General features: G+C 67.7%; 56 protein-coding genes and 1 pseudogene (2 of these 57 cut by a window edge). 33 read left to right on the plus strand and 24 right to left on the minus strand.

Annotated features, from left to right (window positions below):
• The 3 genes from A5767_RS07640 to A5767_RS07650 all read right to left on the minus strand — a co-directional run.
• Window positions 1-621: the 5' portion of a TerD family protein gene (locus A5767_RS07640; RefSeq protein WP_006550708.1), read on the minus strand. It extends 39 nt beyond the left edge of the window; the window shows 621 of its 660 coding nt (coding positions 1-621); it begins with the start codon at window positions 619-621; its stop codon lies beyond the left edge, outside the window.
• Window positions 622-742: 121 nt separating this feature from the next.
• Window positions 743-1,849, minus strand: a complete 1,107-nt coding sequence (locus tag A5767_RS07645; RefSeq protein ID WP_006550709.1) for a DUF475 domain-containing protein — start codon at window positions 1,847-1,849, stop codon at window positions 743-745.
• Window positions 1,850-1,953: 104 nt separating this feature from the next.
• Entirely contained in the window at window positions 1,954-2,529 is a 576-nt protein-coding gene (locus A5767_RS07650; protein ID WP_006550710.1) for a TerD family protein, read from the minus strand.
• A 292-nt stretch (window positions 2,530-2,821) separates the two neighbouring features.
• Between A5767_RS07650 and A5767_RS07655 the strand changes: the two genes are divergently transcribed.
• From A5767_RS07655 to A5767_RS07685, 7 genes are all read left to right on the plus strand, one after another.
• Window positions 2,822-3,943 carry a hypothetical protein gene (locus A5767_RS07655; RefSeq protein WP_064852025.1) on the plus strand — a complete coding sequence of 374 codons (1,122 nt, stop codon included), beginning with the start codon at window positions 2,822-2,824 and terminating at the stop codon, window positions 3,941-3,943.
• 29 nt (window positions 3,944-3,972) lie between these two features.
• Window positions 3,973-5,130 carry an HpcH/HpaI aldolase/citrate lyase family protein gene (locus A5767_RS07660; RefSeq protein ID WP_064852026.1) on the plus strand — a complete coding sequence of 386 codons (1,158 nt, stop codon included), beginning with the start codon at window positions 3,973-3,975 and terminating at the stop codon, window positions 5,128-5,130.
• The gene (locus tag A5767_RS07665; RefSeq protein WP_064852027.1) at window positions 5,127-6,422 is read left to right on the plus strand and encodes a phosphoribosyltransferase family protein; all 1,296 of its coding nucleotides are present in this window, start codon (window positions 5,127-5,129) and stop codon (window positions 6,420-6,422) included. Before A5767_RS07660 ends, A5767_RS07665 begins: the two co-directional genes overlap by 4 nt.
• On the plus strand, window positions 6,419-7,525 hold the full coding sequence (locus A5767_RS07670; protein ID WP_064256825.1) for a cysteine protease StiP family protein: 1,107 nt from the start codon (window positions 6,419-6,421) through the stop codon (window positions 7,523-7,525). The genes A5767_RS07665 and A5767_RS07670 overlap by 4 nt, the downstream gene beginning before the upstream one ends.
• A 65-nt stretch (window positions 7,526-7,590) precedes the next feature.
• Window positions 7,591-8,367: a hypothetical protein gene (locus A5767_RS07675; protein WP_064852050.1), complete on the plus strand. Its 777-nt coding sequence runs from the start codon at window positions 7,591-7,593 to the stop codon at window positions 8,365-8,367.
• 42 nt (window positions 8,368-8,409) lie between these two features.
• The gene (locus A5767_RS07680; RefSeq protein ID WP_064852028.1) at window positions 8,410-9,645 is read left to right on the plus strand and encodes a TerD family protein; all 1,236 of its coding nucleotides are present in this window, start codon (window positions 8,410-8,412) and stop codon (window positions 9,643-9,645) included.
• Window positions 9,646-9,648: 3 nt separating this feature from the next.
• Window positions 9,649-11,136: a TerD family protein gene (locus A5767_RS07685; protein WP_064852029.1), complete on the plus strand. Its 1,488-nt coding sequence runs from the start codon at window positions 9,649-9,651 to the stop codon at window positions 11,134-11,136.
• A gap of 21 nt (window positions 11,137-11,157) precedes the next feature.
• Here the strand turns inward: A5767_RS07685 and A5767_RS07690 are convergent, their stop codons facing one another.
• A complete protein-coding gene (locus A5767_RS07690; protein ID WP_064852030.1) occupies window positions 11,158-11,682 on the minus strand; it encodes a pyridoxamine 5'-phosphate oxidase family protein in 525 nt (174 codons plus the stop codon).
• Between the two features lie 160 nt (window positions 11,683-11,842).
• On the opposite strand from A5767_RS07690, the gene A5767_RS07695 reads away from it, so the two are divergent.
• The 9 genes from A5767_RS07695 (at window position 11,843) to A5767_RS07735 (ending at window position 20,743) form a co-directional block, all read left to right on the plus strand.
• On the plus strand, window positions 11,843-12,982 hold the full coding sequence (locus A5767_RS07695) for a DUF418 domain-containing protein (protein WP_064852031.1): 1,140 nt from the start codon (window positions 11,843-11,845) through the stop codon (window positions 12,980-12,982).
• Window positions 12,983-13,107: 125 nt separating this feature from the next.
• A complete protein-coding gene (locus A5767_RS07700) occupies window positions 13,108-13,431 on the plus strand; it encodes a putative quinol monooxygenase (protein ID WP_006550720.1) in 324 nt (107 codons plus the stop codon).
• A gap of 138 nt (window positions 13,432-13,569) precedes the next feature.
• Window positions 13,570-15,135 carry a long-chain-fatty-acid--CoA ligase gene (locus A5767_RS07705; RefSeq protein WP_006550721.1) on the plus strand — a complete coding sequence of 522 codons (1,566 nt, stop codon included), beginning with the start codon at window positions 13,570-13,572 and terminating at the stop codon, window positions 15,133-15,135.
• On the plus strand, window positions 15,132-16,196 hold the full coding sequence (locus A5767_RS07710; protein ID WP_064852032.1) for an MBL fold metallo-hydrolase: 1,065 nt from the start codon (window positions 15,132-15,134) through the stop codon (window positions 16,194-16,196). The genes A5767_RS07705 and A5767_RS07710 overlap by 4 nt, the downstream gene beginning before the upstream one ends.
• A gap of 1 nt (window position 16,197) precedes the next feature.
• Window positions 16,198-16,959, plus strand: coding sequence for a crotonase/enoyl-CoA hydratase family protein (locus A5767_RS07715; protein WP_006550723.1), 762 nt, complete (start codon window positions 16,198-16,200; stop codon window positions 16,957-16,959).
• 2 nt (window positions 16,960-16,961) lie between these two features.
• On the plus strand, window positions 16,962-17,756 hold the full coding sequence (locus tag A5767_RS07720; RefSeq protein ID WP_064852033.1) for an enoyl-CoA hydratase/isomerase family protein: 795 nt from the start codon (window positions 16,962-16,964) through the stop codon (window positions 17,754-17,756).
• 44 nt (window positions 17,757-17,800) lie between these two features.
• On the plus strand, window positions 17,801-18,670 hold the full coding sequence (locus tag A5767_RS07725; RefSeq protein ID WP_006550724.1) for a LysR family transcriptional regulator: 870 nt from the start codon (window positions 17,801-17,803) through the stop codon (window positions 18,668-18,670).
• A gap of 4 nt (window positions 18,671-18,674) precedes the next feature.
• The gene (locus tag A5767_RS07730; protein WP_064060036.1) at window positions 18,675-19,586 is read left to right on the plus strand and encodes a LysR family transcriptional regulator; all 912 of its coding nucleotides are present in this window, start codon (window positions 18,675-18,677) and stop codon (window positions 19,584-19,586) included.
• Window positions 19,587-19,642: 56 nt separating this feature from the next.
• Window positions 19,643-20,743, plus strand: coding sequence for a class I SAM-dependent methyltransferase (locus A5767_RS07735; protein ID WP_006550726.1), 1,101 nt, complete (start codon window positions 19,643-19,645; stop codon window positions 20,741-20,743).
• Between the two features lie 77 nt (window positions 20,744-20,820).
• Here A5767_RS07735 and A5767_RS07740 read toward each other — a convergent pair whose 3' ends face one another.
• From A5767_RS07740 to fabG, 3 genes are all read right to left on the minus strand, one after another.
• Window positions 20,821-21,681, minus strand: a complete 861-nt coding sequence (locus A5767_RS07740) for an endonuclease domain-containing protein (protein ID WP_064852034.1) — start codon at window positions 21,679-21,681, stop codon at window positions 20,821-20,823.
• Window positions 21,682-21,853: 172 nt separating this feature from the next.
• Complete coding sequence (locus A5767_RS07745; protein WP_039584365.1) at window positions 21,854-23,065, minus strand: acetyl-CoA C-acetyltransferase; 1,212 nt, start codon at window positions 23,063-23,065, stop codon at window positions 21,854-21,856.
• Between the two features lie 40 nt (window positions 23,066-23,105).
• Window positions 23,106-23,846: a 3-oxoacyl-ACP reductase FabG gene (gene fabG / locus A5767_RS07750; protein WP_006550729.1), complete on the minus strand. Its 741-nt coding sequence runs from the start codon at window positions 23,844-23,846 to the stop codon at window positions 23,106-23,108.
• Between the two features lie 166 nt (window positions 23,847-24,012).
• On the opposite strand from fabG, the gene A5767_RS07755 reads away from it, so the two are divergent.
• Window positions 24,013-25,197 (plus strand): acyl-CoA dehydrogenase family protein, encoded by a 1,185-nt coding sequence (locus A5767_RS07755; RefSeq protein ID WP_019290607.1) that lies wholly within the window; start codon window positions 24,013-24,015, stop codon window positions 25,195-25,197.
• 126 nt (window positions 25,198-25,323) lie between these two features.
• On the opposite strand, the gene A5767_RS07760 is transcribed toward A5767_RS07755, so the two are convergent.
• From A5767_RS07760 to A5767_RS07775, 4 genes are all read right to left on the minus strand, one after another.
• The gene (locus A5767_RS07760; RefSeq protein WP_064852051.1) at window positions 25,324-26,979 is read right to left on the minus strand and encodes an AMP-binding protein; all 1,656 of its coding nucleotides are present in this window, start codon (window positions 26,977-26,979) and stop codon (window positions 25,324-25,326) included.
• A gap of 14 nt (window positions 26,980-26,993) precedes the next feature.
• A complete protein-coding gene (locus tag A5767_RS07765) occupies window positions 26,994-27,758 on the minus strand; it encodes an SDR family NAD(P)-dependent oxidoreductase (protein WP_024102416.1) in 765 nt (254 codons plus the stop codon).
• Between the two features lie 40 nt (window positions 27,759-27,798).
• Window positions 27,799-28,929: a thiolase family protein gene (locus A5767_RS07770; protein ID WP_006550733.1), complete on the minus strand. Its 1,131-nt coding sequence runs from the start codon at window positions 28,927-28,929 to the stop codon at window positions 27,799-27,801.
• A gap of 166 nt (window positions 28,930-29,095) precedes the next feature.
• A complete protein-coding gene (locus A5767_RS07775; protein WP_064852035.1) occupies window positions 29,096-30,442 on the minus strand; it encodes an MFS transporter in 1,347 nt (448 codons plus the stop codon).
• Window positions 30,443-30,743: 301 nt separating this feature from the next.
• On the opposite strand from A5767_RS07775, the gene A5767_RS07780 reads away from it, so the two are divergent.
• The 9 genes from A5767_RS07780 (at window position 30,744) to A5767_RS07815 (ending at window position 37,815) form a co-directional block, all read left to right on the plus strand.
• Window positions 30,744-31,988, plus strand: a complete 1,245-nt coding sequence (locus A5767_RS07780) for a CoA transferase (protein ID WP_064852036.1) — start codon at window positions 30,744-30,746, stop codon at window positions 31,986-31,988.
• On the plus strand, window positions 31,985-33,178 hold the full coding sequence (locus tag A5767_RS07785; RefSeq protein ID WP_016693093.1) for an acyl-CoA dehydrogenase family protein: 1,194 nt from the start codon (window positions 31,985-31,987) through the stop codon (window positions 33,176-33,178). Before A5767_RS07780 ends, A5767_RS07785 begins: the two co-directional genes overlap by 4 nt.
• A 42-nt stretch (window positions 33,179-33,220) precedes the next feature.
• A complete protein-coding gene (locus A5767_RS07790; RefSeq protein WP_064852037.1) occupies window positions 33,221-34,378 on the plus strand; it encodes an acyl-CoA dehydrogenase family protein in 1,158 nt (385 codons plus the stop codon).
• Between the two features lie 83 nt (window positions 34,379-34,461).
• Entirely contained in the window at window positions 34,462-35,082 is a 621-nt protein-coding gene (locus tag A5767_RS07795) for an AIM24 family protein (RefSeq protein WP_064852038.1), read from the plus strand.
• A gap of 6 nt (window positions 35,083-35,088) precedes the next feature.
• Window positions 35,089-35,793 (plus strand): AIM24 family protein, encoded by a 705-nt coding sequence (locus A5767_RS07800; protein WP_064852039.1) that lies wholly within the window; start codon window positions 35,089-35,091, stop codon window positions 35,791-35,793.
• Complete coding sequence (locus A5767_RS07805; protein ID WP_016693090.1) at window positions 35,790-36,539, plus strand: AIM24 family protein; 750 nt, start codon at window positions 35,790-35,792, stop codon at window positions 36,537-36,539. Before A5767_RS07800 ends, A5767_RS07805 begins: the two co-directional genes overlap by 4 nt.
• Before the next feature lie 151 nt (window positions 36,540-36,690).
• Window positions 36,691-36,888: a (2Fe-2S)-binding protein gene (locus A5767_RS22540; protein ID WP_006550741.1), complete on the plus strand. Its 198-nt coding sequence runs from the start codon at window positions 36,691-36,693 to the stop codon at window positions 36,886-36,888.
• Between the two features lie 48 nt (window positions 36,889-36,936).
• Window positions 36,937-37,413, plus strand: a complete 477-nt coding sequence (gene bfr / locus A5767_RS07810; RefSeq protein WP_064852040.1) for a bacterioferritin — start codon at window positions 36,937-36,939, stop codon at window positions 37,411-37,413.
• Window positions 37,414-37,524: 111 nt separating this feature from the next.
• The gene (locus A5767_RS07815; protein WP_024102424.1) at window positions 37,525-37,815 is read left to right on the plus strand and encodes a GNAT family N-acetyltransferase; all 291 of its coding nucleotides are present in this window, start codon (window positions 37,525-37,527) and stop codon (window positions 37,813-37,815) included.
• A 19-nt stretch (window positions 37,816-37,834) separates the two neighbouring features.
• On the opposite strand, the gene dmpG is transcribed toward A5767_RS07815, so the two are convergent.
• The 4 genes from dmpG to A5767_RS07835 all read right to left on the minus strand — a co-directional run bounded on the left by dmpG (window position 37,835) and on the right by A5767_RS07835 (window position 41,508).
• Window positions 37,835-38,890, minus strand: coding sequence for a 4-hydroxy-2-oxovalerate aldolase (gene dmpG, locus A5767_RS07820; RefSeq protein ID WP_019290598.1), 1,056 nt, complete (start codon window positions 38,888-38,890; stop codon window positions 37,835-37,837).
• The gene (locus tag A5767_RS07825) at window positions 38,887-39,819 is read right to left on the minus strand and encodes an acetaldehyde dehydrogenase (acetylating) (protein ID WP_019290597.1); all 933 of its coding nucleotides are present in this window, start codon (window positions 39,817-39,819) and stop codon (window positions 38,887-38,889) included. Before A5767_RS07825 ends, dmpG begins: the two co-directional genes overlap by 4 nt.
• Window positions 39,816-40,661: a 2-keto-4-pentenoate hydratase gene (locus tag A5767_RS07830; RefSeq protein ID WP_033097531.1), complete on the minus strand. Its 846-nt coding sequence runs from the start codon at window positions 40,659-40,661 to the stop codon at window positions 39,816-39,818. Before A5767_RS07830 ends, A5767_RS07825 begins: the two co-directional genes overlap by 4 nt.
• Before the next feature lie 91 nt (window positions 40,662-40,752).
• The gene (locus A5767_RS07835) at window positions 40,753-41,508 is read right to left on the minus strand and encodes an IclR family transcriptional regulator (RefSeq protein WP_033097576.1); all 756 of its coding nucleotides are present in this window, start codon (window positions 41,506-41,508) and stop codon (window positions 40,753-40,755) included.
• 138 nt (window positions 41,509-41,646) lie between these two features.
• Between A5767_RS07835 and A5767_RS07840 the strand changes: the two genes are divergently transcribed.
• On the plus strand, window positions 41,647-42,183 hold the full coding sequence (locus A5767_RS07840) for a J-domain-containing protein (protein ID WP_064852041.1): 537 nt from the start codon (window positions 41,647-41,649) through the stop codon (window positions 42,181-42,183).
• Here the strand turns inward: A5767_RS07840 and A5767_RS07845 are convergent.
• Both A5767_RS07845 and A5767_RS07850 read right to left on the minus strand, forming a co-directional pair.
• Window positions 42,170-42,823, minus strand: coding sequence for a CoA transferase subunit B (locus tag A5767_RS07845; protein ID WP_064852042.1), 654 nt, complete (start codon window positions 42,821-42,823; stop codon window positions 42,170-42,172). The genes A5767_RS07840 and A5767_RS07845 overlap by 14 nt on opposite strands.
• A gap of 3 nt (window positions 42,824-42,826) precedes the next feature.
• Window positions 42,827-43,588: a CoA transferase subunit A gene (locus A5767_RS07850; protein WP_024102430.1), complete on the minus strand. Its 762-nt coding sequence runs from the start codon at window positions 43,586-43,588 to the stop codon at window positions 42,827-42,829.
• Between the two features lie 202 nt (window positions 43,589-43,790).
• Here A5767_RS07850 and A5767_RS07855 point away from each other — a divergent pair, with 202 nt between their 5' ends.
• Window positions 43,791-44,564, plus strand: a complete 774-nt coding sequence (locus A5767_RS07855) for an IclR family transcriptional regulator (RefSeq protein ID WP_019290591.1) — start codon at window positions 43,791-43,793, stop codon at window positions 44,562-44,564.
• 7 nt (window positions 44,565-44,571) lie between these two features.
• Here the strand turns inward: A5767_RS07855 and A5767_RS07860 are convergent, their stop codons facing one another.
• Genes A5767_RS07860 through A5767_RS07880 form a run of 5 tightly spaced genes read right to left on the minus strand, consistent with a single transcriptional unit; the run spans window position 44,572 to window position 50,705 of the window.
• Window positions 44,572-45,393 (minus strand): HpcH/HpaI aldolase/citrate lyase family protein, encoded by an 822-nt coding sequence (locus tag A5767_RS07860; protein ID WP_064852043.1) that lies wholly within the window; start codon window positions 45,391-45,393, stop codon window positions 44,572-44,574.
• Complete coding sequence (locus A5767_RS07865; protein WP_019290589.1) at window positions 45,390-45,884, minus strand: MaoC family dehydratase; 495 nt, start codon at window positions 45,882-45,884, stop codon at window positions 45,390-45,392. The genes A5767_RS07860 and A5767_RS07865 overlap by 4 nt, the downstream gene beginning before the upstream one ends.
• The gene (locus tag A5767_RS07870; protein WP_024102433.1) at window positions 45,881-47,044 is read right to left on the minus strand and encodes an acyl-CoA dehydrogenase family protein; all 1,164 of its coding nucleotides are present in this window, start codon (window positions 47,042-47,044) and stop codon (window positions 45,881-45,883) included. The genes A5767_RS07865 and A5767_RS07870 overlap by 4 nt, the downstream gene beginning before the upstream one ends.
• On the minus strand, window positions 47,044-49,077 hold the full coding sequence (locus A5767_RS07875; RefSeq protein ID WP_064852044.1) for an acetyl-CoA carboxylase biotin carboxylase subunit: 2,034 nt from the start codon (window positions 49,075-49,077) through the stop codon (window positions 47,044-47,046). The genes A5767_RS07870 and A5767_RS07875 overlap by 1 nt, the downstream gene beginning before the upstream one ends.
• An 8-nt stretch (window positions 49,078-49,085) precedes the next feature.
• The gene (locus A5767_RS07880) at window positions 49,086-50,705 is read right to left on the minus strand and encodes a carboxyl transferase domain-containing protein (protein ID WP_006550755.1); all 1,620 of its coding nucleotides are present in this window, start codon (window positions 50,703-50,705) and stop codon (window positions 49,086-49,088) included.
• An 89-nt stretch (window positions 50,706-50,794) separates the two neighbouring features.
• Here A5767_RS07880 and A5767_RS07885 point away from each other — a divergent pair, with 89 nt between their 5' ends.
• Together A5767_RS07885 and A5767_RS07890 are read left to right on the plus strand one after the other, a co-directional pair.
• Window positions 50,795-51,454 carry an SACE_7040 family transcriptional regulator gene (locus tag A5767_RS07885; RefSeq protein WP_064852045.1) on the plus strand — a complete coding sequence of 220 codons (660 nt, stop codon included), beginning with the start codon at window positions 50,795-50,797 and terminating at the stop codon, window positions 51,452-51,454.
• Window positions 51,451-52,221 carry a thioesterase family protein gene (locus A5767_RS07890; protein ID WP_006550757.1) on the plus strand — a complete coding sequence of 257 codons (771 nt, stop codon included), beginning with the start codon at window positions 51,451-51,453 and terminating at the stop codon, window positions 52,219-52,221. The genes A5767_RS07885 and A5767_RS07890 overlap by 4 nt, the downstream gene beginning before the upstream one ends.
• A 39-nt stretch (window positions 52,222-52,260) precedes the next feature.
• On the opposite strand, the pseudogene A5767_RS07895 reads toward A5767_RS07890, so the two are convergent.
• Window positions 52,261-53,055 (minus strand): annotated as a pseudogene (locus tag A5767_RS07895) (TIGR03620 family F420-dependent LLM class oxidoreductase); the annotation flags it as partial.
• A gap of 342 nt (window positions 53,056-53,397) precedes the next feature.
• Between A5767_RS07895 and A5767_RS07900 the strand changes: the two are divergent.
• The gene (locus A5767_RS07900) at window positions 53,398-55,038 is read left to right on the plus strand and encodes a sensor histidine kinase (protein ID WP_019290582.1); all 1,641 of its coding nucleotides are present in this window, start codon (window positions 53,398-53,400) and stop codon (window positions 55,036-55,038) included.
• Complete coding sequence (locus A5767_RS07905; RefSeq protein WP_006550760.1) at window positions 55,035-55,499, plus strand: response regulator; 465 nt, start codon at window positions 55,035-55,037, stop codon at window positions 55,497-55,499. Before A5767_RS07900 ends, A5767_RS07905 begins: the two co-directional genes overlap by 4 nt.
• Before the next feature lie 34 nt (window positions 55,500-55,533).
• Here A5767_RS07905 and A5767_RS07910 read toward each other — a convergent pair whose 3' ends face one another.
• Entirely contained in the window at window positions 55,534-55,779 is a 246-nt protein-coding gene (locus tag A5767_RS07910; RefSeq protein ID WP_006550761.1) for a DUF6480 family protein, read from the minus strand.
• A 227-nt stretch (window positions 55,780-56,006) separates the two neighbouring features.
• On the opposite strand from A5767_RS07910, the gene A5767_RS07915 reads away from it, so the two are divergent.
• Window positions 56,007-56,460, plus strand: partial view of a zinc-dependent alcohol dehydrogenase gene (locus A5767_RS07915; protein WP_064852046.1) — the start only. It continues 728 nt past the right edge of the window; the window shows 454 of its 1,182 coding nt (coding positions 1-454); the start codon lies at window positions 56,007-56,009; its stop codon lies off the right edge, out of view.

The following is a 56,460-nucleotide window of genomic DNA, read 5'->3' on the forward strand; positions in this document are numbered from 1 at the left end:
CGCGCGGTCGAGGTCGGACTGGCTGCCGTCGATGTACTGCACGAGACGCTCGACGGTGATGCCCTGCCCGGTGTTCTGCAGCATCGCGATCGCGCAGATGCGCGCGCCGTTGTTCGGCGAGTCCAGGCGCACCTCGATCTGCGGACCCGACGGCGGGGTCAGCGTCACGACGCCGTCCACTGCAGCCCAGTTCGGCGCTCCTTCGTAGATCATCGCGAAGATCAGCACACGCTTGAACAGTTCGGGGCGCTCGAGGTTGACGTGCATGTTCTCGCCACCGGTGTTCGAGCCGGTGCGGTCGTCGCCGTCGAGGTGGATGTACGGCGGGGTGTTCAGCGCGCCGAAGCTGTTCCCGAGCGCCTGGATGACTCCCTTGGAACCATCGGCGAGTTCGAACAGGCAGCCGAGGTCGAGGTCCACGCCGCCGCTCGCGCCCGTGAGCTTCGCGAGGAAGCCCTTCTTCTGCTCACCGCGCGACCAGTTGAGGTTCACCCGCGTGACGCCCTGCCCGGACCCGGCCTTCGACAGGCTCACGGTCGGGGATTCCTTGGTGAGGTTGATCTTGCTCAGGTTGACGCCGCCGGCGTTCTGTTCGGGCTTCTTGTTGTAGTCGATGGCCATGTCGAGCCTTTCGTCGGAGTGCTGCGCGGATGCGCACGGGGTACGGAAAAGCGATGGGAGCCCCCGATCCGAGATGTCGGATCGAGGGCTCCCATCGGCATGTGGTTCGAACTGTCGAGGATCAGGGGATGCTGGTCTTCACAGCATCTTCGCCTTCTCTCGCCGCGATCTTGCGGTTGCGGTAGATGCTCGAGGCGAATGCCGCACCGATCAGGGCGACACCGACGAGGCCGGTGACGACCTCCGGCACGTGGGTGCCGATCGAGTACAGCAGGATCAGTGCCAGCGCACCGATGGCCCAGTGAGCACCGTGCTCGAGGTACACGTAGTCGGACAGCGTGCCCTTGCGCACCAGGAAGATGGTGATCGAGCGGACGAACATCGCGCCGATGAAGCCGAGGCCCAGGGCGATGATGATCGGGTCGGACGTGATGGCGAAGGCTCCGATGACACCGTCGAACGAGAACGACGCGTCGAGCACCTCGAGGTAGAGGAACAGGAAGAAGCCGGCCTTACCGGTGGCCTTCGCGAGGCCGCTCGGTCCGCCGCTGGGCTCTTCGCCTTCCTCGGGGATGTGGAACATCTCGCCGAGTCCGTTGACCGCGATGTAGGTGATCATGCCGAGCGCGCCGGCGATCATGACGGTCGAGACCTTGTCCTCGGGTGCGATCACGGTGGCCGTGATGAGCAGCAGCGCGGTGGCGACGACGACCTCGAGCTGCTCGAGCTTGCCGGCCTTCGCGAGGGGACGCTCGAGCCATTCGAGCCACTTGATCTCGCGATCTTCGAGGATGAAGTGCAGGAAGAGCATCAGCAGGAACATGCCGCCGAACGCCGCGATCTGCGGATGCGCATCGGTGATCAGGGTCTCGTAGCTGGGGCTGCCGTCCGGGAAGTAGGCGGCTCCGTCCGGCGGCGGATTCAACGCGAGGTCGAGGGCCGCGATGGGGCCGAGTCCGGACGCCACCCACACGATCGCGAGGGGGAACACCAGACGCATACCGAAGACGGCGATGAGGATGCCGACGGTGAGGAAGATCTTCTGCCAGAACTCGCTCATCCGCCGCAGCACGGTCGCGTTGATGACCGCGTTGTCGAACGACAGCGAGACCTCGAGGATGCCGAGGATCACGCAGAGGAACAGAGCCTGCGGGCCGCCGTAGAGGAAGGCGACCACGAGGGAGACGACGGTGACCGCGAAGGATGCACCGAATATTCGCAGAACCACGAAGCGTGGCCTTTCTAATCGGAATCAGGGCGTTGCAGGGTGGTTACTGCACGTCGGCTCCGGCTTCGGTACTGCGACCGAAGCCGGAACCCGGAAGAAACGAACTAGACGTTGACGCCGTAGTCGCGGGCGATACCCGCGAGACCGGACGCGTAGCCCTGGCCGATGGCGCGGAACTTCCACTCCGCACCGTTGCGGTACAGCTCGCCGAAGACCATGGCGGTCTCGGTCGAGGCGTCCTCGGACAGGTCGTAACGAGCGAGTTCGTTGCCGTTCGCGCGGTCGACGACGCGGATGTAAGCGTTGCGGACCTGGCCGAACGACTGGCTGCGGGAATCGGCATCGTAGATCGAGACCGGGAAGAAGATGCTCTCGATGTTCGCCGGGGTGGCGGCGAGGTCGACGTTGATGACCTCGTCGTCGCCTTCGCCCTCACCCGTGCGGTTGTCACCGGCGTGCTCGATGGCACCGTCGGGCGACTTGAGGTTGTTGAAGAAGACGAAGTGCTGGTCGGAGACGACCTTCTTGTCGGCCCCGGTAGCGATGGCACTGGCATCGAGGTCGAAGTCGGTGCCGGTGGTGGTGCGAACGTCCCAGCCCAGGCCGACGGCCACTGCCGTCAGGTTCGGAGCTTCCTTGGTGAGGGAGACGTTTCCGCCCTTGGTCAAGCTGACGCCCATGCGGGGTCCTTTCGATCGTTCCAACGGTCGACGTACCGGTATAGGGCACGCCCGGTGTGCGTTTCTCCCCACACTAGTTGTTGCCGTGGGGTACGCCCATATCCACTATGCCCGGTCCCGCGCCTCACTTCGTGACCCGCACGAACCACAGTTCCGACCGGCGGAAAGGTGACGGATCGGCCCGGTGGACGTGCGCCCAGTACCATTCGGTTCTGTGGCGAGCCGATGGACGCGCCGCCTGTTCGGCGGGGGAAACACGGAAGATCCCGCGGCTCGTCGTGCACACGATGCGATGGTCGCGGCGTTCCTCGACATGGACAAGCGCCAGTCCGTCATCGAGGCCGGTGTGGCCGCGTCCTACGAGCTCGAACCCGAACGGCACCTGCTCCGTCAGTGGGATCCCATCCGTCAGGCGTGTTATCGCGCCGGTGAGACGTATCTTCAACTGGCAGTGACGGATCCGGAACAACCGCTCGCACCTGCTCCGGCCTACGAGCAGGCACTGCGGCAGATAACCGAAGCAACACGAACACTTGATGAATTCTTCGGAAACAACCGGGGACACCTCGAGCACATGACGACCGTGGCGAACACGGTGCCCGAGCTGGCACACCGGATGCGTACCGAAGCGCGCAACACCCTCGCCGCGACGCAGACCCCGGATTTTGTTTCCTTTGCGAACTATCCGTCGGTCCGATCCGCCACCGAAACGCTCGAGAAGGCTCTGAACAGCCTCGATGCAGCGCACAGCGTGGGCGCGACCCGCACAGCGGCCCTCCGAGTCGAAGAGGCGACCACTGCTCTGCTCGACGCCCTCGCCGCAGCACCGGGGCGCCGCGACGAAGCCGTTCGCACCCTCGCCTCGGTCACCACCAGGATCGGAGCGGTCCGGACCCGTGCGGAAGGTCTCGCCCCGGCCTTCTCCGCGCTGTTGCGCGAGTTCAATGCGGCCAGCTCCGCCGACCTGTCCGGGAACGAGAAACAGGCCGCCGAACTGCTCGCTCGCGCCGAGGACCAGCTCGGACGCGCACGGGCGGCGGCGAAGGACGGCCGCCCCGAGGAAGCGCTCGAGCTGGTCGCGGCGATCCGCGCCGAGCTGTCACGCGCCGAGGAACTCGTCGACGCCGTGACCGCACGACTCGCCACGCTGCGTTCCGTCCGGCAGAATCCGGGGGCCAAGGTCGACGAGGTACGGTTCCGCCTCCGTGACGCACAACACCTGGCCGTGCAACGCGGTCTCACCGCAGAATGGGGTTCCGTTCTCGACTCGCAGTTGAGCCGGATCGACAGGGCCGTCGACGCACTCACCGGTGTGCACCCCGACTACTGGGCCTACGTCAGAGATTTGGATGCGGTGTCTACCTTCATCGCAGGAGTGGTCGATCGGATGAGAGGACGGACCGAGAACGCATGAGGGGGGCCACGCTTACCGAAGTGCGCGCCATGCAGCACTTTCGGCATCTCGACGGCGCGACGATGGAGGAGTTGTTCCTGCACCGTCCCGAGCCGTTCGGGCACAGCGACGATCGCGACCGCCTGGCGACCGCTCTCGGCGCCACGCTCTACGTACCCGCGACGCGCGGAGATCTCGTCACGACCATCTCGAAACGTGCGGCCGAGGGTGTGACGTCGATGGTGCTCGACCTCGAGGACGCCGTCGCCGACGACGAGGTCGAGCAGGGCCTGCAGAACGCCGTCTCGACACTCGATGCGCTCGCCGAACGCGGACCGACGCCGATGATGTTGTTCGTCCGTGTCCGCACCGCCGACGGTGTCGGGCGGATCGCGTCGATGCTCGGCGCCGGCAAGGCCGTGCTGACCGGATTCGTGGTGCCCAAGTTCACCGCACACACCGGCCCCGTCTTCCTCGAGGCGGTGGCCGCGGCGTCGGACCTCCTCGGCCGTCACCTCTACGCGATGCCCGTCATCGAGTCGGCCGAGGTCGTCCACCGCGAGACCCGCGACGGCGAATTGCGTGCGATCTCGAGCATCCTCGCCGAACATCGCCACCGCATCCTCGCCGTCCGGATCGGCGCGACCGACATGTGCGCGACCTTCGGTATCCGGCGCGACCGCGACCTGACGATCTACGACGTCCGGGTCGTCGTCGACGTGATCGCCGACATCGTCAACCACCTCGGGCGAACCGACGGAACGGGTTTCGTCATCACCGGGCCCGTCTGGGAGTACTTTGCCGACCACGAACGCATGTTCCGACCGATGCTGCGCTCGACACCCTTCGAGGAACAGGATGCCGTGCTGTTCCGTCAGCAGCTCGTCAGCCGCGACCTCGACGGTCTGCTGCGCGAGATCGCCCTCGACCGCGCCAACGGCATCCAGGGCAAGACCGTCATCCATCCGTCGCATGTCGCTGCGGTGCATGCCCTGTCGGCCGTGACCCACGAGGAGTTCCACGATGCGACCGACATCCTCGATCGCGACACCGGTGGTGTGCAGGCCTCGGGATACGGGAACAAGATGAACGAACGACGACCCCACCGTACGTGGGCCGAGCAGACCCTGTTGCGCGCGTCGGTGTTCGGTGTCACCCGCAAGGGGATCACCTTCGTCGACCTGCTGACGGCGTTGGTGGACCGATGACCGATATTCTCGACATCCCCTGGGCCACCGCAGAGCTCGGTTTCGCTCTCGAACATGCGGAGTCGTCATGTGGCTACACGGTTCCCGAGCTCGTCAGGCCCGGGCTGCGACGCAATCCACGGCGTGCGCACCTGCTCGTCTCCACGGTTCTCGGCAAGCACATCCCCACCGAACCGGCCGCGGTGCGCGGCGCCGGTCACCGGCTCGGCCGGCTCGTCACCGACCTCCTCGGCGATGCGGCATCCGACGCCGTCGTCATGGGATTCGCCGAGACCGCAACGGGTCTCGGTCACTGCGTGGCCGACGCCCTCGACGCCGCATGCTGTCTGCATTCGACGCGACGCCAGGTTCCCGGAGCGGAGGTGCTCACCGGATTCGAGGAGGGGCACTCGCACGCGACCTTCCACCTGCTGCAGCCGACCTCCGGCGCACTGTTCGCCAACGCCGCACCGCTCGTGCTCGTCGACGACGAGATCTCCACGGGAGCAACGGCCCTCGACGCCATCCGCGCGCTGCACCGCGATCATCCGCGTGATCGTTACGTCCTCGCCTCCCTCGTCGACATGCGGTCGGAACAGGATCGCCGCCGGACGGCAGAGGTCGCCGCGGAACTCGGCACGAGCATCGAGCACGTGAGCCTGGCCGCCGGACGATCCGTCGTCCCCGACGATCTCGTCGCGCGGGTCGCGGCGTTACCCGACCCTCTCCTCAATCCGGTGGGGGAGCAACGCGGCGACGTCCGGTTCCTCCACGCGGCGTGGCCGTCCCATGTGCCCGACGGCGGGCGGCACGGGATGTTGCGCACCGACGCGGCGGCCTTCGACGCGGCTCTGTCGACGCTCGCCGACACGATCGCGGACGTACGCGACGCCCGGCGACCCGCCGTCGTCGTCGGACACGAGGAATTGATGTATCTGCCGCTGCGACTCGCCGAGGCACTCGTCGACCGCGGCACTCCCGCCCTGTTCCAGACCACGACCCGCTCCCCCGTCCACGTGATGGACGTCGACGGATATCCGCTGCGCCGCGGATTCCGTTTCACCGCACCCGAACACATCGACAGCGAGTTCGAGAACGAGGTGCCGCGCTTCCTCTACAACGCGCAGTCGCCTACGTCCACCGAGGTCCGCGCCGAGCTGATCCTCGTCATCGATTCGCCCGCCGACACCGACCGCCTGCGCGCACCGGGAGGTGTTCTCGACGTGCTCACTGCTGCCGGTGAGGACGTCCTCGTCGTGATCGTGCCCGCCACCGATCCGACGGTGCTGCGCACCCACAGGGAGACCGTATGACCGTGCCACTGACCGGACCCGAGTTCGGCTCCTACGCGCCCGACGAGGTGACGTGGCTGCTCAAGGATCTCTCCCACGCCGACCTGGAGGGCGACATCGCCGAACGGGAGGCGCGGATCCAGGCGGGTCTCGCGCACTACGCGGAGTCCCTGCCGATCGAGTACCAACCCGACGCCGCCTACCGCGAACTGTTCGACAAGGCACTGGCCGGCACTGCGGGCCGGTTGGCGCACGCGGTGGGCACGGTCACCGAACTGCTTCTCTCCGAACGCGGAACCGACCTGACCCTCGTGTCGCTCGCGCGGGCGGGCACCCCGATCGGCATCCTGATCCGTCGATGGGCGCTGCACCACCACGGTCTGACGCTGCCGCACTACGCCGTGTCGATCGTCCGGGGTCGCGGCATCGACTCCGCCGCTCTCGACCACATCACCGCGCGGCACGCTCCCGCGTCGGTCGTCTTCGTCGACGGCTGGACGGGCAAAGGCGCGATCGCGCGTGAACTGTCCGCTGCGCTCGTCGAATACACCGCGCGAGGCGGTCCCGTCCTGTCCGACGATCTCGCGGTACTCGCCGACCCCGGCCACTGCGTCCGCACCTACGGCACGCGCGACGACTTTCTCATCGCCTCCGCCTGCCTGAACTCCACCGTCTCCGGACTGGTCTCACGAACGGTCCTCAACGACAGCCTGATCGGCCCCGGGGAGTTCCACGGCGCCAAGTTCTACGCCGAGTTGGCCGCGGACGACGTGTCGAATCATCTGCTGGACGCCGTCGCCGCGGAGTTCGACACGTGCGGCGACGTCGCATCGGCCGCGCAGGCAGTGCTCGAATCCGACCGCACCCCCACCTGGGCCGGCTGGGAGTCCGTCGAGCGGGTGCGGGCGCAGTACGGCATCTCGAGCGTCAACTTCGTCAAACCCGGTGTCGGAGAGACCACCCGCGTGCTGTTGCGCCGCGTTCCCTGGAAGGTTCTGGTGCGCGACATCACCGCCGACGAGCACGCCCATATCCGGATGCTCGCGGCCGCTCGCGACGTTCCCGTCGAGGAGGTTCCCGACCTGGCCTACTCCTGCATGGGACTGATCAAGGACCTGCCGTGACCAGCACTGCGACCGCACTGGTCGCCACCGATCTCGACCGCACCCTCATCTATTCGCGCGCCGCGATGACCGGCGACCAGTTCGACACGCAGGATCTACTCTGTGTCGAGTACTACGAGAGCGCACCGCTGTCGTACGTCACGGACATTGCTGCGCAACAGCTTCGGACGCTCGCCGGCGAGGTCGCGATGGTGCCGACGACCACGCGCACACCCGAACAGTTCCGCCGCATCGACCTCCCCGGCGGTCCGTGGCGTTATGCAATCGCGAGCAACGGTGGGTCGATCCTCGAGGACGGGCATCTCGACCCGCACTGGCGCAGGACCGTGGAAGCAGCGGTACGCGCGGGGGGTGCGAGCCTCGACGAGGTGACGACCGAACTGCGCCGCCGTATCTCCGAGGACTGGGTGTCGAAGTTCCGTATCGCCGACGAGTTGTTCTGCTACCTCGTCGTCGACGTCGCAGCGCAACCGGCGGGATTTCTCGACGACTGGCACGAGTGGTGTTCGACGCGCGGCTGGAACGCGTCGCAGCAGGGCCGGAAGATCTACACGATGCCGAACAGCGTGTGCAAGAGCCGCGCGGTGGCCGAGGTGCACCGCCGGCTCCGAGACCGCGGGGTGCTTACCGACGACGCCCCGGTCTTCGCCGCGGGTGACGGTGCGCTCGATGCGGAGATGCTGAAGGCCGCCGACGCCGCGATCCGGCCTCGCCACGGCGAACTCGAACTGATGGACTGGCGCCACCCGACCGTCTCGGTGACCGACGCCGCGGGCGTCACCGCCGGGGAGGAGATCCTCGCCTGGTTCGCCCGATCCGCTCGTCTTCCGGTCGCTTCGTAGAGTAGAAGGTGCCCGGTCACCGACACAGTGAGGACACATCTCTTGCCGACTCCGCTCTCCAAGGGTCAGAACGGACCGCTCACCGCGTCCGACGTCGTCGTCTCGCTCGAGCTGACCACGCCCGCCGATCTGTCCGCACTGCTCGTCAAGGCCGACGGCAAGGTGCGCTCCGACGCCGACTTCGTGTTCTTCAACCAGCCCACCGGGCCGGGTGTGCGTCTCGTATCCGGCGCGCCCGGGCAGGCGGCCTCGCTCGCCGTGTCGCTCGCGCAGGTTCCCGCCGACATCGATCAGGTGCGCGCCGTGATCACCCTCGACGACGCGTCGAGTAGCTTCGGCCGGTTCGCACCGCCCACCGCGCGCGTGTCCGACAGTGCGGGAACGGTGTTGTACGAGTACCGGATCGACGGACTGAGCACCGAGTCCATCGTGATCGCGCTGGAGTTGTACCGGCGCCAGGGCGCGTGGAAGGTCCGCGCCGTGGGCCAGGGATATGCGGGCGGTTTCGCGGCGTTGGTGACCGATCACGGGGTCAGCGTCGACGACGCACCCGCCCAGCCTGCTGCCGCACCTCAGCCCGTCGCTCCCACGCCGGCTCCGGCCCCGCCCGTGCAGCAGACACCGCCCGTGCAGCAGACACCACCTCCGGCACAGCCGGCACCTCCGGCACAGCCTGCGGAGGTCAGCCTCACGAAGAACCGCCCGGTAAGCCTGGTGAAGGGCCAGAAGGTCACCCTCCGCAAGGACGGCGGCGTCGCGCTGACCTTCCTGCGCATGGGGCTCGGCTGGGATCCGGTGGAGAAGCGTGGCCTGTTCGGCAACCGTTCCGCCGACATCGACCTCGACGCCTCGGCCGTGATGTTCGCCGACAACCAGATCGCCGACGTCGTGTACTACGGCCAGCTGCAGTCGAAGGACGGCTCGGTCCAGCACCAGGGCGACAACCTCACCGGTGCCGGTGAGGGCGACGACGAGGTGATGCTTGTCGACCTCACGCGGGTCCCCGCCCATGTCACGACGGTGATGTTCATCGTGACCTCCTACAAGGGCCACACCTTCGAGCAGGTGCAGAACGCGTTCTGCCGTCTCGTCGACGGCACGATCGACACCGAGCTGGCCCGCTACACGCTGCAGGGCGGCATGCCGTTCACGGGCATGGTCATGGCGAAGGTCTACCGCCAGGGCAGCGAATGGAAGCTGCAGGCCATCGGCGAGGGCATGCAGGCGAAGCATCCCGGTGAGGCCGCGCCGCAACTGGGCCGGTTCCTGGCCGTCTGACCGGTGGGCGAACTCTTCACAGCGGGGCGCAACGCCCCGCTGCCGACCCGCACGGCCCGTTTCACGGCGACCGCATCCGTCCCTCTGGACGTGTGCGCGTTCGTCGTGGACGACGGCCTGCAGGTGGCGTCCTCCGACGACGTCGTGTTCTACAACCAACCGACGACGGCGGGCGTTCGGCTCGAGGGCAAGGTGATCGTCGTCGACGTCGACGCGGTCCGTCCCGGCGCACGCGTGCTGTGTGCGGTCGGCTGCGAGCGACCCGCAGCGGTGTCGACCTCGCTGTGCGACGCGGCGGGCACCGTCCTCGCGTCGTTTCACGTGGAACCGGCGGTCGGTACCGAGACGGCGCTGCTGTGCTGGGAGATCTACCGTCGTCACGACGAATGGAAGATCCGCGCCCTCGGCCAGGGATACGCCGGTGCACTCGCCGAGATGTTCACCGCGCACGGGGTGGAGGTCGAGTCACCCTCCGACGCGGAGAAGGTGGCCGCTCCCGGGCCCGGCCCGGTCATCGGCCTCTCACCTCTCGAGGTGCTGTGGCGGATCTTCGAGGACGCCGCCCGATCGGCCGCCGCGTACACGTCGAGTGCGGAGTTCGCCCAGCACCGTTTCGACGACGAACTCTCGACAGCTGTGGCCGATCCCGCCCGGCGCATGGAGCCCGAGGCCGACCGTGCCCGGGCGCGTGCGCAGCAGCGCTACGACGAGCTCGTCGGTGTCGCCGAGGCCCGCTACCGCGACGACAGCGCGGTGCTCGCCGCCGAACTGCTCACCGTCGACGCGACGTTGCCGCCCGCACTCGCATCCTGGATCTCCCCGGCCTGGATGCACCTGCACCTGCCGAGCGACGGCGTGCGGGTGGGTGAGGTGACGGCGCCCGATCTGGGTCCGCTGCGCATCCCCCTGTGCCTGCCGGCACCGCTCACGCGACCGTTGTGGATCGACGGCGACCCCGCCGACCTCGGTCCCGTCGTGTCGTCCGTGGTCGTGCGACTGCTCACGGCCCGGCCCGACACCCTGCTGCACCTCGTCGATCCCGGGCGGACGCTGCCCGCACTCGAACCCCTCACCGCAGCCCGACTTGCCGGACCGCCCGTCCACGACCGGTCGCGGGTCCCCGCCAGACTCCGGGGGCTGGCCGACGCGGCGGACCTCGACACGCTCGCCCGGCAGGTCGACGCGGAGACCGCCTCACCCGTGTTGCTGGTCCTCGCCGGGTTCCCCTACGGCTACGACCACGACGACCTGCCCGAGATCGTCCGGATCGCGCGTACCGGCAGTGCCGGCCGGGTCTCGGTCGTCCTCGCGGGTGATCCCCCGGACGATCGGGTCGCGGAGATCCTGTGGGACGAGGCGCAGAAGCTTCCCGTCGACGGGGAGCTGGCCGATCCGTGGACGGGAGGCCGATGGACGTTCGTTCCCGACAGCCTGCCCACCGAGACCGAGCATCTGCGCGGCGCGCTGGGTGGTAGTTCGCTTCCGGACTGATCGTCCCCTCGCACAGAGGGATCAGCGCCGATCGACGAGTGTCGTGACATCGGGCGCGTACACGGTCATCCAGTGCGGGTTCAGGCGGTAGTAGACCACCTCCTCGCTCCAGTCGAACGCGTCCCCGCCGTAGAACGACTGAAGGTAGGCGAGCAGTTCGGGCCAGTCGTCGGCCGGCTCACCGCCGCGCGGGTTGAGAATCTCCACGTGGCCGTGTGTGAACACGCCGAGGTCCTCCCCGCGCACGTGCGCCGCGCTGGCCGCGGGACGCGCGGCGAGATGCCGGGCCTTGGCGGCGTTGCGGGCCGTGCCGAAGTACCACTTGCCGTGCAGGAAATGTCCGTCCACAGCACTGATGCGCGGTTCCCCGCCGGCGGTGACCGTCGCCAGCGAGAGGACGCACATGCCCGTGAGCACCTCGACGAGCTGCTCGGCCGTGAGGGTCCGCGACTCGTCGACGATCGACCTCAGGTGGGATGTGGACCGGGACAGCGACGTGTCGAGGAGCACCTGGAGGTCGGCGAGCTCGGTGGGGGTTTCGTGCATGGCTCCATGTTCACATCACCGAGGCTCACGGGACCCGACAGTTCCTGCTCTGTTCTCCTCGCCGATGTCTGCTCTCGGGGAGATCACCGAACGCGGGTCACCCGCATGGAGGACCCGTCATCCCCCGGTCGGCCGACGCGCGCCGACCCCGCCGCATCGCATGGTGAGGATCATGACGGTCACCGGTTCGACGACGCGACAGCAACGTATCCTCGCCCTCGACGTGGCCCGGGGGATCGCCATCCTCGGCACCTTCGCCGCCAATGTCTGGATCTTCACCGACCCCGCCGGGATCGTCGGATATCTCGCCTCGATCGGCACCGATCCGTGGCCGCAACGCATCCTCATGCAACTCGCGCAGGGAAAGTTCCTCGGGTTGCTCACACTGATGTTCGGGATCGGCCTGGCCGTGCAGGCGGCGTCCGCTCAGCGAGCGGGGCGGCCGTGGCCCGGCGGTTACCGGGTACGCGCCGCCCTGCTCTTCGTCGACGGGGTGGTGCACTACCTGCTCGTCGCCGAGTTCGACATCCTCATGGGGTATGCGCTGACGTCCATGCTCGTGTGCGGGCTCGTGATCTCCTCCCGTCGTGTGCGGCTGTGGGTCGCGGGTACGGCCGTCGCTGTTCACGCGCTGGCCGTGACCGCGCTCGTCGTGGCGCTCGCCAGTTCACCGCCGAATGCGGAGACCCCCGAGCTGACCACCGCCACCTGGTGGGACATGATCGTCTTCCGCGTGGACAACGCCGCTGCGTTCCGCGCCGAGGTGATCTTCGTGATCCCGATGACGGTCGCGCTGTTCCTGACCGGCGCCGCACTGTATTCCTCCGGGCTGTTCGACAGCAGAGGTGCGGTGCTGCGCCGGCGGCTGATGGTGGTCGGGGCGATCGCAGCACCGCTCGACCTCGCCGTGGGTCTGTTCGGCGGTGCCGCAGGTGTATTCGCAGCGCGCTACGGCATCGCCCCGTTCGTCGCGCTCGGCCTGCTGGCGTGGATCGCCCACTTATACATCGGCAGGTCCACCACCGGCACGGTCGGCACCGCCTGTGAACGCATCGGGCGGACCGCGCTGAGTTGCTACATCCTGCAGAACATCGTCGCGTCGGTGCTCTGTTACGACTGGGGATTCGGTCTGGCGAAGACCGTGGACCCCGCCATGCGGGTCCCGTTCACGATCGCGGTGTACATCGCGGTGGGAGCGGTGATGGTCGTCGGATCCCGTTGGTGGCTCGGCCGATTCCGCCAGGGACCGGTCGAATGGGTGTGGCGGGTGTCCTACGAGCGGCTGACGGAACGTCGCTGACGTGTCGGGTTGCCTCGTGGGGGTCTGCCGCTCGGTCACGGATTCGACGCCCTCACCGGTGAGTACGGCGATATGTTCGACGAAGGGACGATCCGTCCCTCCAACATCTACCGACCGGAGGCAAGATGATCTTCATCGTGGTCCGTTTCAAGGTGAAGCCGGAGTACCAGGACAGCTGGCTCGAGACCACCGCGGAGTTCACCGAGGCGACTCGCAGCGAACCCGGGAACCTGTGGTTCGACTGGTCCCGCAGCGTGGACGATCCGTCCGAGTTCGTTCTCGTCGAGGCGTTCCGCGACGGGGACGCCGGATCCGAGCACGTGAAGTCCGATCACTTCCGCAGGGGGCTCGACGCAATGCGGCCGGCGCTGGTCGAGACCCCGCGCATCCTCAACACGGAGATTCCGGGCACCGAGTGGGGCCGGATGGGTGAACTGCAGATCGACTGATCGATCGCCTCGAGACCATAGGTTTGCCCTAACGTTGCGTACGGCTGCAGGTCTTTGTGGCAGCAGTCACGATCGTGATCGACTGGAACGGCGTGGACGGCATGTCCGCGCGTCGGCCGTGTCGATCAGGAGCGTGATGTGAGCGAGTTGCACCTTCCCAACCGAATCCGGCAGCTGGCAGTCGAACATCCGGATCGTGCGGCGGTCAGCTCCGGCGGAACCACACTCACCTACTCCGAGTTCGACGCGCTCACCAACCGGGTCGCCTCGGCGCTCGCGACCGTTCCGGCGACGTCCGAGCGCATCGGCGCACTGCTGCGCATGGGCCTACCCGGCGCGTCCTCGTTCGTCGGCTGCGCCAAGGCCGGACTGGTCTTCACCCCGCTCAACTGGCGCCTGAACCCGGGCGAGATCGCCGACATCGCCGACGACGCGCAGCTCGACGTCCTGATCGTCGAGGACGAGTTCGCCGCATCGGCCCGCGCTGCCGCCACAGTCCTGCCCGCCGTACAGATCGTCGTGGTCGGCGACGCCTCCACCGTTCCCGGTGCACGGTCGTGGGACGACTTCGTCGCCTCCGGTGACGACATCGACCCCGGCTTCGGCGACGACCCGCGGACCGAGGTGCTGCAGCTCTACACCTCGGGCACCACGGGTCGACCCAAAGGTGTTGTGGCGACGCATCACAACCTGTTCAACGAACCGCAGAACTTCGCGCTGTACGAGTTCACCGAGGACTCGGTGTCCCTCGACGCGCTGCCCCTGTTCCACATCGCCGGCGCCGGCTGGATGAGCACGACCCTGTCGGCGGGATTGCACCTGGTGTTGCTCGGTGAGATGCGCCCGAACCTGGTGGCGGCCGCCATCTCCGAGCACGGCATCACCCACGCATTCCTCGTGCCGTCGGTGATCAACATGCTCGTGGAGATGCCCGACCTGTCGGACTACGACCTGTCGGCGCTGCGTCTGGTCGCCTACGGCGCCTCTCCCATCACGCCCACGCAACTCGCCCGCGCCATGGACACCCTCGGCTGCCGCTTCGTGCAGCGTTACGGGATGACCGAGACGATGGGCGCCCTCACAGCGCTACGTGCCGAGGACCACGACCCGCACGGTCCGCGCTCCTACCTCCTACGTTCGGCCGGCACCGGGCTGCCGGGGATCGAGGTCCAGATCCGTGACCTCGCCACCGGCGAACCGCTCCCCCGCGGCGAAACCGGTGAGATCGTGAGCCGGTCGCGCAACAACACACAGGGTTACTGGCGACGCGAGGCCGAGAACGCCGCCCTGTTCACCGAGGACGGTTTTCTGCGCACTGGCGATGCCGGGCACATCGACGAGGACGGCTACCTGTTCGTCACCGACCGCGTGAAGGACATGATCATCTCCGGGGGTGAGAACGTCTACCCGATCGAGGTCGAATCGGTCATCTCCGAACATCCTTCCGTCGCCGAGGTCGCAGTGGTGGGAGTTCCGGACGACCGGTGGGGCGAGGCCGTGACCGCCGTCGTGCGGGTCGCGCCCGGAGCCGAGACACCGACCGAGGCCGAACTCCTCGAGTTCACCGTCGAACGTCTGGCTTCCTACAAGAAGCCCCGGCACATCCACTTCGTCGACGAGTTGCCTCGCAACGCCAGCGGCAAGATCCTGAAGCGCACACTGCGCGACGAGTTCGCTCCTGCACGGGAAGGAACGACGTCATGATCGTCACCGAGGATCTCGGTACCGTCCAGCGTGAAGCGTGGGCGGCCGGCGTACTGCCACCGGTCGAAGAGGTGCGGCCAGGACTGTGGTCGATTCCGGTTCCGATGCCGAAGAACCCGCTGCGGTACGTGCTGTCCTATGCGCTCGCCTTCGACGACGGCCTCGCCCTGATCGACCTCGGTATGGACACCGAGGAGTCGTGGGACACCCTCGTGGCCGGTGTCGCCGCGACCGGCCATCACATCACCGAGGTGCGCTACGCGGCGATCACTCACCTGCATCCCGACCATTTCGGTCTGGCACCCCGGTTGGAGGAAACGACCGGCGCTGTGATCGCGATGCACGCCGCCGACGCCGCCGCCCTCGGGCACTTCACCCCGGAGGACGCCGCCGCCGACAAGGAAGCATGGCGCGTAGACCTCACCGGACTCGGCGCACCGCCCGAGGTCGTCGAGGCCGCCCGCTTCGAACTCGTCCGCTTCCCCCGAGGCGAGAGCGCGGATGTCGTTCTCGCTCATGGTGATCGACTCGATCTGCCCGGGTGGAACATCGAAGCGGTGTGGACGCCCGGCCACACGCCCGGTCACCTCGCCTTCGTCGACCGCGACCGCGACTTGCTGTTCAGCGGCGACCACATGCTCCCGCGCATCAGCCCCAACATCTCCTCCGGCCCCGGCGAACTGGGCGACCCGTTGCACCGATACCTGCTGTCGCTGCATGCGACGACGGCTCTGCCGGACTGCGAGGTGCTGCCCGCCCACGAGTACCGGTTCCGCGGAGTCACCGAACGCGCACGCCAACTCATGGACCACCACGAGGTCCGTCTCGACGAGATCCGCGATGCCGTCGCGTCCAGGCCCGAGTCGACGGCGTGGGAGATCACGACCCGCGTCACGTGGTCGCGTCCTATCGATGTGATGGATCCCCGGCTGCAGCGACTCGCCGTCCGCGAAACCCAGGCCCATCTGCTCGTTCTCGCCGATAGAGGCGACATCCGTTCCGACGGTGGAACTCCCGCCCACTGGACTCTCTCCACTCCGACCCATACGAAGGAAAACTGACATGAGCGTTGTCCTCACCGAATTCGCCGACGGCGTCGCGGTGTTCACCCTCAACCGCCCCGAGGCCAAGAACGCCGTGAACCTGGAGGTCTCGGAGGCGTTGGCCGCGGCCATCGACGAGTTCGAGGCACGCCCCGACCTGACCATCGGCATCCTCACCGGTGCCGGCGGAACGTTCTGCGCCGGAATGGATCTGAAGGCGTTCGCACGCGGGGAGCGCCCGTCGATCCCCGGCCGCGGTTTCGGTGGCCTCACCGAGGCACCGCCGAGCAAGCCGCTCATCGCCGCCGTCGAGGGCTGGGCCCTGGCCGGTGGATGCGAGCTCGCCCTGTCCGCCGACCTGATCGTCGCGTCGCGCGAAGCGAAGTTCGGTATCCCCGAGGTCAAGCGCGGACTCGCGGCGGCGGCCGGCGGCCTGCTGCGCCTGCCGAAGATCCTCCCCTACCCGCTCGCGATGGAACTGGCCATCACCGGTGACCCACTCACCGCCGAGGTCGCCCACCAGCACGGCCTGGTCAACCGCGTCACCGAGCCCGGTGAAGCACTCACCGTGGCAAAGGAACTCGCCGCCCGCGTCGCGGCGAACGGCCCCCTCGCCGTCAAGGCCACCAAGCAGGTCGTCGCGATGGCCGCCAACTACACCGACCCCGACGCCTTCGTCGCGCAGCGCAAGTTCATCGACCCGGTCTTCGCGTCGGCCGACGCCAAGGAAGGCGCCCGGGCGTTCGCCGAGAAGCGCGCACCGGTCTGGAAGGGCGAGTAGGAATGTCGGACGTTCTGGTCGCGCAGGACGGCTCGGTCGCCACGATCACGCTGAGTCGACCGGAGCGCAAGAACGCGATGACGGTCGAGGCGTGGCGGTCGTTGCGTGAGACGTTCGGTGCGCTCCAGCACGACGATTCCGTCCGCGCCGTGATCCTCACCGGCGCCGGTGGTGACTTCTGCACCGGTGCCGACATGGAACGGCGCGACTCCGCCCATCCCCTCGACCGTATGCGGGAGATCAACGAGACGGCGCTCGCCGTCGCGGAGTTCTCGAAGCCGTTGATCGCGCAGGTCGAGGGGTATGCGGTGGGCGCGGGATGGAACATGGCGTTGCTGTGCGACGTGGTCGTCGCCTCCCGCACCGCGAAGTTCGGTCAGATCTTCGCGCGGCGCGGACTGTCGATCGACTTCGGCGGGTCGTGGATCCTGCCGCGCCTCGTGGGACTGCACCAGGCGAAGCGTCTGGTCATGCTCGCCGACATCGTGTGCGCCGAGGAAGCATACGACCTGGGCCTGGTGACCGAGCTCGTCGAGCCCGACGCCCTCGCCGGTCGCGCCGCCGAACTGGCCGCGCGGCTGGCCGCCGCCCCGCCGGTCGCGGTGAGCATGTCGGCGCGGATGCTCGAGCAGGGTTCGTCGCTCACGCTCCGCGAAGCACTCGAGAACGAGGCCCGCTCGCAGGCGATCAACCACGCCACCGACGCCCCCGATGCGATGCGTGCATTCGTCGACAAACGCGAGCCGTCGTTCACCGGCGGATGGCGGGTACCGCGCCCGGTAGACACCCCTTCCTGACGGTTGCGTCCGGGACGGTTCTGAGCGTCACCTACGATAATCGGGTGGACTTGCACCTCGTGACCTATTTCGTGGCGGTCGTCGACCACGGCGGGATCACGAAAGCTGCTCAGGCACTTTACATTTCGCAGCCGTCGTTGTCGCAGGCCATCCGCACCCTCGAACGCCGCCTCGACACGACCCTGTTCGACCGCACCGGCCGACGGCTCACCCTCACCGAGGACGGTCGTGTCCTCGAGGGCGCCGCACGCCGCATCCTGGCCGACGTCGAGCGGGCGAAACAGAAGGTCGCGGCGGTGCGCGATCTCCAGGCCGGTCGTGTCGAGATCGTCACCTTCGCGACGTTCTCGATCCACCCCGTCATCGAGTTCGTCCAGCGCTTCCGTCGGCGCTACCCCAACCTGACCGTGCGGGTGAACGACGCCGAAGGCCCTCCCGGAGTCCACGCGGCGCTGCGCCGCGGCGAGGCGGAGATCGGCATCACCGACCTGTCCGTCGATCACGCCGGCATGATCACCGTTCCGGTCCTCGAGCAGGAGATGGTGCTCGCCGTGCACCCCGACCTCGCCGCCGACGTGCCCGACCCCGTCACCCGGGCCCAGGTCCGCGACTTCCCGCTGGTCCTCGACCTCGGCTCCCGCGCGAGCGCCGCACGCACCGGTGAACTGCTCGGCGATCAGAACGTCGTCGTCGACTGCGCCAACCAGGCAGCCCTGTGGCAGTTCGTCGAGCGTGGCACCGCCGGGACGATCGTGCCGCGTCGCGTCGCCGAGAAGCAGATCCCCGGTGCGGTCGTCCGGCCCCTGGACCCACCGTTCCGGCGTCCCGTCGGATTGGTGATGCGACCCGGCGATCTGTCCCCCGCTGCCGCCGCATTCGTGGCGACCACCACCGGCACCCCCTGGGAAGCGTGACGACATGGAGTTCCGTCAGGTCGAATACTTCCTCGCCGTCGTGGAGAACGACGGCATCAACGGCGCGGCCGCCGAGCTCGGCGTCGCCCAGCCCACCGTCTCCCAGGCACTGCGCAGCCTCGAGCGCGAGCTGGGGGTGCAGTTGTTCCACCGCATCGGGCGCGGCATGGTGCTCACCGCGGCGGGCAAGGCACTGATCGGCCCGAGCCGGCAGATCCTCCGCGATGTGAACGCGGTCGAGGAGCTGCTCACCGTGTCGACGACCGAGGTGACGGGCCGACTGGATCTGATGGTCTTCCCCGCTCTCGCAACCGGCCCGATCGTCGACCTGGTCTCCGAGTTCCGCCGTCTCCATCCCAAAGTCACCGCGCGCCTCGGTGATCTGCGTGCGGAGGAGTTCACCGCGTCGGTCATCCACGACGGCTACTGCGAGTTCGTCGTCACCCATCTGCCCGTCGAGGACGAGGTGGGTCTCGAGATCATCGAGCTCGGACAGACCGAGTACTGGCTCGCCTATCCCCCCGGCACCGACCTGCCACCCGGGCCGCTGTCCTTGGCCGAGCTCCCCGACATCCCGATGGTGTTCGTGCCGCGCGGTGGTGGCTCCGTGAGCGACGCGATCGACTACGCAATGCGGCAGGCCGAGGTGCGCCGTCCCATCTCCGTGCTCACCGATCATCGCGAGGCCCGCCTGCCGATGGTGCTCGCCGGTCTGGGTGGGTCGTTCGTCGAACGGTCGCTCGCCGAGTCGGCGCAGGACGTCGCGGTGGTCCGTCCGTGCGAGCCGACCTTCGCGCAGTCGTACGGACTGGTGTTCGACCCGGCCTCGCTGTCGAAGGCCGGTCGCGCCTTCGTCGACTTCGTGCGGTCGTCCGAGGAGTCCGGCGCGGAGGAGCAACTCCCGACGGAACGGTGACATCCGGGGATCCGGGGGCGACGATGGTGGGGACGACATCCACTTCTCCTCGGGAGATGATCCGTATGTCCACCTCGACGACTTCCTCCGTCCACCTCGATTCCGTCGACGCGTACGCGCAGCGCGTCCTCGATTCCGTCCTCGGCACCATGGACACCCTCACGATCCTGGTCGGCGACCGTCTCGGCTGGTACCGAAGCCTCGCCGACGACGGACCTGCGACGGCCGACGAACTGGCCGAACGCACCGGAACCCACCCGCGGTACACCCGCGAGTGGCTCGAGCAGCAGGCTCTGACCGGTCTGCTCGACGTCGACGACGGCGATCCCCCACGCTTCACGCTGTCTGCGGTCGGTCGCGAGGTACTCACCGATCCGCACAGCCTGGCGTACATGGCGCCGCTCGCCCGGATGATCGTCGGCGCGACGATGCAGCTTCCCGGTCTGCTCGAGGCGTACCGCAACGGTGGCGGCGTGAGTTGGAGCCAGTTCGGCCGCGACGTGTGCGAGTCACAGGCCGACGCGAACAGGCCGCTGTTCGAGAAGGCGCTGCCCGATGCTCTGCGGTCGGTACCGGAGGTCGACCGGGTGCTCGGGCAGCCGGGCGCGCAGATCGCCGACATCGGCTGCGGCGGGGGATGGTCGACGATCACGATCGCGCGCACCTATCCGGATGCGAAGGTTCACGGCTTCGACATCGACGCCCCGTCGGTGGAGATGGCCCGGTCGAACCTCGCGGAGAATGCCGATGTGGCGCAACGCGTCACGTTCACGCAGTGCGACGCGTCCGAACTGCCCGATGGAAACTTCCAGGCGGCCTTCGCATTCGAGTGCGTCCACGACATGCCCCGACCGGTCGAAGTGTTGGCTGCCGTACGGCGGTCGCTCGCACCCGGCGGGTTCATGATCGTCATGGACGAAGCGGTCGCCGACACCTTCACCGCGCCCGGCGACGACGTCGAACGGCTCATGTACGGCTACAGCCTCACCATCTGCCTCCCTGACGGTATGAGCCACACCCCGAGCGCCGCGACGGGCACCGTCATGCGTCCCGCGACCCTGCGCCGCTATGCCCTCGATGCCGGTTTCACCGAGGTCGACGTGCTCCCCATCGAGGACTTCGGCTTCTTCCGCTTCTACCTCCTCCGCACCGAATAGCGTGGCCCGTCGAAAGTTCGGGGAGGTTGTGTTCGGGTTTCTCGAAGAACACGCACACAACCTCCCCGAAGTTCTGCTCAGACGGGCGCACCGGCCGCTCCCAGAGCACGCCGCACCCGTTCGACGAAGACTTCGGGCCGCCGGTAGAGGAGGTCGGCGCCGACCCGGATGACCGCCCACCCCAGTTCGGGCAGCACCGCGTACCGATCGATGTCGCGGGTGCGCTGAGTGGGGTCGGTCCAGTGCTGCACGCCGTCGTACTCCACGAGCACCCGCCACTGCTTCCATCCCATGTCGGCTCGCGCCACGAACACGTCGCCGTCGAAGATCTCGATCTGGGTCTCCGGCGGTGGGAGACCGGCACGGACGAGGAGCAGACGCGTGTGGGTCTCGGGCGGTGACGCAGCCCCACCGTCGACGAGGGCGAGCACCCGCGGCACGGCACCGATACCGTGTGCGCCTTTGCTCCTCGTCGCGAGTTCCTCGATCTCAGGCACCTTCAGGCCGGTCGCGTTGCAGAGCGCGTCGATCGTTTCGACGGCCCGATCGAACGGCATTCGCCGGGCGAGATCGAAGGCCGTCTGCGCCGGTGTGGTCGCGAACATCCCGTCGACCACGCAGGTGTCGAGCTTCGGGGCGCGTCGGACCGAGATGCCCGGCGCCGACCGGACGTGATCGGAGCGGACGAGTTCGGCCGCCGCATCCGGGTCGAGCCATCGAGTGCCGTGCACGGCAGCGGCGGACACTCCCGCGAGGACGCCGCGGCCCTGCGACCACAACCATGCCGCCTTCGCACGCAGCAGCGGGGTGGCCGGGATCCCTCGTCGGATGTAGACGTCGCGGTGGAGGTGGACGAAGTCGCGTGCGAGCCGATGCCGCGTGACGACGCCGGCAGCGAGTGCCGCGCGTCCCGAGAACGGTTCGTCGAAGTCGATCACGCGCCGAGCATGCCGGGCGCGACGCGCCTCCTGACGCCGCGTCGAGGCCCGGTTGTGGACAATCCGGCGTCATCCCCAGCCCGGTCACCTGCGACGAAAGAAGTTCGGGGAGGTTATGTTCGGTTTTCTCGAGAAAACCGAACACAACCTCCCCGAACCGGGAGCTGTCTGCTTACGCGACGCGCTCGAAGATCGCTGCCAAGCCCTGGCCGCCGCCGATGCACATGGTCTCGAGGCCGTAGCGGGCCTCGCGACGGTACAGCTCGCGGGCGAGGGTGGCGAGCATGCGTCCGCCGGTCGCGCCGACCGGGTGGCCGAGCGAGATGCCGGAGCCGTGGACGTTGGTGCGCTCGAAGTCGGCCTTGCCGAACTTCCATTCGCGGGTCACCGCGAGGGCCTGCGCGGCGAACGCCTCGTTGAGCTCGATGATGTCGACGTCGGCGAGGGTGATGCCCGCCTTGGCGAGGGCGACCTCGGTGGCCGGCACGGGGCCGATACCCATGACCTTGGGTTGGACACCGGCGACGCCCCACGAGACGAACCGCACCAGCGGGGTCAGGCCCAGCTCGGCGGCCTTCTCCGGGGTGGTGACGATCGCCATGGAGGCGGCGTCGTTCTGGCCGCTGGCGTTGCCGGCGGTGACGGTGGCCTCGGGATCCTGCTTGCCCATGATCGGCTTCAGCTTGGCCAGGGTCTCCAGGCTGATGTCGGGACGCGGGTGCTCGTCGGTGTCGATGACCTCGTCGCCCTTACGGCTGCTCACCGTGACTGGGATGATCTCCTCGGCGAGGATCCCGTTCTTCTGGGCGTGGACTGCACGCAGGTGCGAGTTCAGGGCCAGCTCGTCCTGCTCGTCGCGGGAGATCGAGTACTCCCGACGCAGGTTCTCCGCGGTCTCGATCATGCCGCCGGGCACCGGGTAGAAACGGCCACCGGCGGTCGAGCGGGCTCGGACCAGCCCGTCGTGCATCTGCACACCGGTGCGGGCGCCGCCCCAGCGGATATCGGTGGAGTAGAACGCCGCGTTGCTCATCGACTCGGTGCCACCGGCGACGACGAGATCGTGGTCGCCGTTACCGACCTGGAAGGCGGCCTGGATGACGGCCTGCAGGCCCGAACCGCAGCGACGGTCGATGTGCATGCCGGGCACCGTGATCGGCAGACCGGCGTCGAGAGCGACGACGCGGCCGATGGCCGGGGCCTCACTGTTGCCGTTGCAGTGACCGAGAATGACGTCCTGAACCTGTTCGGGCGCAACACCGGTGCGCTCGAGTAGACCCTTCAGAGCCGCGACACCGAGATCGACTGCGGTGAGGGACTTGAACATTCCGCCGTAGCGGCCGATCGGGGTACGGACCGGCTCGCAGATGACAACTTCACGCATGATGACCTTTCGGGAAGAGAGGGAGGTGACGGATGGACCGTCACATGAAGCGGCCGCCGGTGACCTCGAGGACGGTGCCGGTCATGTAGGAGGACATGTCGGACGCGAGGAACAGTGCGACGGAGGCGATCTCGTCGACCTCGCCGGGGCGGCCCATGGGGATCTCGGCCATCTTCCGGTCCCATGCCTTCTGCGGCATGGCCTCGGTCATCGCCGAACGAATCAGGCCGGGCTGGATCGCGTTGACGCGGACGCCGTGGTGCGCCATCTCCTTGGCGGCGGCCTTGGTGAGGCCGACGATGCCCGCCTTGGCGGCGGAGTAGTTGGTCTGGCCGACCATGCCGACCTTGCCGGACAGCGAGGAGATGTTGACGATCGCGCCGCGCTTGGCCTCACGCATGATCGCGGCGGCCTTGCGGGTGCCGTGCCAGGTGCCCTTGAGGTGCACCGAGATGACGAGGTCGAAGTCCTCTTCGGTCATCGTGCGCATCGTCGCGTCGCGGGTGATACCGGCGTTGTTGACCACCACGTCGAGCGAACCGAAACCGTCGACGGCCTCGGCGAGGAGGGTGTCCCAGTCGGCGGACTCGACGACGTTGGCGCGCACAGCCCGGGCCACGTCGCGCCCTCCGAGCTTCTCGGCGGCGGCGGTGGCGGCATCGAGATCGAGGTCGCCGATCACGACGCGGGCGCCGGCGTCGACGAACTCCTGCGCGATGGCGAAGCCGATTCCCTGAGCGCCACCGGTGATCACGGCAGTGCGGTTCTCCAACAGAGACATCTACGATTCCTTTCGGCGGGACTCGGGATGGCCCCCAGACAAGTCGATGCTCCGAATATAACGGCGAACCGGCCGGTAGAACGGCTCTCATCCATCGACAATGCCTATACGGGAATGGCGCCATTCGTATTGGACACCTCCCCGCGGCCGCACGAAGGTTGTAGACATGACACTCTCCATCCCGGCCCCCGAGGTCGACGAGGACGACTTCCGCGAGATCCTCGCGCAGACCCGCGCGTTCGTGCGCAACGTGGTCGTGCCGCGCGAGCAGGAGATCGCCGAGACCAATGCGATTCCCGAGGACATCCGCCAGGCCGCGAAGGACATGGGCCTGTTCGGATACGCCATCCCGCAGGAGTGGGGCGGCCTCGGCCTGAATCTGCAGCAGGACGCGGAACTCGCGATGGAGCTGGGTTACACGACCCTGTCGCTGCGCTCGATGTTCGGCACCAACAACGGCATCGCCGGCCAGGTGCTCGTCAACTTCGGCACCGACGAGCAGAAGCAGCAGTGGCTCGAGGGCATCGCCTCCGGCGAGGTCGTCGCATCCTTCGCCCTCACCGAGCCGGGCGCCGGCTCGAACCCGTCGGGTCTGCGCACCAAGGCCGTGCGCGCCGGTGACGACTGGGTGATCACCGGCGAGAAGCGCTTCATCACCAACGCGCCGCTGGCGAACCTGTTCGTCGTGTTCGCCCGCACCCGTCCGGCAGACGGGAACGGCACCGGAATCGCGGTCTTCCTCGTCCCCGCCGACACCCCCGGCCTGACTGTGGGCAACAAGGACGCCAAGATGGGCCAGGAGGGCGCCTGGACCGCCGACGTGCACTTCGACGACGTGCGTGTGCCGAACTCCGCGCTCGTCGGCGGCAGCGAGGACGTCGGCTACAAGGCCGCCATGGTCTCGCTCGCCCGCGGTCGCGTGCACATCGCCGCACTGTCGGTCGGCCAGGCCCAGCGCGCACTCGACGAGTCTGTCGCCTACGCCGCGACCGCCACGCAGGGCGGCAACCCCATCGGAAACTTCCAGCTCGTGCAGGCGATGATCGCCGACCAGCAGACCGGTGTGATGGCCGGCCGCGCCCTCGTCCGCGACGCCGCGAAGGCGTGGGTCGAGGAGACCGACCGCCGCATCGCACCGTCGGTCGCGAAGCTGTTCTGCACCGAGATGGTCGGCAAGGTCGCCGATCTCGCCGTCCAGATCCACGGTGGCACCGGCTACATGCGCGAGGTGCCGGTCGAGCGGATCTACCGCGACGTGCGTCTGCTGCGCCTGTACGAGGGCACCAGCGAGATCCAGCGTCTGATCATCGGCGGCGGACTCGTCAAGCAGGAGCAACAGAAGAACTCCTGACCTTCGGGGCGCGGTTCCGGAACAGGTACGTCCGGAACCGCCCCCGAACCGATTCTTGCGAATCACCTTCCACCGCATGCGAAGAAAACCCCGGCATCGGATGCCGGGGGTTTCTCGTGTGCGGGGTCAGGAGACCGTCAGTCGCGATCGCAGATCGGTCTTGAGGATCTTGCCCGCGGCGGAGGTCGGCAATGCGTCGACCACCACCACTTCACGGATCTTCTTGTACGGCAGGACCTGTTCGGCGACGTACGCCTTCAGCTCCTCCGCGGCGGGCTTCTCGCCGTCGACGGGGACGACGAAGGCTACCGGCTCCTGACCGATCGCGCCTGCCTCCCGCCCGACGACCGCCGCAGTGGACACCTTCGGATGGGTCACCAGGATCTCTTCGAGCTCACGCGGATACACGTTGTAGCCCTTGTAGATCAACATGTCCTTCGCCCGGTCGGCGATGTACACGAATCCGTCGGCATCGCGGTAGGCGATGTCGCCGGTGGCGAGCCAGCCGTCGACGTACTGTTCCGCGGTGATCTCGGGGTGTCCGAGATATCCGTCGGTGACCTGCGGTCCGCGGATCCACAGTTCGCCGAGCTCTCCGTCGGGGAGGACGACGGTCGGATCGATCTGCGAGCGGATCTCGAGTTCGGTGTCGAAGACCGGGAGGCCGACGCTTCCGAGGCGGTACTCCGAGTCGACGACGAGCGGCATCGCCGTGACGACGCAGGTGCCCTCGGTGAGCCCGTAACCCTCCGCGATACGTGCGTTGGGGAACGCACGCTCGAGGTTCCCGAGGGTCACGTGGTCGATCGGAGCGGCACCGGACGACACGACCCGCACGGTGGACAGGTCGCGGGTCTCGACGTCGGGATGCGTAGCGAGGGCGTGCCACATCGCCGGGCTGCCGGTGATGTAGCCGGCCTCGTACCGTTCGATCAGCTCGAGCATCCGGGCCGGATCGAAGCGACCCGCGAGGACCTGGGTCAGGCCGCACGCGAGAAGGAACGACGTGTTGATCAGCGCGTGCGCGTGGAACAGCGGCGACACCACGATCGTCGAACCCTGACCCGGGACCGCACCGGCGATTTTCAGGTCGCCGATCGGTTCGAGCGAGATGCGCCCGTCGACATCGGCGACCAGCTGGTGCCCGGCGCGCCACGCACACATCTGCGTGACGTTGCCGACGACGTTGCGGTGCAGGACGCGCACGCCCTTCGAAATGCCGGTCGTGCCACCGGTGTACGCGATGTGCGCGATATCGTCCGGACTGGTGACGACCGGTTCGAAGGTCTGCGGACGTCCTTCGAGCGCATCGCCGAAGCGCACGGCACCCGGCGCGGTGACCGCTTCGTCGGAGACGACCGCGATCAACCGGATACTCGTTCCGGACGCAGCCCGGAACAGGGTGTCGGCCTGTGCGGAACCGGTGACCGCCGCGGCTGCGGAAGTCTCCTCGATCTGCCGGCGCAGACCCGGTTCGGGCTGCAGCGGATTCACGAGCGTGACCGCCGCTCCGACGCGGAGCGCACCGTAGTAGGCGATGTGGAACTCGACGCAGTTACCGAGGTGCAGGAGCACCACGTCGCGGGCCCGCACCCCGGCCTCGTGCAGCACGCCGGCGAACTGCGCCGAGCGTGCGTCGAGGTCGTTGTAGGTGAGCACCCGGTCGCCGTCGATCACCGCGGGACGGTCGCCGTAGACGGCGGCGAGGCTCGGTGCCCACACCGCCATCGTCGTCGCCGGGTACGACAGCCTGCGCTGTGCGAGGTCGGAAGCCGAGGTCATGGTCGACGCCCGGTTCACCGCGGTGCCATACGGATGGCGCCGTCGAGGCGAATGGTCTCGCCGTTGATGTAGCCGTTCTCGAGGATGTTCGTGGCCAGCTGCCCGAACTCGTCGGGTCGGCCCAGACGCGACGGGTTGGGCACGGTCGCTTCGAGCGACTTGCGGACGTCCTCGCGCAGGCGGGCGAGCAGCGGGGTGTCCATGATGCCGGGGGCGATGGTGTTGACGCGGATGCCCTTGCTGGCGAGGTCGCGTGCGGCGACGATCGTCATGCCGACGATGCCGGCCTTGGACGCCGAGTAGTTGATCTGGCCGATCTGGCCCTCGAAGGCCGCGACGGAGGCCGTCATGACGACGGCGCCACGCTCGTCCTCGATGAGGTCGAGTTCGGCCATGCGCTCGGCGCCGAGGCGCAGCGCGTTGAACGAGCCGATGAGGTTGAGGCGGATCACGAACTCGAAGTCCTCGAGCGAACCGGCCTTGCCCTCCTTGTCGAGGATGCGCATCTTGCGTCCGGCGCCGGCGCAGTGCACGACACCGCGCAGGCCGCCGCGCTCGTGCGCGACGTCGAGAGCCGCAGCGAACTGCTCCGAATCGGTCACGTCGCCGGGGGCGAAGACGGCGCCGTCGCCGAGCTCCTTGGCGATCTCCTCACCGTTCGAGCCGGGGAGGTCGATGAGGGTGACGTTGCCGCCGGCGGCCAGGACGCGACGTGCCGTGGCGAGACCGAGACCGGACGCTCCGCCGGTGACGGCAACGGACAGACCCTTGAGTTCCATAGTGTTTCCTTCGGATTCGTAGCAGCTGGGTGACGTGAGATCAGAGCAGTTCGAGGATGGTGGCGTTGGCCATGCCGCCGGCCTCGCACATCGACTGCAGGCCGTAGCGGATGCCGTTGTCGCGCATGTGGTGCACGAGGCGGGTCATGAGAATCGCGCCGGAGCCGCCGAGGGGATGGCCGACACCGATCGCGCCGCCGAGCGGGTTGAGGCGGTCGGGCTTCGCGCCGGTCTCGACCTGCCATGCGAGCGGCACCGGCGCGAAGGCCTCGTTGATCTCGAAGGCGCCGATGTCGTCGATGGACAGACCGGAACGCTCGATGGCCTTCTCGGTGGCGGGGATGGGGCCGGTGAGCATGACGACCGGGTCGTCGGCGGCGACGACGGCGGTGTGGATGCGTGCGAGCGGGGTCCAGCCCTGCGCCGCGGCGTATTCGCTGGTGGTGATGAGCAGGGCGCCGGCACCGTCGGAGATCTGCGAGGAGTTGCCGGCGTGGATCACGCCGTCCTCCTTGAAGACGGTCTCGAGCTTGGCAAGCGACTCGACGGTGCCGCCGCGGCGGATGCCCTCGTCGGTGGCGAACTCGCCGACCACGGCGATCTGGCCGGTGAAGGCGCCCGCGTCGGTGGCGGCTGCGGACAGTTCGTGCGAGCGCAGCGAGAATTCGTCGAGCTGCGTGCGGGAGAAACCCCACTTCTCGGCGATCATCTCGGCGCCGATGCCCTGGCTGAAGCCGCCGACCTCGAAGCGGTCGAGCACGTTCTGCGGGAAGTGCTGACCGTCCTTGCCGGCGCTGCCCATCGGCACACGGCTCATGGACTCGACACCACCGGCGATCACGACGTCGTTCTGGCCGGAGATGACGGTCGCGGCGGCGAAGGACACGGCCTGCTGGCTCGATCCGCACGCCCGGTTGATGGTGGTGGCGGGTACGGTGACCGGCCATCCGGCCGCGAACACGGCGCTGCGCGAGACGATTCCGGCCTGGTCGCCGACCTGGCTCACACAACCCCACTGGACGTCGTCGATCGTGGCGGGATCGAGGCCGGTCCGCTCCGCCAGTGCGGTCAGCACGTGGGCGGACAGGTTGACGGGGTGGATCTCGGACAGTGCACCACCGCGACGTCCGATGGGGGAACGGACGGCGTCGACGATCACGGCATCGCGCATGCGAATCGGTCCTTTGCTGTTGCGGGACACGGTTGCCGGGCAACCGTGGTGGGAAAAGACGACCGGCCGGGTGGTGGTCCTCACATTCGAGGAGACCATGCACCCGGCCGGTAGGGGTAAGTCTTTCGGCGGAAGCTTCCGTTAGGCGGAAGCTATGCCGAACAGGTCAGGCGGCTGCCCGGATGATCGTGCGGTCGCGCTCCGGGTCGGCCAGGAAGAGCACCAGGATCGCGGCGAGCGCACCGAGTGCACCGATGACCTGGAAGGCCGTTGCATAGCCCTCCGCCGCGGTGGCGGCGTTGTCGACGAGGACACCCGTGCCGTAGGGGGCAACGAGACCGCCGACCGCCATCAGCGCGAGGAAGACGCCCATCGTGCCGGCGGTCTGCTGCGGCGGGCACAACTCGGAGATCGCGGCGTTGATCAGCGGGAACGCGATGGCGCCGAAGCCGTAGCCGATGGAGACGACCGCGACGGCCAGAGCCGGCGTACCGATGGACGGGAGGAAGACCAGGATGACACCGCAGATGAGCACACCGACGGCGGGCACGATGATGCGGACGACCCGCGAGCGGTAACCCTTGGCGCTGAGGCGGTCGGTGACCGTGCCCGAGCTGATCATGAGGAACAGACCGATGATGGACGGCAGGGCGAACATCGAGCCGGCCTGCAGAGCGCTGTAGCCGAGACCGACCTCGAAGTAGGACGGCAGCCAGGTCAGGACGACGGTGGTGAGCGCGTAGACGACCATGATCAGGATCGCGCAGCTGATGAAGGTGCGAGTGAGGAAGATCTTGCGCCACGGCACGGACGGTTCGGTCTGCGCGGCGGAAGCGGCGGTCTCGGCGCCCTTGACGGCCCGGGTCGTGTAGGGGCCTTCCTTCCAGCCGAGGAGCCAGCAGCCCATCCAGATCGCACCGAGGATCGACAGCGAGATCAGCGCGGCACGCCATCCCCATTCGACGGTGATGAAGGTCAGGACGGGAGCGAGGGCGATCTTGGCGACCGAGGCGGAACCGGCCAGGAAGGCGCCGGGCAGGCCACGCTTGGCCGGCGGGTGCCACGAGTACGCGGCGGTGTGCATGAGCGCCGAGCTCGGTCCTTCGGCGAGACCGAGCAGCATGCGGGTGACGACCAGCATCGCGAAACTCGCACTGACGACCAGCGGCAGCATGACGAGCGACCAGGTCAGGCCGAGGGCCAGCAGGGCCCAGCGGAGGGTCATGTACTTGTTCAACGGCCCGGCGAAGAAACCGCCGACGGTGAATGTGACGAAGAACAGCGACCCGACCAGGCCGATCTGGGAGGAGCTCATGCCGAGCTCACGCGCCAGAGGCTGGGCGATGATGCCGAGGACGGCCTTGTCGGCGTAGTTGACGACGTAGAGGAAGATGACCAGGCCGGTCATGCTCCACGCGCGGCCGGGGGTCACGAGAGGTGTCGAGCCGGTCGTCGGCCGACCGGGCCCGCCGGCGGCTGCCGACTTGTCGTGCGCGATTTCGCCTGTGGTCACTGGGAGTCCCTTCAGAACTCGAGCGGGATGGCCGACTTACGAACGATCGGTATGTCGCTGTCGGAAGAACGTCACGCCTGGCGTCTGCATGTATTGAACGTGAGCCATGTCACCTGAAGCAAAGAGCGGGAGGCGAACGAATCGATCACTCAAACCTATGACCCATCACAAGGCACATTCCGGCTGTATCGAGTATTGGTCTGCGCTAACCGAGCGATAGCCGATCGGTGCTGTTCCCGGCGGCGAAACCTGGGCATGCTGGCTGTGCCCGAAACATTCTGCGACGACGAGCGAGCCCAGCATGAACTCCACCGCTTCCACCGACGAGCTGCCCTCGTCCACTGCGCCCCTCGCGGGAGTGCGCGTTGTCGAGGTGTCCAGCTTCGTGGCCGCGCCCCTGTGCGGCATGACCCTGGCCGCTCTCGGCGCCGACGTGATCCGGGTCGACCCGATCGGCGGCGCCGCCGACTACCGTCGCTGGCCGGTCACCGACGACAACGAGTCGATCTACTGGGCCGGCCTGAACAAGGGCAAGCGGTCGTTCGCAGCGGATTTCCGTAACCCGGACGCGCAGAACCTGATCCGCGACCTGATCATCGATGCGGGGGTGCTGGTCACCAACGCTGCCGGTCGCTCGTGGCTCGACTACGACGAGCTCGCCGCGATCCGCCCCGACCTGATCCACGTGCAGGTCCTCGGCCGCGCCGACGGCACCGGCGCTGTCGACTACACCGTCAACGCCGCCGCCGGTTTCCCGCAGGTCACCGGCGCCGAGAACGTCTCGACCCCGGTCAACCACGTGCTGCCCGCCTGGGACGTCTCGTGCGGCCTGTACGCCGCGTTGTCGGTCGCCTCGGCCGTCTACCGCCGCGAGATCACCGGTGCAGGAACGAAAGTCGTACTCCCCCTCGAGGACGTTGCGTTCGCGACCGTCGGCAACCTCGGCTACATCGCCGAGGCCCAGCTCGGCCGCCCCCTCCGGGAGAAGGTCGGCAACTCCGTCTACGGCACATACGGCGCCGACTTCGCCACCAGTGACGGCGCACGCTTCATGCTCGTCGCGCTCACGCCGCGGCACTTCCGCGACCTCACCGAGCTCACCGGTACCGCCGAGGCCGTGGCCGCACTCGAATCCGCCCTGGGCGTCGACTTCCGCGACGAGGGCACCCGGTTCGAACACCGCCACGTGCTGAACAGCCTGTTCGGCGCCTGGTTTTCGCGCCACACCGCCGACGAGGTCGAGACGGCGCTCGGTGGTACCTCGGTCCTGCACGAGCGCTACCGCACCTTCGCCGAACTCGCCGCCGACCCGCGCGTGACCGACAACCCGATGTTCCACAAGCTCGACCAGCCGCGCATCGGCAGCTACCACGCCCCGAGCACCCCGATGTCCTTCGACGGCTGCTACCCCGAGGTCCGCCCCGCGCCGGCCAACGGCGACGACACCGCCGAGGTGCTCACCGAACATCTCGGGCTGACCGACGACGAGGTCGACGCCCTCGCAGCTTCCGGCACCATCCGCATCTCCCAGAAAGAGCCCGCATGACCCGCCTCGCCCAGACCCTCGGTCTGACGGAATTCCAGTCCGAGATCCTCGACACGGTCCGCACCTTCGTCGACCGCGAGATCATCCCGAACGCTCAGGAACTCGAGCACTCGGACACCTACCCGCAGGCCATCGTCGACCAGATGCGCGAGATGGGGTTGTTCGGACTGATGATCCCCGAGGAGTACGGCGGACTCGGCGAGTCGCTGCTGACCTACGCGCTGTGCGTCGAGGAACTCGCCCGCGGCTGGATGAGCGTCTCCGGCGTCATCAACACGCACTTCATCGTCGCGTACATGATCCGCCAGCACGGCACCGAGGAGCAGAAACAGTACTACCTGCCGCGCATGGCCACCGGTGAGGTCCGCGGCGCGTTCTCCATGTCCGAGCCCGAACTCGGCTCCGACGTCGCCGCCATCCGCACCAAGGCCAAGCGCGACGCCGACGGCAACTACGTCATCAACGGCCAGAAGATGTGGCTGACCAACGGCGGCAGCTCCACCCTCGTCGCCGCCCTGGTCAAGACGGAGGAAGGCTCCGACAAGCCCCACAAGAACCTGACCACCTTCCTGGTGGAGAAGCCCGCCGGCTTCGGTGAGGTCGTCCCGGGTGTCACCATCCCCGGCAAGATCGACAAGATGGGGTACAAGGGCATCGACACCACCGAACTCGTCTTCGACAACTACAAGGCCTCGGCCGATTCGATCCTCGGCGGCGAGCCCGGCAAGGGATTCTTCCAGATGATGGACGGCGTCGAGGTCGGCCGCGTCAACGTCTCGGCCCGCGCGTGCGGTGTCGCGATCCGCGCCTTCGAGCTCGCCGCCCGGTACGCCCAGCAGCGCACCACCTTCGGCAAGCCCATCGCCCAGCACCAGGCGATCTCGTTCTCCCTCGCGGAAATGGCCACCAAGGTCGAGGCCGCCCACCTGATGATGGTCAACGCCGCGCGCCTGAAGGACTCCGGCGAGCGCAACGACGTCGCCGCCGGTATGGCCAAGTACCTCACCAGCGAGTACTGCTCCGAGGTCACTCAGGCCAGCTTCCGCATCCACGGCGGCTACGGCTATTCGAAAGAGTACGAGATCGAGCGCCTCATGCGCGAGGCTCCTTTCCTGCTCATCGGTGAGGGCACCAGCGAGATCCAGAAGACGATCATCAGCAAGGGTGTGCTGCGTAGTTACGCGCTGTAAGGTCCACCCCCGCAATCATATTCATCCCTGGAAGGACAACGCGTGAAGCGCACGCTGTACAACGAGGATCACGAGGCGTTCCGGCAGACCGTCCGCGACTTCATCGCGAAGGAGGTCGTACCCGTCTACCCGGAGTGGGAAGAGGCCGGCCATCCTCCGCGCGAGTTCTACAACCGCATGGGAGAACTCGGGCTCCTCGGTATCCAGGTTCCCGAAGAGTACGGCGGAGGAGGCGAGACGTCGCTGAAGTTCAACGTGATCCTCGCCGAGGAGGCGTCGGCGGCCGGTGTGTCGTTCGGTTCGTCGTCGGTGCACTCGAACCTGATCCTGCCGTACATCATGCAGAACGCCACCGAGGAGCAGAAGCAGCGCTGGCTCCCCGGGTTCGCCTCGGGTGAGCTGATGTTCGCCATCGCGATGACCGAGCCGGGCACCGGTTCCGACCTCGCCAACATCGCGACCACCGCGAAGCTCTCGGAGGACGGCAGCCACTACGTCCTCAACGGCGCGAAGACGTTCATCACCGGCGGTGCGCTCGCCGACCGCATCCTCGTCGTGGCCCGCACCTCGCCGTACAACCCCGAGGACCGTCGCGGTGGCCTGTCGATTCTGGTGGTGGACACCAGGAGCGAGGGCTTCGCGGTCGGGCGCAAGCTCCACAAGATCGGTCTCAAGGCCTCGGACACCGCCGAGCTGGCGTTCGACGACGTGAAGGTGCCGGTCGCCGATCTGCTCGGCAAGGAGGGCGAGGCGTTCTCGTACCTGACGCAGAACCTCGCGCAGGAGCGTCTCACCATCGCGTTCGGCGCTGCCGCCACCGCGGCCGCGGCGATCCAGCACGCCATCGCATACACCAAGGACCGCAAGGTCTTCGGCAAGCCGGTCGCGTCCTTCCAGAACACCAAGTTCGTGCTCGCCGAATGCTCCGCGGAGCTGCAGGCGCTGCAGATCATGGTCGACAACGCCATCGAGCTCAACGATCGCGGTGAGCTCACCGTGCCCGACGCCGCCCGCGCGAAGCTGTTCGCGACGGAAACCGCCGGCCGCATCATCGACAAGTGCCTGCAGCTGCACGGTGGCTACGGCTACATCACCGAGTACCCCATCGCCCGCCTCTACGCCGACACCCGCGTGACCCGCATCTACGGCGGCACCAGCGAGGTCATGAAGACGATCATCGCCAAGGATCTGGGGCTGTAGATCTTCTGTCGTTCTTCGGTGGAGTGAACCCCGCTACCCGGGGTTCACTCCACCGAAGGCGTTTCCGACTATCGTTTCCCGCCATGCGGTTAGTCGTGAAGACCAAGAGGGTGATCGAAGCCCACCTGAGCAATTCGTCCGTCCGGGCCCTGTCGGGGTCGATGGTGGCGTACGAAGGGCAGGTCAGCTTCAAGTCCGCCGGATTCGGTGGTGGTGAGGGTGTTCTCTCCGGGCTGCGGCAGCGCGCGACGGGTGAGGGGCTCTCGCTCATGGAGTGCAGCGGCACGGGCGTCGTCTACTTCGCGCATCAGGCGCAGGACGTGACGGTGCTGGAGCTGAACAACGAGACCCTGCAGGTCGAGTCCGAGCAACTGCTGGCACTGAGCGGGAACCTGAACACGAACGTGACGTTCGCGGGTCTGCGCGGCGGTATGAGCGGCCAGGGTCTGTTCACCACGACGGTGACGGGGACCGGGCAGGTCGCGCTGCTCTCGGCCGGGGGCCCGCTCATCCATCTCGAGGTGTCGCCGCAGTATCCCCTCGTCGTCGATCCCGACGCCTTCGTGTGCGCGAAGGGTCAGCTCACGCAGTCGTTCGTCACCGACGTGTCGTGGCGCTCGGCCATCGGTCAAGGCAGCGGCGAGGCGTTCTCCCTGAAGTGGGACGGCGTGGGCGTGGTCTCCATCCAGCCGGCGGAACGGTAGGAACAGATGAGCTTCACGAAGATCAACGGCAAGGTCGTGCGCGTCGACCTGCGGCAGTCCGGTTCCGTCGTGGCCCGCCGCGGCGCGATGCTGTTCTACACCGGCAACGTCCGGTTCTCCCCCCACGGCGTTCCCGGCGGCACGGGAGGCGCTCCCGGTCTCGGCGGTCTCGCCGGTATGGCGGGACGCATGCTGCAGGGTGAACACGAGGCCACGATGCTCGCGCAGGGCGACGGTGTCGTGCACTACGGCTTCCGCGGTCTCGAGACGCACATCGTCGACATGTCCGCGGGCGGGGAACTACGTGTGGAGGCGTCGCGCCTGCTCGCCCACACCACCGGTCTGCAGTCCACGGTCGTCTCGGTGGCCGCGGCCTCCGGTGGGGGCGGTGGCGGCGGGGGTCTGTTCGGGGCGCTACGCGGCGCCGCCACCGGCGCGATGACCGGCACCGGCATGTTCACCACGCAACTGACCGGCCAGGGTGCGGCGGTACTACTCGCCCATGGGGGCGTGTTCGAGCTTCAGGTGGGCGGCCCGACGCCGGTGGTCGTCGACCCGCAGGCGTTCGTAGCGTCCTACGGCCCGGTCCGCACCGAACTGAAATCGTCGATGAGCTGGCGGAACGTCGGTCGCACCGGCGGGGAGGCCATGCAACTCGAATGCAGCGGACAGGGCATCGTCTACGTGCAGGCATCGGAGGAGAAGCTGTGAGTACCGTTCTGAACCCGTCGAGCTTCGGCGGCAGCGACAACGTGCCGGGCAACCCCTATGCCTACTGCATCGACCTGCAGACGCCTTGGTTCCTGTCGAAGGGCGCGATGATCGCGTACTACGGCCAGGTGCAGTTCTCGGCGCTCACCCACGGACTGCAGGGACACCTGCTGCACATGGTGGCCCAGCAGTTCTCCGCTCCGCTCTATCTCGGCGACTACGTCGTGGCCGAGGGCTTCGGGAAGCTGATCATCGGCGACCGCGGATACGACATCAACTCGTACGACCTCGACGACGGCAACCTCACGATCCGGCAGGCCAATCTGCTGGCCTTCGAACCGGGCCTGTCGCTCAACCAGTCGATCGTCCCGGGTTTCCTCACCCTCATCGGTACGGGCCGTTTCCTCGCGTCGTCGAACGGGCCGGTGATGTTCGCCGAGCCGCCCCTGAGGGTCGACCCGGAGGCACTCGTCGGCTGGGCCGACTGCCCGTCCCCCAGTCACCACTACGACGAATCGTGGATCACCGGGTTCGTCTCGGCCGGGGCGCGGCGTTTCGGCGTGCAGTCGGGGGAGGAACGGCAGTTCGATTTCACCGGCGCGGGCACCGTCCTGATCCAGTCGAGCGAAAAGGTCCTCGACGATTCGTCGCTGGTGCGCACGATCGAGAACCAGATCCCGGGCCTCACCTCGCCCGGTCTGCACCGGATCAACCAGGTGGTATCGCAACACCTGCAACAACAGTAGCTGCGGTAACACACCCTGGGGCGGACCTGGGTATAACACGGATCCGGCCCTCCCTTTGTGTGACTACGATCACAAGCTAGGCTAGCCTAAGCCGATGTAAGGTTTGGACAACCTAAGTGAGTGTTCCCTCAGTCGCAGAAAGGTGGCTCTGATGATCGTCTGCAGTTGCCACGCTCTTACCCACCACCACATCGAGGCAGAGGTGGCTGCGGGAGCACGCTGTACCCGCGAGGTGAGCGCCAAGTGCCGCGCCGGTACCGACTGCGGGAATTGTGTACGCAATATCTCGGCGATCATCCGGCAGGCCCGGCAGCGGAATGAGACCATCGAACTCGAGACCGCCGTGTAGCCAGCCCCTACCCGGCGGTAAACCTGATGGTTCACCCCGGGAGGTGCCATGAAGGGCGACAAGAAGGTCATCGAGTTGCTCAACGAACAACTCACCGCCGAGCTCACGGCGATCAACCAGTATTTCCTGCATTCGAAGATGCAGGAGAACCGCGGATGGTCGAAGCTCGCGAAGCACACGCGCGACGAGTCGTTCGACGAGATGCGTCACGCCGAGAGACTCACCGATCGGATCCTCTATCTCGACGGACTCCCCAACTACCAGCGCCTCGGTGCGTTGCGTCTGGGCCAGAGCGCCAAGGAGATGCTCGAGGCCGACCTGCAGGTGGAGATCGAGGCCCGCGATCGCCTCCGCAAGGGGTCGGAGTACATGCGCTCGGTCAGCGACATCACCTCGGCCAACATCTTCGAGGACATCCTCGCCGACGAGGAAGAACACATCGACTATCTCGAAACCCAGCTCGACCTGATCGAGCAGCTCGGCGAACCGCTGTATCTCGCCCAGCACATCTCGCCGCCGGAATAACCCGGCACCGCAGAACGGGCCGCGGCATTGCGCCGCGGCCCGTTCTCTATGCTGTGGACACACCAGCTTGGCTGTGGGACACACCAGCTTGTCGACGGTGAGAGGAAGACCATGAGCGATTCGTCCGTGACCGTGGTGCACAACGCCGAGAAACAGAGGTACGAAGTCCGGGACGACGACGCCGTCGTCGGATACACCCAGTACCACCCCGACGACGACGGTCGCCTCGTCTTCGACCACACCGAGATCGACAAGGGTTACTCCGGTCAGGGACTCGGAGGCAAGCTCGTCGGTTTCGCCCTCGACGACGTCCGCGAACGCGGCAAGCGCATCGTCGCGATCTGCTCGTACGTCGACAAGTTCATCGAGAAGCACCCGGACTACCGGGATCTGACCGACTAGACATGCACGCGGGCGCTGGTCAGTTCCCCGCGCGGTTGCGCAGGTCGAGTGCGACGTCGGTGATCATGTCCTCCTGCCCACCGACGAGGCCGCGACGGCCGATCTCGACGAGGATGTCGCGGGTGTCGAGACCGTAGATGCTCGCGGCGGTCTCGGCGTGACGCAGGAAGCTCGAGTACACGCCGGCGTAGCCGAGGGTGAGGGTCTCGCGGTCGACCTGCACCGGACGGTCCTGCAGCGGGCGCACGAGATCGTCGGCGGCGTCCTGCAGCCCGAACAGATCGCACGAGTGCTTCCAGCCGAGCAGGTCGGCGACGGCGACGAAGGGCTCGATCGGGCAGTTGCCGGCACCGGCACCGTGTCCGGCCAGCGACGCGTCGACGCGGATGACGCCTTCCTCGACGGCACACACGGAGTTGGCGACCGACAGCGACAGGTTCTGGTGCGCGTGGATGCCGATCTGCGTGGTCTCGTTCAGGACCTCACGGTAGGCACGCACACGCTCGCGGACACCGTCCATCGTGAGGCGTCCGCCGGAATCGGTGACGTAGACGCAGTCGGCGCCGTAGGACTCCATGAGCTTCGCCTGGCGGGCGAGCTCCTCGGACGGGGCCATGTGCGACATCATGAGGAAGCCGGACACGTCCATGCCCAGCTCTTTCGCCGCGGCGATGTGTTGCGCGGAGACGTCGGCCTCGGTGCAGTGCGTCGCGATGCGCACCGACCGCACGCCGATCTCGTAGGCACGCTTCAGCTCGTGGACGGTTCCGATACCGGGCAGGAGCAGCGTGGTGAGCGTGGCCGAATTGATCGCTCCGGCAGCGGCTTCGAGCCACTCCCAGTCGGTGTTGCTGCCGGGACCGTAGGTCAGCGAGTGACCGGCGAGACCGTCGCCGTGGGAGACCTCGATGGCGTCCACACCAGCACGGTCGAGCGCACCGGCGATCTTCGCGACGTCCTGTGGCGTGATGCGGTGGCGGATGGCGTGCATGCCGTCGCGCAGGGTCACGTCCTGGATGTACAGAGCCGTTCCGTCGCTTGCGAATTCGCGAGTCGTCGTCGTTGCCGCGGTCATGCCGTCACCTGATCCTTCGTGCGTGCCGCCACGGCGCGTGCGACCTGCAGCGCCGCGGAGGTCATGATGTCGAGATTGCCCGCGTACTCGGGCAGGTAGTGCGCTGCGCCCTTGACCTCGAGGAACACCGCGACCTTCCACAGAGGGCCGGTGTGGTCGGTGAGCGTCTCCATGGGCTCGGTGACCTCGGTGAACTGCACCTCCTGCTTGAGGGTGTAGCCGGGCACGTATTCCTGGACCTTCGCGACCATCGCCTCGACGGACGCGACGATCTCGTCCTTGCGGTCCTCACCGACGAGAGCAAGCACGGTGTCGCGCATGATCATCGGCGGTTCGGCCGGATTGAGGATGATGATCGCCTTGCCGCGCGTGGCGCCACCGATCTTCTCGATGGCCTGCGAGGTGGTCTCGGTGAACTCGTCGATGTTGGCGCGGGTACCGGGGCCGGCCGACTTCGAGGAGATCGAGGCGACGATCTCGGCCCAGTGCACCTTGGTGACCTGCGAGATGGCCGCGACGATCGGGATGGTGGCCTGACCACCGCAGGTGACCATATTGACGTTCGGGGCGTCGAGGTGCTCGGTGAGGTTCACCGGCGGCACCGTGTACGGGCCGATCGCGGCCGGCGTCAGGTCGATGAGCATCTTCCCGTGCGGGCGCAGGACCTTCTCGTTGTACTCGTGGGCCTTCGCCGAGGTTGCGTCGAAGACGATCTCGATCTCGTCGAAGCGCGGGTGCTCGACGAGTCCTTCGACACCGGTCGAGATGGCGTCGATGCCGAGGCGCTTCGCCCGTGCGAGGCCGTCGGATTCGGGGTCGATGCCGACGAGGGCGACGGTTTCGAGTTCGGCGTCGGCCAGTCGCTTGATCTTGATGAGCAGGTCGGTGCCGATGTTGCCCGACCCGATGACGGCAACCTTGGTGGTCATGAGTTCTCCTGTGCGGTGGAGCTTTCGGAAGAGAAACGCGCGGTGACGGTGCCGAGCGAGGAGATCTCGGCGCGGACCGTGACGCCGGGCGGCGCCGGAACCATCGGGCCGAGTGCCCCCGACAGCACGACCTGCCCTGCGCGCAGGGGCTGCCCGAACTCGCGTGCCGTGCGCGCGAGCCACAGCAGGGCGTTCAGCGGATCGCCGAGGCAGGCTGCGCCGTTGCCCTCGGAGACGAGCTCGTCGTCGACGTACATCCGCATGGTGGCGTCGATCGGCTCGAACTCGTCGAGGGTGAGCGTCTGCGAACCGAGCACGTACAGGCCGCTGGATGCGTTGTCCGCGACCGTATCCGTGATCTTGATGTCCCAGCCGGCGACGCGGCTGTCGACGATCTCGAGAGCGGCAACCGCGTGGCCGACGGCGGCGCGGACGGTCGCGAGATCGAGATCGTCCGAGTCGAGGTCGGCGGAGAGGACGAAGGCGATCTCGGCCTCGGCCTTCGGCTGCAGCAGGCGCTCACTGGGCACCTCGTCGAGAGCGGTGACGTCCATGTCCTCGAAGAGGACACCGAAGTCGGGGCGGTCGACACCGAGCTGCTGCTGCACCGCCGGGGAGGTCAGGCCGATCTTGCGTCCGACGATGCGGGCACCTTCGGCGAGCCGGCGGTCGGTGAGCTGCTGCTGCACCGCATACGCCAGGTCGATGTCGGTCTCCCCGAGCAGGTCGCGGACCGGACCGCACGGTGTGGAGCTGCGTGTGGCCTCGATGAGACGGTCGGCCGCCGCACCGGCGATGCGGGTGCGATCCGCCGCTGATGTGGTGTTGGAGCTGGTAGTCATCACGTCCTCGTCGTTCGATGGATTACGACCATCGTGGCGGCGAGGTCCGCCCCCGTACAGGGGGTCGTTCCGGTGAGTGGAACGCGCGCGCTCAGAGGTTGCGAATGGCCTCGCGGCGGGCGTGGGTGGCGGCGATACCCGCGGCGGCGGCCTTCACCGCTCCCTCGTGCTTCTCCGGACGGAACCGGGTGACGGGACCGGTGACGCTCACCGCCGCGATGGGACGCTCGTCCGCGTCGAGGATCGGGGCGGCGACACAGGCCAGGCCGACCGCGGACTCCTCGAACTCGAAGGCCACCCCGCGCTCGAGCACGGTCGCGAGATTCGCCCCGAGCCGCCCGGGGGTCGTGATGGTGCGGGGAGTCTTGCGCGCCAATCCGGCCTCGACCACCTCGGCCAGCAGCTCCGGTGGGGAGAACGCGAGAAGAGCCTTGCCGATCCCGGTGCAGTACATGGGCATTCGCCCACCGATCCGGGACGGCGTGGACGCGGGGCGATGTCCGCCGATCTTCGAGACATAGACGACCTCGACACCCTCGGGGACGCCGAGGTGCACGGTCTCGTGGGTGCGCTCGTAGAGGTCCTCCATGAACGGGATGGCGACCTCGACCAGGCCCCGCTCGAGGGAGGCGCGCAGGCCAAGTTCGAAGAGCTGCCCGCTCAGGCGGTAACCGGCCGGGTCCTTGTCGAGCAACCGGACGGCGACGAGGTCGCCGACGACGCGGTGCAGCGTCCCCTTCGGCAGACCGGTGCGTCGACCCAGTTCGGCGAGGGTGAGGACGTGGTCGTCGGCGGTGAACGCCCACAGCACGGTGACGACCTTGCCGAGCACCGTGTTGGTGTCCACCCCGTCGCCCGGCGGGCGGGCATGCACCGGCGACTCGCGCTGTCCTTCCACGTGGCTCAGGTTAGGACACCAGCGCCGTGTGGCGGTCGGGACCCACAGCCGCCCGGACCCGGTGCCCGCCCCTGGCATCCTGGATGTGTGACCGAGCGCAAGCGGTGGGATCTGACGTTCGAGACGTGGATCGAACGGCAGATCCGCGTGGCGCAGGACCGGGGCGATTTCGACGATCTGCCCGGTTACGGCAAACCCATCCCCGACCACGGCGACGACGAGCTGTGGTGGGTGAAGAGTTATCTGGCGCGCGAAGGTCTTTCAACGGAGGCTCTGCTGCCGCCCGAATTGCAGTTGCGGCGCGAGATCGAGCGGCTGCCCGGCACGGTCGGGTCGGCTCCCAGCGAGAAGGTGGTGCGCGAGATCGTCTCCGATCTCAACCGGCGGATCGCCGACTGCCTGCGGTTCCCGAGCGGACTGCCCGTGCCGATCCACAAGGTCGACGCCGAGGAGATGGTGGAGGTGTGGACCGTCGAGCGGGCGCGTCGTCGTGAGGAAGCCCGCACGGCTCTGAACTCGACGCGACCCCGGCTCGAAACGGAGTCCGAGGCCGGGGCCGTGCGCAGGGGGTGGATCTTCCGGTGGTTCCGCAGACGGAACCCGCCGGTCGTCAGGGAAGGGTGAGCGGTGCTCCGGTCGCGGCGCGCACCTGATCCTCGGTGACGCCGGGGGCACACTCGGTCAGGACGAGGCCGTCGGCGGTCACGTCGATCACCGCGAGGTTGGTGATGATGCGCTGGACCACGCCCTCACCGGTGAGCGGCAGCGAGCACTCCGAGACGATTTTCGGGTTGCCCTGCTTGTCCGTGTGCTCCATGAGCACGATGACCGTGCGGGCGCCGTGGACGAGGTCCATCGCCCCGCCCATGCCCTTGACCATCTTTCCGGGCACCATCCAGTTGGCCAGATCGCCGGTGGCCGAGACCTCCATGCCGCCGAGCACGGCGGTGTCGATGTGGCCGCCGCGGATCATGCCGAAGCTCAGCGCCGAGTCGAAGAAGGCAGCGCCGAAGTTGACCGTCACGGTCTCCTTGCCGGCGTTGATCAGGTCGGGATCGACCGAGTCCTCGGTGGGGTACGGCCCGGTGCCGAGGATGCCGTTCTCACTGTGCAAGGTGACGTGCACACCCTCGGGCAGGTAGTTGGGGATCAGGGTCGGCAGGCCGATACCGAGGTTGACGTACTCCCCCGGCGCGAGTTCCTGCGCGGCGCGCGCGGCCATCTGTGTGCGCGTCCAGCCGAGTGTCTCGACAGCTGTGGTCATGTTCTACGCTCCCTTCGCGGCGCTGACGGTGCGCTTTTCGATCTGCTTGTCCTGGACACCGGTGTGCACGAGCCGGTTCACGAAGATTCCCGGCAGGTGCACCTCGCCCGGATCGATCTCGCCCGGCTCGACGAGTTCCTCGACCTGGGCGATGCACACGCGGCCGGCCATCGCGGCGAGCGGGTTGAAGTTCATCGCGGCCTTGTTGAACACCAGGTTGCCCTCGGTGTCGCCCTTGAGGGCGTGCACGAGCGAGAAGTCGGCGGTGATGGACTCCTCGAGCACGTACCGCTTGCCGCGGAACTCGCGGATCTCCTTCGCCGGCGACGCCACGGCGACCGAACCGTCGGCGTGGTACTTCCACGGCAGTCCGCCCTGCGAGATGGGCGTGCCGACGCCGGCGGGGGTGAAGAAGGCGGGGATGCCTGCGCCACCGGCGCGGAGCTTCTCGGCGAGGGTGCCCTGCGGGGTCAGCTCGACCTCGAGCTCACCCGAGAGGTACTGCCGGGCGAATTCCTTGTTCTCCCCGACATACGACGCGGTGACCCGGCGGATGCGCTTGCTGCCCAGCAGGATTCCGAGACCGTGGCCGTCGACACCGCAGTTGTTGGAGAACACCTCGAGGTCGGTGGCCCCGGCGTCGGCGATGGCCCGGATCAGGATGTCGGGGATACCGCACAGTCCGAATCCGCCCACCGCGAGCGTCGCACCGTCACGGATGTCGGCGACGGCCTCCGCCGCCGTCTCGAACACTTTCGTTGCCAACTCTCACCTCTCGGGTTTCCGGGGGAGCCGCCGGGCTCCGCTGGACGAATCACGTCCACTGGATGAACGCAGTCGCATGCTTGGTTTCTACTAAAGAGTCTGCAGGTGGCGAACACAAGTACCTGCCGGAATCTCTCTGAAATTGATCGTTCATCGAACAGAGACGCTATATGCGTTCACTGAGTGGACGTAGAATCGAGGCATGTCGTCCGATGCACGGGGTCAACTGGTCGCGCGGATCGCCGCCCTGCTGCGCACCGTCTCGTCGCACGAACCGGAAGGGGTGACGACCTCGGAGGTCGCCCGCACCACCGATCTCGCCCGGCCCACGGTGCACCGGCTGCTCAGCTCGCTCGCCGACGAGGGGCTCGTCGACCGGGATCCGGCGTCGGGACGCTGGGCCCTCGGACCCGAGCTCTACCTGCTGGGATCGCTCGCCTCCGTGCGCTACGACATCACCGACCTCGCGGGCGACGTGCTGCGCGATCTGGCGCGCGCGACCGGCGAGAGCGCCTTCCTCTCCGCGCGGCGGGGCGACGAGACGGTCTGTCTGGCGATGGAGGAGGGCAGCTTCCCGCTGCGTTCGCACGTGCTCCACATCGGGATCCGGTTCCCGCTCGGGGTGGCGTCGGCGGGGCTTGCGATCCTCGCGCACATGCCCGATCAGGAGATCGAGGCGCATCTGTCGCGGGTGGATCTCACGCAGGATTGGGGACCGGACCACGCGCGACCCGCACTGGAGAAACGGATCGAGACGACACGGCTGACCGGCTACGCCGTCAATCCGGCACTGATCGTCGAGGGCAGTTGGGGAATGGGCGCCGCGGTGTTCGATCACCGCGGCGCCCCGACCTGGGCGTTGAGTCTGACCGGCGTGGAGAGCCGGTTCCGGCCCGATCGTGTGCCCGAACTCGGTGAGGCGCTGCTCGACAGCGCCCACCGTCTCACTCAGTTGTTGCGTCACCGTCCCCGGTGACACGCGGTCATGCCGAGGCGGCGGCCGACGCGCGCTGCAGCACGCGTTCGGCGTGGCGCAGCACCGGGGCGTCGACCATCTTCCCTTCGAAATCGAAGACGCCGCGTTCCGATTCGGCGGCCTCGAGAACGCGCCGCGCCCACGCCTCCTCCTCGGGGGTGGGCGCGTACGCCCGGCGGACGACGTCGACCTGGCTCGGATGGATCGACACCTTGATGTCGAATCCGACCGCCACGGCGTCGAGCGCCTCCTCGTACAGGCCGTCGGTGTCCTTGATGTTCAGGTACACCGAGTCGAGCGCCCAGCGGGCGTGACCCTTCGCGGCGAGCAGGGTCACCGACCGGGCGTGTTGCGCGACCGCGCGGTACGTCCCGTCGGCGTGACGGCTCGCGTTGCCACCGAGTCCGGCGACGAGATCCTCGGCACCCCACATCATTCCGAGGGTGTTCTCGGCGACGGCGATGTCCTCCACCGCGAGCACCCCGAGGGGCGACTCGATGAGCGCGACCACCTCGAGCGGTGCGAGCGAGCGCACCTCGTCGCCGCTCTCACAGTTGGGCAGCATGACCCGCGTGTACGACGTGCGGCGCAGTGCCTCGAGATCGGCCTCGTGGTCGGCCGTGCCCACCGGGTTGACCCGCACCACGGTGCGTTCGGGGTCGAGCGGAGTGGCGATCAGCGCCTCACGGGCCGCCGGCTTGTCGGCCGGCGCGACGGCATCCTCGAGGTCGATGATCACCACGTCCGAACGCTCAGCGGCCTTGGCGTAGCGCTCCGGACGATCGGCGGGACAGAAAAGCCATGCGGGGCCGGGGAGTTCCCAGGTCATGTCGTGGGCCTCTTCTGGACCAGGGTCTTGCGCACGGCGACGGCGACGACATCGCCGTGCTGGTTGCGACCGGTGTGTTCGAGGGTGACGATGCCCTCCCCCGGCCGGCTCTTCGACTCGCGCTTGTCGACGATCTTCGTCTCGGCGTAGAGCGTGTCGCCGTGGAACAACGGCTTGGGGAAGGAGATCTCGGAGAACCCGAGATTCGCGACGATCGTGCCCTGCGTGAGCTGGGCGACCGACAGTCCCACGAGCGTCGAGAGCGTGAACATCGAATTGACCAGACGCTCACCGAAACTCGTCTCGGCAGCGTATGCGGCGTCGAGGTGTAGCGCCTGCGTGTTCATCGTCTGCGTCGTGAACAGCGTGTTGTCGGCCTCGGTGATCGTCCGGCCGGGGCGGTGCTCGTAGATCGCGCCGAGTTCGAACTCCTCGAACCACAGACCACGCTGGACGATCCGCTTCTCCACGGTGGTGTCGGTCTCGCTCACAGTCCCAGCTCCCGTCCGATGAGCATGAGCTGCACCTCGGTGGTGCCCTCACCGATCTCGAGGATCTTGCTGTCGCGGTAGTGGCGCGCCACGGCGTACTCGTTCATGAAGCCGTAGCCACCGTGGATCTGCGTCGCGTCGCGCGCGTTGTCCATCGCGGCCTCGGACGCGACGAGCTTGGCGACGGCGGCCTGCTTCTTGAACGGCTTGCCGGCGAGCATCGCGGCGGCGGCGTCGTAGTAGGCGGTGCGTGCGGCGTGCGCACGTGCCTCCATGCGGGCGATCTTGAAGGCGATGGCCTGGTTGTTGCCGATCGGGCTGCCGAACGCCTCGCGCTCCTTGGCGTACTTCACCGATTCGTCGACGCAGCCCTGCGCGGCGCCGGTCGACAGCGCGGCGATGGCGATGCGGCCCTCGTCGAGGATGCGCAGGAAGTTGGCGTAGCCGCGGCCCCGCTCGCCGAGGAGGTTCTCCTCGGGCACCCGCACGTCGGCGAAGGTGAGCGGATGCGTGTCGGAGGCGTTCCAGCCGACCTTGTTGTAGGCGGGTTCGGCGGTGAAGCCCGGCGTGGAGGTCGGCACGAGGATCGTGGAGATCTCCTTCTTGCCGTTCTCCCGCACATCGGTGACGGCGGTGACGGTCACGAGCGAGGTGATGTCGGTGCCGGAGTTGGTGATGAACTGCTTGTTGCCGTTGATGATCCACTCGCCGTTCTCGAGCTTGGCGGTGGTCTTGGTGCCTCCGGCGTCGCTGCCCGCACCCGGTTCGGTGAGCCCGAAGGCCGCGAGGTTGCGGCCGCTCGCGAGCTGCGGCAGCCACTCCTGCTTCTGCTTCTCGTTGCCGAAGCGGTAGATCGGCATCGCGCCGAGTGAGACACCGGCCTCGAGGGTGATGGCGACGGACTGGTCGACCTTGCCGAGTTCCTCGAGCGCGAGGCACAGCGCGAAGTAGTCGCCGCCCATGCCGCCGTACTCCTCGGGGAACGGCAGGCCGAACAGGCCCATCTCGGCCATGCCCTGCACGACCTCGTAGGGGAACGAGTGCTCGGCGTCGTGCTTGGCGGCGACCGGCGCGACCACCGTGCGGGCGAAGTCGGCGACCGTCTTGCGCAGCTGCTCGTACTCGTCGGGAAGTTGGCCCGTGGCCAGGTATTCCGTCATCACTTTGTCTCTTCCGTGTCGGCGTGCGGGGTGATTCGCACGAGAAGTTGATCGACCTTGACCTGCTCACCGGCTGCCGCGAACAGTTCGACGGTGCCGTCGATGGGGGCGGTGAGCGAATGTTCCATCTTCATGGCCTCGACGACGACGAGCGTCTGCCCGGCCGTGACGGTGTCGCCGGGGGCGACGGACACCGCGATGACGGCGCCGGGCATCGGGCTCGTGATGTCGGCGTCGCCGGCGTGGGCGTCGCCGCCGCGCACCGATGCCTCGCGCACCTCGCGGACGGCGACGCTGCCGTGGCCGTCGGAAAGCCAGACCGCACCGTCGGATTCGCCGACGCGGTAGCTGTGACGCCGGCCGTCGAGCACGACCGCCAGAGCGGAGCCGTGCAGCACGGCGCTGAACCGGTAGGTCTCGCCGTCCTCGACCTCGGCGACACCGGCCGCCGGAGTTCCGGTCAGGCGCACATGTGCGGTGCGGTCGCCGGAGGTGAGCCGCGACGTGACGGGCCGGTGGGCACCGACGCGCCATCCGTCGGGCACCGCCCACGGATCGGTGATCTCGCCCGCCCAGCGGTCGAGCCACCGCAGGATCGCCGCGGCGACGAGCGTGGAATCGGCGGTCGTGGGGGCGGTGTAGTCGCCGAGTCGACGGTCGAGCAGGCCGGTGTCGAGCGCGCCGGCGATCACGTCGTCGTCGGCGAGCAGGAACCGCACGAAGTCGACGTTGGTGACGACGCCGAGCACGGCGGTCTGCGCGAGCGCCCGGTCGAGGCGGCGCAGCGCTCCGGCGCGGTCGTCGGCGTGGGCGATGACCTTGGCGAGCATCGGGTCGTAGTCGCTGCCGACCACGGTGCCGGCGCGGATGCCGGAGTCGACGCGCACGCGGGGACCGGTGACGTTCCCCGTCGCTGCGCTCGCCCCGAAAGGCTCGACGACATCGACGATCTCACCGCCGGTCGGAAGGAAGCCACGAGCCGGATCCTCGGCGTAGACGCGGGCCTCGATCGCGTGGCCGGTGAGGGTGATGTCGTCCTGGGTGAAGCCGAGCGGCTCGCCCGCGGCGATACGCACCTGCCACTCGACGAGGTCGAGGCCGGTGACCATCTCGGTGACCGGATGCTCGACCTGCAGTCGGGTGTTCATCTCCATGAAGAAGAACTCGTCCGGCTTGTCGGCGGAGACGATGAACTCGACGGTGCCGGCGCCGGTGTAGTCGACGCTGCGCGCGGTGTTGCACGCGGCCTCACCGATGCGGGCGCGGGTGGCCTCGTCGAGCAGCGGCGAGGGCGCTTCCTCGATGACCTTCTGGTGCCGCCGCTGGAGACTGCACTCGCGCTCGCCGAGGTGGACGACGTTGCCGTGCGCGTCGGCGAGGACCTGGACCTCGATGTGCCGGGGGCGCTGGACGAACCGTTCGAGGAAGAGGGTGTCGTCACCGAACGCCGACGCCGCTTCGCGACGGGCGGATTCGAGCGCGGCGGGCAGATCCTTCGGGTCCTCGACGAGGCGCATGCCCTTGCCGCCACCACCGGCGGACGGCTTGACGAGCACGGGATAGCCGACTTCCTCGGCGCCCGCGATCAGTTCGTCGTCGCTCAGTCCGGGCCGGGAGATGCCGGGCACGACGGGAACGCCGAACTCCGACACCGCGGCCTTGGCGGTGATCTTGTCGCCCATGGTCTCGATGGCGTGGGCGGACGGGCCGAGGAAGGCGATACCGGCAGTGGCGCACGCGGCGGCGAAAGCCGAATTCTCCGAAAGGAATCCGTAGCCGGGATGGATGCCCTGTGCACCGGTGGCGAGCGCCGCGTCGATGACCTTGTCGATCACCAGATAGCTCTCGCGCGCCGCCGCAGGTCCGAGCAGCACCGCGGTGTCGGCCTCCTGCACGTGCCGGGCGTCGCGGTCGGCCTCGCTGAACACGGCGACCGAGCGGATGCCCATCGCCTTCAGGGTGCGGATGACGCGCACCGCGATCTCACCGCGGTTGGCGACCAACACCGTGTCGATCCGAGTCGTATCAGTCATGGGTGCACTCACATCCGGAAGACGCCGTAGGAGACCGGCTCGAGCGGGGCGTTGGCGCACACCGACAGTGCCAGTCCGAGAACTTTTCTGGTGTCTGCGGGATCGATGATGCCGTCGTCCCACAGGCGCGCGGTCGAGTAGTAGGGATTGCCCTGTTCCTCGTACTGGGCGCGGATCGGAGCCTTGAACTCCTCCTCTTGCTCGGCCGTCCAGGGATTGCCCGAGGCATCGAGCTGGTCGGAGCGCACCGTGGCCAGCACCGAGGCGGCCTGCTCGCCACCCATGACGGAGATGCGGGCGTTGGGCCACATCCACAGGAAGCGAGGCGAATACGCGCGACCGCACATCGAGTAGTTGCCGGCGCCGTACGAGCCGCCGATGACGACGGTCAGCTTCGGCACCCGCGCGCACGCGACCGCGGTGACCATCTTCGCGCCGTGCTTGGCGATGCCGCCGGCCTCGTAGTCGCGGCCGACCATGAAGCCGGAGATGTTCTGCAGGAACACCAGCGGGATCGAGCGCTTGTCGCACAGTTCGATGAAATGCGCTCCCTTGACGGCGGATTCGCCGAAGAGCACGCCGTTGTTCGCGATGATGCCGACCGGGTGGCCGTGGATGCGTGCGAAGCCGGTGACGAGAGTCTTGCCGTATTCGGCCTTGAACTCGTGGAAGCTGCTGGATTCATGGCCGTCACCGCCGGCGCCGTCGACCACACGGTCGATGACCTCGTGCACGTCGTAGGGGATGCGCGAGTCGGTGGGCACCACGTCGTACAGCTCGGTGGGGTCGGCCTCGGGTTCGACGGTGGGTTCGACGTCCCACGGACGCGGGTTGCGCGGACCGAAGGTGGAGACGATGTCTCGCACGATGCGCAGCGCGTCGCGGTCGTCCTCGGCCAGGTGGTCGGTGACGCCGGAGACCTTCGAGTGCAGGTCGCCGCCGCCGAGCTCTTCGGCGGTGACGACCTCGCCGGTCGCGGCCTTCACCAGCGGCGGGCCACCGAGGAAGATGGTGCCCTGGTTGCGGACGATGACGGCCTCGTCGCTCATGGCGGGGACGTAGGCGCCGCCGGCGGTGCACGAGCCCATGACCGCGGCGATCTGCGGAATCCCCTTGGCGCTCATGGTGGCCTGGTTGTAGAAGATGCGGCCGAAGTGCTCGCGGTCGGGGAAGACCTCGTCCTGCCGCGGCAGGAAGGCGCCACCGGAGTCGACGAGGTACAGGCACGGCAGGTTGTTCTGCAGCGCGACTTCCTGCGCCCGCAGATGCTTCTTGACCGTGATCGGATAGTAGGTGCCACCCTTGACGGTGGCGTCGTTCGCGACGATCACGCACTCGCGGCCGGCGACGCGGCCGATGCCGGCGATCATGCCGGCGCCGGGGCACTCGTCGTCGTACATGCCGTCGGCGGCGAGGGGCGACAGTTCGAGGAACGGGCTGCCCGTGTCGAGCAGTTCGTCCACGCGGTCGCGGGGAAGCAGCTTGCCGCGGGCGACATGCCGCTCCCGGGCTTTCTCGCTGCCACCCAGGGCTGCGGCAGCGAGCTTGTCTCGGAGCTCTCCGACCAGCTGTTCGTGCTGGTCGCGGCTGGTTGTCGAGGCCGTCTCAGCGGTTGTCACGGACACCATCCTCGGTAGATCGACTAATCGCCATTAACTGAAATCTAGGTTAGTTATGATTAACCGAGTTGTCCAGACCACACCGAGCGGAGATTTTCATGACCGAGTCCGCGATCGACGTCTCGACCGCATCGGGACGCCCGACGCGGCGTAGCCTCGCCAAGGCGGAACGCCGACGGGACCTCCTGCGTGCCGCGGCGCACCTGATCGCCGAACGCGGATTCCCCGGGGTCCGCCTCGAGGATCTCGGTGCGGCCGTGGGGATCAGCGGTCCCGCCGTGTACCGACACTTCCTCAACAAGGACGCCCTGCTCGTCGAGATCCTCGTCGAGATCAGCCGCCGCCTCCTCGCAGGTGGCACGCAGGTCGCCGAGACGACGCCCGACCCGCGCGACGCCCTCGAGGGCCTGGTCGACTTCCATCTCGACTTCGCGCTGGGCGAGCCCGATCTCATCCGCGTGCAGGACCGCGAGTTCACGTCCCTCCCCGACGAGGGGCAGCGGGAGGTGAGGGTGACCCAGCGTCGCTACGTCGAGATCTGGGTCGACGCCCTGCGCCGCATCGACCCCGCACTGCCCGAATCCGATGCGCGCACGATGGCGCACGCGACCTTCGGACTCATCAACTCGACACCGCACAGCGCCGACCCGCGTTCCCCCGAAGGCACCCGCGCGGTGCTGCGACGCATGGCACTGGCAGCTCTCGCCGCGACCCCCTCGGCTCTCGCGGCAGAGCCGTCACGAACGGAGACCGCATGAGCTACTTCGAACGACTCGGCCCGACCTCCTTCCGCGCCACCGAACATGTCGGTGGGGCGTGGAACGAGGCGGAGCAGCACATCGCTCCCGCTCTCGGGCTGATCGCCCACGTCGTCGAATGCGACCGCGACGCGCGGCGCGACGACGACCTCACGATCGGACGCCTGTCGTACGACATCCTCGGCACCGTGCCCGTCGGTCCCGTCGTCACGACGGTCGAGGTCCTGCGGCCCGGACGCACCATCGAACTCGTGGAAGCGACCCTCGCCTACGACGGGCGCGCGATCGTGCGTGCGCGCGCGTGGCTGATGCAGACCCGTCCCACCGCGGAGATCGCCGGCACCACGCTGCAGCCGATTCCGACGCCCGAGGACTGCGAACCCTGGGACCCGACGACGCTGTGGCCGGGAGGATTCATCGACTCGGTGGAGGTGCGCCGCGTCTCGACCGCACCCGGACGGGCCTCGTTCTGGGTGCGCACCGGTCTCCCGCTCGTGGAGGGCGAGAAGGTCAGCGATCTCGCCGCCACGGCCGGCCTGTTCGACATCGCCAACGGCATGGCGGTGCGTGCCGATCCGAGAACGGTCGCCTTCCCCAACGTCGACCTGACCGCGCACCTGTTCGCCGAACCCCGCGGTGAATGGGTCGGCTTCGATACGTCGGTCTCGTTCGGCGCCGACGGCGTCGGCCTGACGAGCACGGTGCTGCACGATGCGACCGGACCGATCGGCACGATGTCCCAGATCCTCACGGTGCGGCCGATCTGAGCGGCCACACCGATCCGGTGACCTCGGGGTTCGGTGGCCTCAGCTCAGCAGCGCGGACGCGAGCTGCCGGTAGCCCTCGCTCGGGAAGGTGAACGGATCCGCGGTGAGCACCTGGATGGCGACCTCGTCGGCACCGGCGGCGTAGTGCTTCTCGATGCCGGCGACGACGCTGTCGAGATCGCCCCACGGGATGAGCACGTCCATCAGGCCGTCGCTGCCACCGTCGGCGAGGTCCTCGTCGGTATACCCGAGACGACGCAGGTTGTTCGAGTAGTTCGGCAGCGCGAGATAACCGCGCATGTACTCGCGGGCGATGTAACGCGCAACGGTCTCGTCGGTTTCGAGGACGACGGCCACCTCGGGCGCGAGCAACGGCTCCGAGCCGAGGGCCTCACGCGCAACCGCCGTGTGCGCGGGCGGAACGAAGTACGGATGGGCTCCTGCCGCGCGCTCGGCGGACAGCTTCAGCATGCGCGGGCCGAGCGCCGCGAGGACCCTGCGATCGGTGGGCACCGGCGTCGACGCCACATCGAGGCCGTCGAGGTACTCGACCATCCGGCTGTAGGGCTTGGTGTAGCTGGTGTTCTCCCGCGCGTCGACGACGGGAGCGTGACTCGTTCCGACGCCCAGCAGGAAACGACCGGGATACCGCGACTCCAGATCGGCGACCGCAGCCGCCGTGGTCTCCGGGTCGGCGTGCCAGATGCTGATGATGCCGCTCGCCAGCTCGAGCGTCGTCGTCGCCGCGAGCAGTTCACCGTAGACGGAGGGGAAGCCGTCCTTGAATCCGCCGGACGTCCACAACCGGGAGTACCCGAGCTCCTCCAGTTCGCGGGCTGCATCGAGCGCCTACTCGCGAACCTTCCGACTGAGCCAGAACGCGCCACCCCACACACTCACTCGTCGTGTCATGCGACCGACCCTAGTCGCGTTCCGGCACTCGGTGCAGCCGGTTCGGCCCGTGGCCGGATCGGAACGGCTCCACCGGTCGGCTACAGTTCGCATTCGGGTTCAACAGACAGCCCGTCCATACGTGTGTTCGCAGACCGACAGGTTCGGGACCGCACCGCCGTCGGGATTCGTCGCCCGTAGGCGCGAATCGGGCACGGGCCGGGAAGCTGGGGTGGATGTGATCGGTATCGTGCGTTCCGCCGAGGTCGGAGCGACGGTGCGGCGATGAGGGATCCTTCGGTTCCCGAACCGCGCATCGAGCGGTTCTCGTCGCGGCTGGTCGTGCAGAGCTGGTTCCAGGTCGCGTTCGCGGTCCTCGCGGTCTTCGCCGTCCTCGGCTCGATCGTGGGCGGAATCTTCATCCAGCGCACCGTGCAGATCACCGACGAGGTGACCGGGCGGATCCAGCCCGCGATGACGGAGTCCTACCGGCTGCAGATCTCATTGCTCGATCAGCAGACCGCGGTCCGCGGGTATGCGCTCACGACCGACCCGATCTTCCTCGGGCCGTATCGCGCCGGCCGAGCCGATCAGCAGGTCGCCCTCGATCGCCTCCGTGAACTCCTCGCCGACCATCCCGAGCTCCTCGCCGACATCGACTCCATCGACGCCACCGCCCGGCAGTGGCAGACGCAATATGCAGAGCCGATCATCGCCACAGTCGTGCCCGGGCAGCCGCGCCCCGTCGATGCGAACCTGGCAGAGGAGGACCGGCTGACCTTCGGTGAGATCCGGTCGATGTTCGTCCAGGAGAACAGCGCGCTCTCCCGTGTGCTCGAAGAGAACCTCGACGATCTCGTGCAGTCCCGGACGATCCGCAACTCGGTCCTGATCGCCATGGTGATCACGTTCATCCTCACCGGCCTCGCGATGGTGGCCCTCGTCCACAATCTCGTCGCCGTGCCGCTCAGCAAACTCCGCAACGCCAGTCGCCGGGTCGCGCTGGAGGAGAACTTCTACCAGCACATATACCCCCAGGGACCGAAGGACATCCGGGCACTCGCCCTCGACGTCGAGACGATGCGCGGTCGTATCGCGGACGCGTTGGCGGACTCCCGGAAGCAGCAGACCCTGCTCGCGAAACAGACCGAGGATCTCGATGCCCAGGCCGAGGAACTCCGCCGCTCGAACACCGAACTCGAACAGTTCGCCTACGTCGCATCGCACGACCTGCAGGAACCGCTGCGGAAGGTCGCGTCCTTCTGCCAGCTGCTCGAGAAGCGGTACGGCGACGTCCTCGACGATCGCGGACGGCAGTACGTCGAATACGCCGTGGACGGCGCGAAACGGATGCAGGTGCTGATCAGCGATCTGCTCGCCTTCTCCCGGGTCGGACGCGTCCACGACGCCTACGTCCGGGTCGACCTCGGCCGACCGCTCGAGAAGGCGTTGTTCAACCTCTCCGCCTCCATCGAGGAGTCACAGGCGCAGATCGAACGCCCCGACGACCTCCCCGAGCTCACCGGTGACCCCACTCTGCTGACGATGCTGTGGCAGAACCTGGTCGGCAACGCCATCAAGTTCCGCCATCCCGATCGCACCCCGGTGATCAGGATCGAGTGCGAAAAGGCCGAGGACGAGTCGGACGGTCCGCGGTGGCACTTCTGCGTCACCGACAACGGCATCGGGATCGACAGCGAGTACGCCGAGAAGGTGTTCGTCATCTTCCAGCGGCTGCATCCTCGCGACGATTACCAGGGCACCGGTATCGGACTGGCGCTGAGCAAGAAAATCGTCGAGTATCACGCGGGAAGAATCTGGATCGACACCGAGTACGGCGATACTCATACCGAGGGCACTCGAATCTGCTTCACCCTCGGAACCGCATCACGCCCCGTCGAGCAGAAGCAGGGGACAACGTCATGAGGAGCACGATCGTGACCTATCCCGCTGCCCGACCGGTGGACGTCCTGTTGGTCGAGGACGATCCCGGCGACGAGCTGATGACCCGTGAAGCATTCGAGGACAACAAGATCGGCAACGCCCTACACGTCGTCCGCGACGGGGCGGAAGCACTCGACTTCCTGTACCGCCGGGGCGACCACGAGGGTGCGCCGCGCCCGGATCTGATCCTGCTCGACCTGAACCTGCCGAAGTACGATGGCCGGCAGGTGCTGACGAAGATCAAGTCCGATCCGGAACTGTCCGACATCCCGATCGTGGTGCTCACGACCTCGTCGGCCGAGGAGGACATTCTCCGCAGCTACAAGCTGCACGCCAATGCGTACGTCACCAAGCCGGTCGATCTCGACCAGTTCATCGGTGCCGTGAAGCAGATCGACGAATTCTTCGTGCAGGTCGTGCGGCTACCGCGTCGCGGACGCTGACGAGAAACTCCGCGGGGCGGCTCGGGCCGAACCGTCAGGACAGGATGCCGAAGATCGCGACCACGAAGATGATCACGATCACCGCGACGGCGAGCAGCGTGAGCCACCCGCTGATGGGGAATCGCTTTCTCGTGTCCGGTTCCGGAGCGGACAGCCCGGACGTCGTCCCCGAGTCCGGGGGCGTCGATCCGGGCGCCACGCCGCCACCGGGCTCGAGATCCGGGGTGCGCGAAGGTTCGGGATCCTGGCTTCCGTGGTGTTCGGGGTCCGAAGTGGTCACCTGACCTCCTTCTGTGCGGCTGCGCTCCCGCAAGAGCGGCCACAGACATGTGTCGCGGTGATTCGATTCTGTGGCGACATACCTCTCCTCCGGCACGCGCAAACATGTGCGGCGCGGCAGGGACCCGCTCGCGGGCAGCGTTTGCCCGCGCCGAGCGGGGGTAGGCATCGAGGGACACGTGCCGGGCACGGCCCGACATTCCTGCACCCGAGGAACCGAGGAGCGACATGAAGGCAGTGACATGGCAAGGGCGCCGCAACGTGAGCGTCGATACGGTGCCCGATCCGACGATCCAGGAGGCCGGTGACGCCGTCATCCGCGTCACCACCACCAACATCTGCGGCTCCGACCTGCACCTGTACGAGGTGTTGGGAGCCTTCATGACTCCCGGCGACATCCTCGGTCACGAACCGATGGGCATCGTCGAGGAGGTCGGCTCCGGTGTCACGAAACTGAAGCCCGGCGACCGGGTGGTGATCCCCTTCCAGGTGTGTTGCGGCCAGTGCTTCATGTGTTCCCACGGCCTGCACTCGCAATGTGAGACCACGCAGGTCCGTGAGGAGGGCACCGGTGCCGCGCTGTTCGGCTACTCGAAGCTCTACGGCAGCGTGCCCGGCGGGCAGGCCGAATACCTGCGTGTACCTCACGCCGACGCCACCCACATCAAGGTCCCGGAAGGGC

This window comes from Rhodococcus sp. 852002-51564_SCH6189132-a, from assembly GCF_001665495.1.
GTDB classification, from domain to species: Bacteria; Actinomycetota; Actinomycetes; order Mycobacteriales; family Mycobacteriaceae; genus Rhodococcus; species Rhodococcus pyridinivorans.

Excerpts from the sequence above, each read along its gene's own strand:
- A5767_RS07815 (WP_024102424.1), top strand. The coding sequence starts at position 37,525 with ATGAGCGATTCGTCCGTGACCGTGGTGCACAACGCCGAGAAACAGAGG.
- A5767_RS07650 (WP_006550710.1), bottom strand. The coding sequence starts at position 2,529 with ATGGGCGTCAGCTTGACCAAGGGCGGAAACGTCTCCCTCACCAAGGAA.
- A5767_RS07765 (WP_024102416.1), bottom strand. The coding sequence starts at position 27,758 with ATGGAACTCAAGGGTCTGTCCGTTGCCGTCACCGGCGGAGCGTCCGGT.
- A5767_RS07710 (WP_064852032.1), top strand. The coding sequence starts at position 15,132 with ATGATCGTCACCGAGGATCTCGGTACCGTCCAGCGTGAAGCGTGGGCG.
- A5767_RS07670 (WP_064256825.1), top strand. The coding sequence starts at position 6,419 with ATGACCGTGCCACTGACCGGACCCGAGTTCGGCTCCTACGCGCCCGAC.
- dmpG (WP_019290598.1), bottom strand. The coding sequence starts at position 38,890 with ATGACCGCGGCAACGACGACGACTCGCGAATTCGCAAGCGACGGAACG.
- A5767_RS07870 (WP_024102433.1), bottom strand. The coding sequence starts at position 47,044 with ATGACGGAATACCTGGCCACGGGCCAACTTCCCGACGAGTACGAGCAG.
- A5767_RS07830 (WP_033097531.1), bottom strand. The coding sequence starts at position 40,661 with ATGACTACCAGCTCCAACACCACATCAGCGGCGGATCGCACCCGCATC.
- bfr (WP_064852040.1), top strand. The coding sequence starts at position 36,937 with ATGAAGGGCGACAAGAAGGTCATCGAGTTGCTCAACGAACAACTCACC.
- A5767_RS07755 (WP_019290607.1), top strand. The coding sequence starts at position 24,013 with ATGACACTCTCCATCCCGGCCCCCGAGGTCGACGAGGACGACTTCCGC.
- fabG (WP_006550729.1), bottom strand. The coding sequence starts at position 23,846 with ATGTCTCTGTTGGAGAACCGCACTGCCGTGATCACCGGTGGCGCTCAG.
- A5767_RS07720 (WP_064852033.1), top strand. The coding sequence starts at position 16,962 with ATGTCGGACGTTCTGGTCGCGCAGGACGGCTCGGTCGCCACGATCACG.
- A5767_RS07655 (WP_064852025.1), top strand. The coding sequence starts at position 2,822 with ATGGTCGCGGCGTTCCTCGACATGGACAAGCGCCAGTCCGTCATCGAG.
- A5767_RS07880 (WP_006550755.1), bottom strand. The coding sequence starts at position 50,705 with ATGGTGTCCGTGACAACCGCTGAGACGGCCTCGACAACCAGCCGCGAC.
- A5767_RS07890 (WP_006550757.1), top strand. The coding sequence starts at position 51,451 with ATGAGCTACTTCGAACGACTCGGCCCGACCTCCTTCCGCGCCACCGAA.
- A5767_RS07730 (WP_064060036.1), top strand. The coding sequence starts at position 18,675 with ATGGAGTTCCGTCAGGTCGAATACTTCCTCGCCGTCGTGGAGAACGAC.
- A5767_RS07825 (WP_019290597.1), bottom strand. The coding sequence starts at position 39,819 with ATGACCACCAAGGTTGCCGTCATCGGGTCGGGCAACATCGGCACCGAC.
- A5767_RS07900 (WP_019290582.1), top strand. The coding sequence starts at position 53,398 with ATGAGGGATCCTTCGGTTCCCGAACCGCGCATCGAGCGGTTCTCGTCG.
- A5767_RS07735 (WP_006550726.1), top strand. The coding sequence starts at position 19,643 with ATGATCCGTATGTCCACCTCGACGACTTCCTCCGTCCACCTCGATTCC.
- A5767_RS07855 (WP_019290591.1), top strand. The coding sequence starts at position 43,791 with ATGTCGTCCGATGCACGGGGTCAACTGGTCGCGCGGATCGCCGCCCTG.
- A5767_RS07660 (WP_064852026.1), top strand. The coding sequence starts at position 3,973 with ATGCAGCACTTTCGGCATCTCGACGGCGCGACGATGGAGGAGTTGTTC.
- A5767_RS07675 (WP_064852050.1), top strand. The coding sequence starts at position 7,591 with ATGACCGGCGACCAGTTCGACACGCAGGATCTACTCTGTGTCGAGTAC.
- A5767_RS07905 (WP_006550760.1), top strand. The coding sequence starts at position 55,035 with ATGAGGAGCACGATCGTGACCTATCCCGCTGCCCGACCGGTGGACGTC.
- A5767_RS07795 (WP_064852038.1), top strand. The coding sequence starts at position 34,462 with ATGCGGTTAGTCGTGAAGACCAAGAGGGTGATCGAAGCCCACCTGAGC.
- A5767_RS07690 (WP_064852030.1), bottom strand. The coding sequence starts at position 11,682 with ATGCACGAAACCCCCACCGAGCTCGCCGACCTCCAGGTGCTCCTCGAC.
- A5767_RS07700 (WP_006550720.1), top strand. The coding sequence starts at position 13,108 with ATGATCTTCATCGTGGTCCGTTTCAAGGTGAAGCCGGAGTACCAGGAC.
- A5767_RS07845 (WP_064852042.1), bottom strand. The coding sequence starts at position 42,823 with ATGACCACAGCTGTCGAGACACTCGGCTGGACGCGCACACAGATGGCC.
- A5767_RS07665 (WP_064852027.1), top strand. The coding sequence starts at position 5,127 with ATGACCGATATTCTCGACATCCCCTGGGCCACCGCAGAGCTCGGTTTC.
- A5767_RS07760 (WP_064852051.1), bottom strand. The coding sequence starts at position 26,979 with ATGACCTCGGCTTCCGACCTCGCACAGCGCAGGCTGTCGTACCCGGCG.
- A5767_RS22540 (WP_006550741.1), top strand. The coding sequence starts at position 36,691 with ATGATCGTCTGCAGTTGCCACGCTCTTACCCACCACCACATCGAGGCA.
- A5767_RS07695 (WP_064852031.1), top strand. The coding sequence starts at position 11,843 with ATGGTGAGGATCATGACGGTCACCGGTTCGACGACGCGACAGCAACGT.
- A5767_RS07800 (WP_064852039.1), top strand. The coding sequence starts at position 35,089 with ATGAGCTTCACGAAGATCAACGGCAAGGTCGTGCGCGTCGACCTGCGG.
- A5767_RS07875 (WP_064852044.1), bottom strand. The coding sequence starts at position 49,077 with ATGACTGATACGACTCGGATCGACACGGTGTTGGTCGCCAACCGCGGT.
- A5767_RS07860 (WP_064852043.1), bottom strand. The coding sequence starts at position 45,393 with ATGACCTGGGAACTCCCCGGCCCCGCATGGCTTTTCTGTCCCGCCGAT.
- A5767_RS07745 (WP_039584365.1), bottom strand. The coding sequence starts at position 23,065 with ATGCGTGAAGTTGTCATCTGCGAGCCGGTCCGTACCCCGATCGGCCGC.
- A5767_RS07785 (WP_016693093.1), top strand. The coding sequence starts at position 31,985 with ATGACCCGCCTCGCCCAGACCCTCGGTCTGACGGAATTCCAGTCCGAG.
- A5767_RS07780 (WP_064852036.1), top strand. The coding sequence starts at position 30,744 with ATGAACTCCACCGCTTCCACCGACGAGCTGCCCTCGTCCACTGCGCCC.
- A5767_RS07885 (WP_064852045.1), top strand. The coding sequence starts at position 50,795 with ATGACCGAGTCCGCGATCGACGTCTCGACCGCATCGGGACGCCCGACG.
- A5767_RS07770 (WP_006550733.1), bottom strand. The coding sequence starts at position 28,929 with ATGCGCGATGCCGTGATCGTCGACGCCGTCCGTTCCCCCATCGGACGT.
- A5767_RS07715 (WP_006550723.1), top strand. The coding sequence starts at position 16,198 with ATGAGCGTTGTCCTCACCGAATTCGCCGACGGCGTCGCGGTGTTCACC.